The organism is Niveispirillum sp. FG156, from assembly GCF_057809555.1.
Map to the genome: position 1 here is coordinate 55,722 of NZ_JBMDKE010000001.1, position 54,930 is coordinate 110,651.

The 54,930-nt window shown below is 63.4% G+C and carries 58 protein-coding genes (2 of these 58 running past the window's edge); 36 read left to right on the forward strand and 22 right to left on the reverse strand.

The window, feature by feature from the left end:
* From ACODSP_RS00285 to ACODSP_RS00295, 3 genes are all read right to left on the reverse strand, one after another.
* Window positions 1-174, reverse strand: partial view of a sensor domain-containing diguanylate cyclase gene (locus ACODSP_RS00285; RefSeq protein WP_488963643.1) — the beginning only. It extends 1,383 nt beyond the left edge of the window; only the first 174 of its 1,557 coding nucleotides appear in the window; its start codon is at window positions 172-174; the stop codon falls past the left edge of the window.
* Window positions 175-257: 83 nt separating this feature from the next.
* Complete coding sequence (gene xseA / locus ACODSP_RS00290; protein WP_488963644.1) at window positions 258-1,847, reverse strand: exodeoxyribonuclease VII large subunit; 1,590 nt, start codon at window positions 1,845-1,847, stop codon at window positions 258-260.
* 204 nt (window positions 1,848-2,051) lie between these two features.
* Window positions 2,052-2,219 (reverse strand): hypothetical protein, encoded by a 168-nt coding sequence (locus ACODSP_RS00295; RefSeq protein WP_488963645.1) that lies wholly within the window; start codon window positions 2,217-2,219, stop codon window positions 2,052-2,054.
* Between the two features lie 128 nt (window positions 2,220-2,347).
* On the opposite strand from ACODSP_RS00295, the gene ACODSP_RS00300 reads away from it, so the two are divergent.
* Window positions 2,348-2,791: a YqaA family protein gene (locus ACODSP_RS00300; protein WP_488963646.1), complete on the forward strand. Its 444-nt coding sequence runs from the start codon at window positions 2,348-2,350 to the stop codon at window positions 2,789-2,791.
* Window positions 2,792-2,812: 21 nt separating this feature from the next.
* Here ACODSP_RS00300 and pepF read toward each other — a convergent pair whose 3' ends face one another.
* On the reverse strand, window positions 2,813-4,732 hold the full coding sequence (pepF, locus tag ACODSP_RS00305) for an oligoendopeptidase F (RefSeq protein WP_488963647.1): 1,920 nt from the start codon (window positions 4,730-4,732) through the stop codon (window positions 2,813-2,815).
* 167 nt (window positions 4,733-4,899) lie between these two features.
* On the opposite strand from pepF, the gene ACODSP_RS00310 reads away from it, so the two are divergent.
* Complete coding sequence (locus tag ACODSP_RS00310; RefSeq protein ID WP_488963648.1) at window positions 4,900-5,823, forward strand: 4-(cytidine 5'-diphospho)-2-C-methyl-D-erythritol kinase; 924 nt, start codon at window positions 4,900-4,902, stop codon at window positions 5,821-5,823.
* Between the two features lie 96 nt (window positions 5,824-5,919).
* On the forward strand, window positions 5,920-6,450 hold the full coding sequence (gene moaB / locus ACODSP_RS00315; protein ID WP_488963649.1) for a molybdenum cofactor biosynthesis protein B: 531 nt from the start codon (window positions 5,920-5,922) through the stop codon (window positions 6,448-6,450).
* 117 nt (window positions 6,451-6,567) lie between these two features.
* Here moaB and ACODSP_RS00320 read toward each other — a convergent pair whose 3' ends face one another.
* Both ACODSP_RS00320 and ACODSP_RS00325 read right to left on the reverse strand, forming a co-directional pair.
* Window positions 6,568-6,924: a hypothetical protein gene (locus ACODSP_RS00320; protein ID WP_054167103.1), complete on the reverse strand. Its 357-nt coding sequence runs from the start codon at window positions 6,922-6,924 to the stop codon at window positions 6,568-6,570.
* 12 nt (window positions 6,925-6,936) lie between these two features.
* Entirely contained in the window at window positions 6,937-7,497 is a 561-nt protein-coding gene (locus ACODSP_RS00325; RefSeq protein ID WP_488963650.1) for a hypothetical protein, read from the reverse strand.
* Window positions 7,498-7,785: 288 nt separating this feature from the next.
* On the opposite strand from ACODSP_RS00325, the gene ACODSP_RS00330 reads away from it, so the two are divergent.
* A complete protein-coding gene (locus ACODSP_RS00330; protein WP_488963651.1) occupies window positions 7,786-8,634 on the forward strand; it encodes a hypothetical protein in 849 nt (282 codons plus the stop codon).
* A 175-nt stretch (window positions 8,635-8,809) separates the two neighbouring features.
* On the forward strand, window positions 8,810-9,508 hold the full coding sequence (gene ftsE, locus ACODSP_RS00335; protein WP_054167106.1) for a cell division ATP-binding protein FtsE: 699 nt from the start codon (window positions 8,810-8,812) through the stop codon (window positions 9,506-9,508).
* Here the strand turns inward: ftsE and ACODSP_RS00340 are convergent.
* The 6 genes from ACODSP_RS00340 to ACODSP_RS00365 all read right to left on the reverse strand — a co-directional run bounded on the left by ACODSP_RS00340 (window position 9,505) and on the right by ACODSP_RS00365 (window position 15,087).
* Complete coding sequence (locus tag ACODSP_RS00340) at window positions 9,505-9,792, reverse strand: helix-turn-helix transcriptional regulator (RefSeq protein WP_488963652.1); 288 nt, start codon at window positions 9,790-9,792, stop codon at window positions 9,505-9,507. The genes ftsE and ACODSP_RS00340 overlap by 4 nt on opposite strands.
* Window positions 9,789-10,109, reverse strand: a complete 321-nt coding sequence (locus ACODSP_RS00345) for a type II toxin-antitoxin system RelE/ParE family toxin (RefSeq protein WP_488963653.1) — start codon at window positions 10,107-10,109, stop codon at window positions 9,789-9,791. Before ACODSP_RS00345 ends, ACODSP_RS00340 begins: the two co-directional genes overlap by 4 nt.
* A 114-nt stretch (window positions 10,110-10,223) precedes the next feature.
* Entirely contained in the window at window positions 10,224-10,697 is a 474-nt protein-coding gene (gene greA, locus ACODSP_RS00350) for a transcription elongation factor GreA (RefSeq protein ID WP_054167109.1), read from the reverse strand.
* A gap of 82 nt (window positions 10,698-10,779) precedes the next feature.
* The gene (carB, locus tag ACODSP_RS00355; protein ID WP_488963654.1) at window positions 10,780-14,064 is read right to left on the reverse strand and encodes a carbamoyl-phosphate synthase large subunit; all 3,285 of its coding nucleotides are present in this window, start codon (window positions 14,062-14,064) and stop codon (window positions 10,780-10,782) included.
* Between the two features lie 194 nt (window positions 14,065-14,258).
* Complete coding sequence (locus tag ACODSP_RS00360) at window positions 14,259-14,747, reverse strand: hypothetical protein (protein WP_488963655.1); 489 nt, start codon at window positions 14,745-14,747, stop codon at window positions 14,259-14,261.
* 7 nt (window positions 14,748-14,754) lie between these two features.
* A complete protein-coding gene (locus tag ACODSP_RS00365; RefSeq protein ID WP_488963656.1) occupies window positions 14,755-15,087 on the reverse strand; it encodes a hypothetical protein in 333 nt (110 codons plus the stop codon).
* Window positions 15,088-15,313: 226 nt separating this feature from the next.
* Here ACODSP_RS00365 and ACODSP_RS00370 point away from each other — a divergent pair, with 226 nt between their 5' ends.
* From ACODSP_RS00370 to ACODSP_RS00380, 3 genes are all read left to right on the forward strand, one after another.
* A complete protein-coding gene (locus tag ACODSP_RS00370; protein WP_488963657.1) occupies window positions 15,314-16,513 on the forward strand; it encodes a hypothetical protein in 1,200 nt (399 codons plus the stop codon).
* Between the two features lie 115 nt (window positions 16,514-16,628).
* Entirely contained in the window at window positions 16,629-18,305 is a 1,677-nt protein-coding gene (gene ettA / locus ACODSP_RS00375; RefSeq protein ID WP_488963658.1) for an energy-dependent translational throttle protein EttA, read from the forward strand.
* A 112-nt stretch (window positions 18,306-18,417) separates the two neighbouring features.
* Complete coding sequence (locus tag ACODSP_RS00380; RefSeq protein ID WP_488963659.1) at window positions 18,418-19,128, forward strand: pseudouridine synthase; 711 nt, start codon at window positions 18,418-18,420, stop codon at window positions 19,126-19,128.
* A 6-nt stretch (window positions 19,129-19,134) separates the two neighbouring features.
* Here the strand turns inward: ACODSP_RS00380 and ACODSP_RS00385 are convergent, their stop codons facing one another.
* A complete protein-coding gene (locus ACODSP_RS00385) occupies window positions 19,135-19,263 on the reverse strand; it encodes an entericidin A/B family lipoprotein (protein ID WP_082372187.1) in 129 nt (42 codons plus the stop codon).
* A 64-nt stretch (window positions 19,264-19,327) separates the two neighbouring features.
* Here ACODSP_RS00385 and ACODSP_RS00390 point away from each other — a divergent pair, with 64 nt between their 5' ends.
* On the forward strand, window positions 19,328-20,092 hold the full coding sequence (locus ACODSP_RS00390; protein ID WP_488963660.1) for a TlyA family RNA methyltransferase: 765 nt from the start codon (window positions 19,328-19,330) through the stop codon (window positions 20,090-20,092).
* 111 nt (window positions 20,093-20,203) lie between these two features.
* Window positions 20,204-21,121, forward strand: coding sequence for a DUF2167 domain-containing protein (locus tag ACODSP_RS00395; protein WP_488963661.1), 918 nt, complete (start codon window positions 20,204-20,206; stop codon window positions 21,119-21,121).
* Window positions 21,122-21,160: 39 nt separating this feature from the next.
* Here ACODSP_RS00395 and ACODSP_RS00400 read toward each other — a convergent pair whose 3' ends face one another.
* Both ACODSP_RS00400 and ACODSP_RS00405 read right to left on the reverse strand, forming a co-directional pair.
* Window positions 21,161-22,672, reverse strand: a complete 1,512-nt coding sequence (locus tag ACODSP_RS00400) for an AMP nucleosidase (protein ID WP_488963662.1) — start codon at window positions 22,670-22,672, stop codon at window positions 21,161-21,163.
* Window positions 22,673-22,811: 139 nt separating this feature from the next.
* Window positions 22,812-23,774, reverse strand: a complete 963-nt coding sequence (locus tag ACODSP_RS00405) for a ribonucleotide-diphosphate reductase subunit beta (protein WP_488963663.1) — start codon at window positions 23,772-23,774, stop codon at window positions 22,812-22,814.
* 269 nt (window positions 23,775-24,043) lie between these two features.
* Between ACODSP_RS00405 and ACODSP_RS00410 the strand changes: the two genes are divergently transcribed.
* Window positions 24,044-24,661, forward strand: a complete 618-nt coding sequence (locus ACODSP_RS00410) for a hypothetical protein (RefSeq protein WP_488963664.1) — start codon at window positions 24,044-24,046, stop codon at window positions 24,659-24,661.
* A 2-nt stretch (window positions 24,662-24,663) separates the two neighbouring features.
* Window positions 24,664-25,464 carry a glycosyltransferase family 10 domain-containing protein gene (locus ACODSP_RS00415; RefSeq protein WP_488963665.1) on the forward strand — a complete coding sequence of 267 codons (801 nt, stop codon included), beginning with the start codon at window positions 24,664-24,666 and terminating at the stop codon, window positions 25,462-25,464.
* A 36-nt stretch (window positions 25,465-25,500) separates the two neighbouring features.
* Here ACODSP_RS00415 and ACODSP_RS00420 read toward each other — a convergent pair whose 3' ends face one another.
* Together ACODSP_RS00420 and ACODSP_RS00425 are read right to left on the reverse strand one after the other, a co-directional pair.
* Window positions 25,501-28,515 carry a transglycosylase domain-containing protein gene (locus ACODSP_RS00420; protein ID WP_488963666.1) on the reverse strand — a complete coding sequence of 1,005 codons (3,015 nt, stop codon included), beginning with the start codon at window positions 28,513-28,515 and terminating at the stop codon, window positions 25,501-25,503.
* A gap of 111 nt (window positions 28,516-28,626) precedes the next feature.
* Window positions 28,627-29,064 (reverse strand): GtrA family protein, encoded by a 438-nt coding sequence (locus tag ACODSP_RS00425; protein ID WP_488963667.1) that lies wholly within the window; start codon window positions 29,062-29,064, stop codon window positions 28,627-28,629.
* 100 nt (window positions 29,065-29,164) lie between these two features.
* On the opposite strand from ACODSP_RS00425, the gene ACODSP_RS00430 reads away from it, so the two are divergent.
* A complete protein-coding gene (locus ACODSP_RS00430; RefSeq protein WP_488963668.1) occupies window positions 29,165-30,178 on the forward strand; it encodes a class I SAM-dependent methyltransferase in 1,014 nt (337 codons plus the stop codon).
* 11 nt (window positions 30,179-30,189) lie between these two features.
* Here the strand turns inward: ACODSP_RS00430 and ACODSP_RS00435 are convergent, their stop codons facing one another.
* Both ACODSP_RS00435 and ACODSP_RS00440 read right to left on the reverse strand, forming a co-directional pair.
* Window positions 30,190-30,477: a type II toxin-antitoxin system RelE/ParE family toxin gene (locus ACODSP_RS00435; RefSeq protein WP_488963669.1), complete on the reverse strand. Its 288-nt coding sequence runs from the start codon at window positions 30,475-30,477 to the stop codon at window positions 30,190-30,192.
* A gap of 13 nt (window positions 30,478-30,490) precedes the next feature.
* Complete coding sequence (locus ACODSP_RS00440) at window positions 30,491-30,691, reverse strand: hypothetical protein (RefSeq protein WP_488963670.1); 201 nt, start codon at window positions 30,689-30,691, stop codon at window positions 30,491-30,493.
* 144 nt (window positions 30,692-30,835) lie between these two features.
* Here ACODSP_RS00440 and dapF point away from each other — a divergent pair, with 144 nt between their 5' ends.
* The 3 genes from dapF (at window position 30,836) to ftsY (ending at window position 34,130) form a co-directional block, all read left to right on the forward strand.
* Window positions 30,836-31,678, forward strand: a complete 843-nt coding sequence (dapF, locus tag ACODSP_RS00445; protein WP_488963671.1) for a diaminopimelate epimerase — start codon at window positions 30,836-30,838, stop codon at window positions 31,676-31,678.
* Window positions 31,679-31,815: 137 nt separating this feature from the next.
* A complete protein-coding gene (gene mtaB, locus ACODSP_RS00450) occupies window positions 31,816-33,012 on the forward strand; it encodes a tRNA (N(6)-L-threonylcarbamoyladenosine(37)-C(2))-methylthiotransferase MtaB (RefSeq protein ID WP_488963813.1) in 1,197 nt (398 codons plus the stop codon).
* The gene (gene ftsY, locus ACODSP_RS00455; protein WP_488963672.1) at window positions 33,012-34,130 is read left to right on the forward strand and encodes a signal recognition particle-docking protein FtsY; all 1,119 of its coding nucleotides are present in this window, start codon (window positions 33,012-33,014) and stop codon (window positions 34,128-34,130) included. The genes mtaB and ftsY overlap by 1 nt, the downstream gene beginning before the upstream one ends.
* Here ftsY and ACODSP_RS00460 read toward each other — a convergent pair.
* Both ACODSP_RS00460 and ACODSP_RS00465 read right to left on the reverse strand, forming a co-directional pair.
* On the reverse strand, window positions 34,102-34,320 hold the full coding sequence (locus ACODSP_RS00460) for a DUF2256 domain-containing protein (RefSeq protein ID WP_488963673.1): 219 nt from the start codon (window positions 34,318-34,320) through the stop codon (window positions 34,102-34,104). The two genes, ftsY and ACODSP_RS00460, sit on opposite strands and share 29 nt — an antisense overlap.
* Window positions 34,321-34,329: 9 nt before the next feature.
* Window positions 34,330-35,454, reverse strand: a complete 1,125-nt coding sequence (locus tag ACODSP_RS00465) for a bactofilin family protein (protein ID WP_488963674.1) — start codon at window positions 35,452-35,454, stop codon at window positions 34,330-34,332.
* Window positions 35,455-35,674: 220 nt separating this feature from the next.
* On the opposite strand from ACODSP_RS00465, the gene fabI reads away from it, so the two are divergent.
* The 20 genes from fabI (at window position 35,675) to ACODSP_RS00565 (ending at window position 53,442) form a co-directional block, all read left to right on the forward strand.
* A complete protein-coding gene (fabI, locus tag ACODSP_RS00470; protein ID WP_488963675.1) occupies window positions 35,675-36,445 on the forward strand; it encodes an enoyl-ACP reductase FabI in 771 nt (256 codons plus the stop codon).
* An 81-nt stretch (window positions 36,446-36,526) separates the two neighbouring features.
* Window positions 36,527-37,279 (forward strand): YebC/PmpR family DNA-binding transcriptional regulator, encoded by a 753-nt coding sequence (locus ACODSP_RS00475; RefSeq protein WP_054167127.1) that lies wholly within the window; start codon window positions 36,527-36,529, stop codon window positions 37,277-37,279.
* A gap of 24 nt (window positions 37,280-37,303) precedes the next feature.
* A complete protein-coding gene (gene ruvC, locus ACODSP_RS00480; RefSeq protein WP_488963676.1) occupies window positions 37,304-37,831 on the forward strand; it encodes a crossover junction endodeoxyribonuclease RuvC in 528 nt (175 codons plus the stop codon).
* A 62-nt stretch (window positions 37,832-37,893) separates the two neighbouring features.
* Window positions 37,894-38,154, forward strand: coding sequence for a type II toxin-antitoxin system VapB family antitoxin (locus tag ACODSP_RS00485; protein WP_488963677.1), 261 nt, complete (start codon window positions 37,894-37,896; stop codon window positions 38,152-38,154).
* Between the two features lies 1 nt (window position 38,155).
* Window positions 38,156-38,584: a type II toxin-antitoxin system VapC family toxin gene (locus ACODSP_RS00490; RefSeq protein ID WP_488963678.1), complete on the forward strand. Its 429-nt coding sequence runs from the start codon at window positions 38,156-38,158 to the stop codon at window positions 38,582-38,584.
* On the forward strand, window positions 38,581-39,198 hold the full coding sequence (gene ruvA, locus ACODSP_RS00495; RefSeq protein WP_488963679.1) for a Holliday junction branch migration protein RuvA: 618 nt from the start codon (window positions 38,581-38,583) through the stop codon (window positions 39,196-39,198). The genes ACODSP_RS00490 and ruvA overlap by 4 nt, the downstream gene beginning before the upstream one ends.
* 44 nt (window positions 39,199-39,242) lie before the next feature.
* Window positions 39,243-40,325 carry a Holliday junction branch migration DNA helicase RuvB gene (ruvB, locus tag ACODSP_RS00500; protein ID WP_488963814.1) on the forward strand — a complete coding sequence of 361 codons (1,083 nt, stop codon included), beginning with the start codon at window positions 39,243-39,245 and terminating at the stop codon, window positions 40,323-40,325.
* The gene (locus ACODSP_RS00505; RefSeq protein ID WP_488963680.1) at window positions 40,318-40,812 is read left to right on the forward strand and encodes a YbgC/FadM family acyl-CoA thioesterase; all 495 of its coding nucleotides are present in this window, start codon (window positions 40,318-40,320) and stop codon (window positions 40,810-40,812) included. The genes ruvB and ACODSP_RS00505 overlap by 8 nt, the downstream gene beginning before the upstream one ends.
* Window positions 40,813-40,817: 5 nt before the next feature.
* Window positions 40,818-41,552 carry a protein TolQ gene (gene tolQ / locus ACODSP_RS00510; RefSeq protein WP_488963681.1) on the forward strand — a complete coding sequence of 245 codons (735 nt, stop codon included), beginning with the start codon at window positions 40,818-40,820 and terminating at the stop codon, window positions 41,550-41,552.
* Window position 41,553: 1 nt separating this feature from the next.
* Window positions 41,554-42,021 carry an ExbD/TolR family protein gene (locus tag ACODSP_RS00515; RefSeq protein WP_054167134.1) on the forward strand — a complete coding sequence of 156 codons (468 nt, stop codon included), beginning with the start codon at window positions 41,554-41,556 and terminating at the stop codon, window positions 42,019-42,021.
* A gap of 19 nt (window positions 42,022-42,040) precedes the next feature.
* On the forward strand, window positions 42,041-42,964 hold the full coding sequence (locus ACODSP_RS00520; protein WP_488963682.1) for an energy transducer TonB: 924 nt from the start codon (window positions 42,041-42,043) through the stop codon (window positions 42,962-42,964).
* A complete protein-coding gene (gene tolB / locus ACODSP_RS00525; RefSeq protein ID WP_488963683.1) occupies window positions 42,964-44,328 on the forward strand; it encodes a Tol-Pal system beta propeller repeat protein TolB in 1,365 nt (454 codons plus the stop codon). Before ACODSP_RS00520 ends, tolB begins: the two co-directional genes overlap by 1 nt.
* Before the next feature lie 155 nt (window positions 44,329-44,483).
* The gene (pal, locus tag ACODSP_RS00530) at window positions 44,484-44,981 is read left to right on the forward strand and encodes a peptidoglycan-associated lipoprotein Pal (RefSeq protein ID WP_488963684.1); all 498 of its coding nucleotides are present in this window, start codon (window positions 44,484-44,486) and stop codon (window positions 44,979-44,981) included.
* A 175-nt stretch (window positions 44,982-45,156) separates the two neighbouring features.
* Entirely contained in the window at window positions 45,157-46,098 is a 942-nt protein-coding gene (gene ybgF / locus ACODSP_RS00535; protein WP_488963685.1) for a tol-pal system protein YbgF, read from the forward strand.
* On the forward strand, window positions 46,095-47,402 hold the full coding sequence (tilS, locus tag ACODSP_RS00540; protein WP_488963686.1) for a tRNA lysidine(34) synthetase TilS: 1,308 nt from the start codon (window positions 46,095-46,097) through the stop codon (window positions 47,400-47,402). Before ybgF ends, tilS begins: the two co-directional genes overlap by 4 nt.
* A gap of 55 nt (window positions 47,403-47,457) precedes the next feature.
* On the forward strand, window positions 47,458-49,389 hold the full coding sequence (gene ftsH, locus ACODSP_RS00545) for an ATP-dependent zinc metalloprotease FtsH (RefSeq protein ID WP_488963687.1): 1,932 nt from the start codon (window positions 47,458-47,460) through the stop codon (window positions 49,387-49,389).
* Window positions 49,390-49,670: 281 nt separating this feature from the next.
* Complete coding sequence (gene folP / locus ACODSP_RS00550) at window positions 49,671-50,660, forward strand: dihydropteroate synthase (RefSeq protein ID WP_488963688.1); 990 nt, start codon at window positions 49,671-49,673, stop codon at window positions 50,658-50,660.
* 61 nt (window positions 50,661-50,721) lie between these two features.
* On the forward strand, window positions 50,722-52,092 hold the full coding sequence (gene glmM, locus ACODSP_RS00555; protein WP_488963689.1) for a phosphoglucosamine mutase: 1,371 nt from the start codon (window positions 50,722-50,724) through the stop codon (window positions 52,090-52,092).
* A gap of 118 nt (window positions 52,093-52,210) precedes the next feature.
* Window positions 52,211-53,011, forward strand: coding sequence for a bifunctional hydroxymethylpyrimidine kinase/phosphomethylpyrimidine kinase (gene thiD / locus ACODSP_RS00560; protein ID WP_488963690.1), 801 nt, complete (start codon window positions 52,211-52,213; stop codon window positions 53,009-53,011).
* Window positions 53,008-53,442, forward strand: coding sequence for a DUF3293 domain-containing protein (locus tag ACODSP_RS00565; RefSeq protein ID WP_488963691.1), 435 nt, complete (start codon window positions 53,008-53,010; stop codon window positions 53,440-53,442). The genes thiD and ACODSP_RS00565 overlap by 4 nt, the downstream gene beginning before the upstream one ends.
* A 239-nt stretch (window positions 53,443-53,681) precedes the next feature.
* Here ACODSP_RS00565 and ACODSP_RS00570 read toward each other — a convergent pair whose 3' ends face one another.
* Window positions 53,682-54,930, reverse strand: the 3' portion of a protein-coding gene (locus ACODSP_RS00570; protein ID WP_488963692.1) for a TonB-dependent receptor family protein. The gene runs 818 nt beyond the window's last position; only the last 1,249 of its 2,067 coding nucleotides appear in the window; the start codon falls outside the window, past its right edge — the gene reads right to left on this strand; its stop codon occupies window positions 53,682-53,684.

Genomic DNA, 54,930 nt, shown 5'->3' on the forward strand with positions numbered 1-54,930 from the left:
GGCATGGTCGCGCGCGGCAGCGCGATCCTGATAAAGCTGTGCGGAGATGATCACGGCGAGCGCTGCGGCCATCACCATGCCGAGGATGAAGCCGACCCAGCCCGTACCCCGCGCCATAACGCGGGAACCGGCAAGCGCAGCCGCAGGTTTCGACGATGTGAACAGGTCGCTCATACCGGCAGCATATACCGGTATGGGAATTGGTAAATTCCTGCCCCCTTATCCAAGGGGATAGTATGGGGCTGTTCATCAGGTGGTCAGAACAGGCTGCCCTGCGGTCCCGCTTCGCCCGCTTTGCGGGTGGGCCGCGCCGGGCGTGGGGGTGTGGCCGGCGGCGCTCCCTCGCCCTGACCGATGGTGGCGCCGGCATTGCCGTCCTGAAAGGCGATGGTCACACGCTGCCCATCGGTCAAACCGGCGGCATGTGTCACGGGCTGCCCATCACCATCGGTAACCAGGGCGAAGCCGCGCGACAGCACACCGCGATAGGACACGCTTTCCAGCAGACGGCCCAACTGCGCCAGCCGATCGCCCTTGGCGGACAGGTCGGCCAGATGCGCGCGTTCCATGCGGGTGGGCAGGTCGGACAGGCGGGCGGCCCCATCGGTCAGGGCACGGCGGATGGTTCGGTCGGACAGGCGGTCGGCAATGCGGTGATAGCGCCCCTCCGACAGACGGACGGAGCTTTCCAGGCCCGTGCGCAGGGCCCGGCCCGCCCCGTCCAGCCGGGTGGCGGCCAGACGCAGTACCTCACGCGGGTGGCGCAGTTTCAGGCCCAACTGCCGCACCGCCGTCTGCCGCCGTTCGATCCCGCCTCGCATGGACAGGATCAGGCGTTCGGCCCGGTCGTCCAGCCGCTGTGTCAGCCCTTCCAGCAGGCCGTGCGGATCGCCCAGGCCGCGCGCCAGCCCCTGCACATAGGTACGGCGCTGATCCAGGGCCCGGGTCATGGCACGGTGCAGCCGGCGCTCATCATCCAGCACCTGACCCAGCAGGTCGGCCCGCACCGGCACCGCCATCTCCGCCGCCGCCGTGGGCGTGGGGGCGCGGCGGTCAGACGCGAAATCGATCAGGGTCGTGTCCGTCTCATGCCCGACGGCGGAGATGAGCGGGATGCGGCTTTCAGCGGCGGCGCGAACCACGACCTCCTCATTGAAGGCCATCAAATCTTCCAGGCTGCCGCCGCCACGCGCCACAATGATCAGGTCGGGGCGTGGCACGCGCCCGCCGGGGGCCAAGCTGTTGAAGCCCTGGATGGCGCGGGCCACCTGCGCCGCCGCCCCCTCGCCCTGCACCGCGACGGGCCAAAGCAGGACATGACGGGGGAAGCGGTCGGCCAGACGGTGCAGGATGTCGCGGATGACGGCCCCGGTCGGGCTGGTCACCACGCCGATGACGCGCGGCAGAAAGGGCAGCGGCTTCTTGCGCTCCGGGTTGAACAGGCCTTCGGCGGCCAGCCGCTTCTTGCGCTCCTCCAGCATTTTAAGCAGCGCGCCTTCGCCCGCCAGTTCCATGTTGTCGATGACCAGCTGATACTGGCTGCGGCCCGGATATGTGGTCAGTTTGCCGGTGCAAACCACCTCCATCCCTTCCTCGGGCCGCACCGACAGGCGCGCGACGGTGCCTTTCCAGCACACAGCCTCGATCACCGCCGCGTCATCCTTCAGGCGCAGGTACAGATGGCCCGACGAATGGCGCTTGGGCTGGCTGATCTCCCCCCGCACCCGGACATAGCCGAACGCATCCTCCACCGTCCGCTTCACGGAACGGGCCAGATCACTGACCGACTGTTCGGGCAGATTGGTACCGGGGCGGGCGGGGGCGGGATCGGAGAAAAATTCGCTCATGATGCCGGCATGATAGGGGGAGGCGGGGCGGGATGCCAGTCTGGAGCTGTCCAGGTTGACTCAAAGCACCCCGCTATCGTCATCCCGGCGGAAGCCGGGACCCAGCAAGAGCAGAGATAGCTGCGACATGACTCATACCGGCGCGGACCGCGCCTCACGCTGGGTCCCGGCTTCCGCCGGGATGACGAGAAGGGTTGTTTGCAGTCAACGTAAAGCCGAACTCACCAAAGTCTCCGCCTCCCATTCCTGTTCCAGCGCGGTCAGGATAGCGCGAACTTCATTGACGGGCACAGGTCCGGTACGGTCGCCCTCATCAAGGGCGGCCTGGATACTGGCCGACAAATTGCGATCAATAACGCTATACCGGGGCATTCCAGTTCACCTGCGTTTGTAGAAGCAGCGTAGCGCGGCAGCCGGTTTCCGGCAAGCAATGCCGTGTTGGCAGTATCTCCCATCGCCGGTAGAACGAAGCTTCTGTAAGCCCCGGCCAAACGTCCTCCATGCTCACCGACCCCGTCTATTGGAGCCTGTTCTTCCTGTCCCTGGCGGCGGCGACGTTGCTGCCGGGCGGGTCGGAGGTGGCGTTGGTGGCGCTGCTGGCCGATGGGTCGCGGCCTGCCTGGGGGCTGGTGGCGGTGGCCACGGCGGGCAATGTACTGGGGTCGGTCGTCAACTGGGTGCTGGGGCGATGGCTGCGCGGCTTCGTGGGCCAGCGCTGGTTCCCGGTGACGCCGACGCAGCTGGCGCGGGCCGAAGCGCTGTTCACCCGCTATGGCGCCTGGAGCCTGCTGTTCGCCTGGGTGCCCGTGATCGGCGATCCACTGACCGTTGCGGCGGGGACGCTGGGCGTGCGGCTGCGGATTTTCCTGCCGCTGGTGACGCTGGGCAAGGCCGCGCGTTATGTCGTCCTGGCCGGGATTGTGGGCGGGGTGCTGGCACCATAGGTACCGGCACCCCGTCCGTCATCATTCGGCCAGCAGCTTTTCCATCTGGTCGATGGTGGCATCCATGCGGCGCACCAGGGCCTGATAGGGGGCGGCGGTGGCCATATCCAGGCCCGCCTTCTTCAAGAGCGGATAGGGATATTCGGACCCGCCGGCCTTCAGCACGTTCAGGTAATTGTCCCGCGCCTTGGCGCCGCCCTTGGAGATCTGTTCGGCGAAATAGGTGCCGGCAGAGATGGAGGTCGCGTACTGGAACACATAGAAGGGGCGATAGAAATGCGGGATGAAGGCCCATTCCGCGCAATATTTCTCATCGATCTTCATCACGCCTTCGGCGTCGCCATGATACTTCTTCAGCAGGCCGCAATAGATGTCCTTCATCTTGGACCCGGACAGCGCCTCGCCCCGCTCCACGGCATCATGGGTGGCCAGTTCAAATTCTGCGAACATGGTCTGGCGGAAGAAGGTGCCGCGCAATCCTTCCAGCGACTGGCCCAGATAGAACAGCTTCTCTTCCTTGGTCTTGGCCTTTGACACCAGATAATCGGTCAACAGCATCTCGTTCGTGGTCGACGCGATTTCCGCCATGAACAAGGAGTAGTTGGCCAGCTCATAGGGCTGATTCTTCGACGCCAGGGCCGAATGCATGCCATGGCCCCATTCATGGGCATAGGTGGACATGGAGTTATAATCGTCCTGATGGTTCAGGAAGATATACGGGTCCAGCCCATAGCTGCCCCAGTGATAGGCGCCGCTGTCCTTCCCCTCTGCCGGATAAACATGCATGGTCCGCTTGGCCGTCAGGGCCGCCAGCATGTCACCATATTCCTTGCCCAGCGGCTTGACGGCGGCCAGGGTCGTCGTGCGTGATTCGTCCAGCGTGAACTTCTTGTCCAGGCTGATCAGCGACGGATAGATGTCGTAATAATACAGGTCCGGCAGTTTCAGCATCTTCTGCCGCAGCTTGAAATAGCGATGCAGGGTCGGCAGGCCCTTGTTCGCCTCCGCCACCAGGGTGCGGTAGACAGCTTCCGGGATATCGTTATTGGCCAGCGATGCGGCGACGGCGGTGGGATAACCGCGCAGCTTGGCATCGATGGTGCCGGTCTGCACGGCGGCGCCCAGCGTGTTGCCCATGGTGGTCGCGTACTGGCCGAACTTGGTCCAGAACGTGTCGAACACCAGCTTGCGGACGGCCCGGTCCTCATTCTGGCGTAGCGACTGGTAGGCGGACTGGTTCACCTTGCGCTTGGTCCCATCGGGCAGGGTGATCTCCGGCCAGTCGATATCGGCATTGGCCAGCGCCGAATAGGTGTTGCTGGCCGATCCCAGAACGGGGCCCAGGGCCGCCAGGGCCGCTTCGGTTTCCGGCGTCAGGGTATGGGCCTTCAGGCGCAGGATATCGTTCAGGCGGAAGGCATGCTTGGTGAGGCCGGTATCGGCCTTGATGAAGCTTGCGATCTTGTCGGCACCCACCCCTTGCACTTCGGGCGAGACCCAGGCGGTGGCGGCCTGCGCCTGCGCCGACAGGGCCTGTGCCAGGCTCCAGCGTTCCTGATACTCATTGTTCCGGGTGTCGGTGGAATATTGCAGATAGGCATAGACCAGCACGCGTTCCACATCGTGCCCGACCTTGGACATACGGTCCATGGCGGCGCGCAGGGTGGCGGCATCCTTGCCCAGCGTGCCTTTCAGCGTGTCCAGCGCGGGCAGGTCGGCCAGCGCCTGCTTGCGCGCCGCGTCCCAGGATGCGTCATCCTTGAAGATCGGCGTCAGGTCCCAGACATAGCGCGGGTCGGTCTTGGCCGGCGCCTCGGCTGCGGCGGGGGCGGCCTGCTGTGCGGCGGCGCTGGAGAGCGGCGCCAGGGCGGCGGCCAGTGCGATGGCGGATGCACCCAGCAGGCGGCGGGCGAAATGCGGGCGGTGATGATGCTGTGTCATGCTGTCCCTGTCCGTTCGGGGGCCTGTGTCGCGACTATGCGCCGGCCATTTGTGCAGACCTTTATAAGATGCACCTGCCGGCCCGCCCGCCGAAAAATTGTAACGGGGTGGTTTCATTTCGCGGCCTCTGCCAGAATGCAACGGCCGCAACCTTCGGACGCCGCATCATGACCGTTATCCGCGCCTATGCCGCTGCCAAGTTGAACCTCTACCTGCATGTGCTGGGCCGGCGGGAAGACGGCTATCACCTGCTGGACAGTCTGGTGGCCTTCGCCAGCGCCCATGATCTGGTGGAGGTGGAAAGCACCCCCTATTTCAGCCTGCAACTGCACGGGCCGCATTCGCTGCCCCTGCTGATGGAGGATACGGAAAGCAATCTGGTGACCAAGGCCGTGTTCCGGCTGGCCGAGGCGCTGGGCCGCAAGCCGCATGTGACGGTGAAGCTGACCAAGAACCTGCCGCTGGCATCGGGGATCGGCGGCGGATCGGCGGATGCGGCGGCCACCTTGCGCGCGCTGTGCGCCCTGTGGGATGTGCCGCTGGACCATCTGGCGGTCACGGAACTGGCGGCCAAGCTCGGCGCCGACGTGCCCGTCTGCGTTGGGTCGCGGACCAGTTACTTCGGGGGCACGGGCACCGAACTGTCGCCCGCGCCCGACCTGCCGGAAGATTGCTGGGTCGTCCTGGTCAATCCCGGCGTGTCCATGCCGACGCCCGCCGTGTTCGAAGCACGCGATGGGGCCTTTTCAGAACCCGCCCGGCTGACCACATCCTTTACGGATGTCCGTGAACTGGCGGCCCTGCTGAAGGAGGGACGGCGCAATGACCTCACCCCGCCCGCCGTGCGGTTGAGCCCCGTCATCACCCAGGTGCTGGCGGCCCTCGATTCGACGGCAGGATGCCTGCTATCGCGCATGTCGGGCAGCGGGGCCACCTGTTTCGGGCTTTATGTCGATTTCGACCATGCCGTTGCCGCGGCTGAACTGATTGGCGGGATTCGTCCCGGCTGGTGGGTGCAGCCGGCGGCCCTGCTGAATGATTTGTCGGGGCTGGAAGTGCTGGAAGGGGTCACCCTTCTCGACTGGCCGTAAGTTTTGTAGCGCGGATTAGCGAAGCGTAATCCGCGGGGAATTCGGTTACGTGCCGCGGATTACGCTTCGCTAATCCGCGCTACAGGAGTGGATACTATGTCCCGCATTGACCTGTCCCGCCATTTCCTGGCCGTGAATATCGCGGTGCTGACCGTGTCTGACACGCGTGGCCTGTCGGATGACAAATCCGGCGATACGCTGGTGGAACGGCTGACCAGTGACGGCCATGTGCTGGCCGCCCGCGCCATTGTGCGCGACGATGTCCGCGCCATCGTGGATCAGCTGCGCGTCTGGATCGATGACCCGACGATCGATGTCGTCATCTCCACCGGCGGCACCGGCCTGACAGGCCGCGACGTGACGCCGGAAGCGTTCGAAAGTGTGTTCGAAAAGACGATCAACGGCTTTGGGGAGATGTTCCGCATGCTCTCCTATCAGAAGATCGGCACCTCGGCCCTGCAAAGCCGCGCCACCGGCGGCGTGGCCAAGGGCACCTATCTGTTCGCCCTGCCGGGCAGCCCCAGCGCCTGTCGCGACGGTTGGGACCTGATCCTCAAATATCAGCTGGATAACCGTCACCGCCCCTGCAACCTGGTCGAACTGATGCCCCGGTTGCAGGAGAAGTGAGGATCGCAGTGCGGCCTGTCAGGGCTCGGGCTTTCGCCCTCGACCTGACCTACGGTCAGCATATGGGAGCCGTAGGTCAGGTCGAGCCAAAGGCGAGCCCTGACGTCTGCGGCGTTGTCACTGACCCCAGGCGGGCGGGGTGAAATGCAGGCCGGTGGCGCCCGACAGGGCGCCCCACAGGGTCCCGACCACCCCGTTCCAGAGCTGCTCTGCCGTCACCAGTGACAGGCCGACCAGGACGCGGACGAAGTTCTGGGCGCTCTGCTTCAACTGATCCAGAAAGAACTGTTGCAGGGACGGACGGATTTCACCCGATGCGATGCCGCCGGCGATGGTTTCCGCCTGCTGTGCCATGGCCGCCAGCTGTTGCTGGGAGAATCCCTGCGCCGTCTCGATATTCTGGCCCAGGATGGCGGTGGCCTGTGTCTTGATCTGGTTGATCAGGTCGGGGACGTTGATGGGCGTGATGGTCATGTCCGTCTCTCCTTACGGTTGGGTCGCCGCCGGCTGCGGCACGCCGCGCGCCAGGGCGTTCTCATAGGTCAGGGCCTGCTGGATATCGATGTTGAACTGCTGCTGGAAGGCCTGGGCCTCCAGACTGCTGATCCCGCCTGACTGATCGGCCTGCTGCATCGTCGTGAACTGAACCCCGATTTTGGTCAGGATGTCGCCCGTGGGCGCGGCCAGGGTCTGGATCTTGGTCCATTCCTTGACCTTCGACTCCAGGAATTTCGGTAGTGTGGTGGGGTCGGGCCGCGCCTGGGCCAGATTGGCCAGCGCGTTGGCCTGCCCGATCAACTGCGTATAGGTGCCCTGGCGCTGCGCGAAGCTGGAGGCCGGGACACCGCCCGCCACCTGTGCATAGAGCAGCATGGCCTGCTGGTTCAGGCTGGCGACGCCATTGGCGATGGACGCGTCATAGGGGGGTGCAAGCTGTGCCGTACAGCCGGCCAGGGCGCCACCCAGGAACAGCAGGGCGAACAGAAGGCGCAGGCGGGCCAGGACAGGCGCCAGGGACAGGCGCCGGCTGTGGATGGGAACGATCACGGTGGCATCTCCCCCTGGGATGATATTCGGGGTGATCCTATCAGGTATGATGACCAATACACGATCAAAGATTAGGAACTGTTGCGCCAACACACGCAAAGGCCGCAACGCGGCAAACATGCCCGATGATGAAATTCATCTAAAATCACCGGCTAATGGCCCGGCGGCATTGAAGGCGACGGGGAAAACGGGTAACGATTCCGCCGCTGCGACATTGGCGGCGGCCAAGGCATGGCCGTACCCTTGTCGCACCCGAATATTCAAGGCTGGGCGCAGGAGAGAATTGGCATGACGCGGACCTTCATCTCGATGGCGAAGACGGGTGGGCAGGGCAAGACCCTGACGGCCCAGATGCTGGTGCTGCAGCACGAGCAGAAGGGCGTGCCTGTCAAGCTGGCGGCCGCGGACAGCGACAGCCTGAACCAGCGCTCCAAGTTCGGTCGCCTGTTCCGCAACGTGAAGGAACTGGGCATCGGCGAGGATCTGACCAAGGTCAAAAGCTCCACCGACCCGAACCTGGCCATCAAGTACTGGGACGAGTTTGGCCGCACCGTTCTGGAAGGCGGCTACATCATCGACGTGGGCGCCAATGTCGCGGCAGAGCTGTTCGCCTGGGCCGAGGCGCGTAACGCCGGCTCGCTGCTGCGCCGCCGCAACTCGCCCCCCATTGATCTGGTGGTGACCACCAAGGCCGAAAGCCAGGCCATTGAGGACGCACGTGGCCTGATCCAGTACAGCTTCGACAAGAATGAGTGGATGCCCATTGGCCGCCGCTATGTCGTGCTGAACGAGGTTTCGGGCGGCTTCGGCGCCTATGAGAATGACCCGAACTTCAAGCGCCTGAAGGCCTATCAGGGCATGGGCGTGCATATCGTCACCATGAAGCGCTGCGAAAGCGACATCTGGACCCTGCTGGAGCGCGAGCTTATCTCCGTCCGCGAAGCGCTGAAGATGACCGAGGTCGATCTGGAAAAGCGCTTCGGCATTGATGTCTGGACCGGCCATGGCGGCCTGACCGACCTGAAGAGCTGGGCCGAGGAGACGCTGTCGTCGTTTGAGAAGGTGGGCTTGGTCCCCGTGCGCGACGGTGGCCATCTGGATAGCGGTGTGGAGGCAGTCGGCGCCGGCTGTTCCTGAAAGGAACCGGACCCGGCGCCACAGGCTTCACCGCCGCCCCCGCCACCTTCTGCACCGGTGCCGCCAAGGCACCCGGTGCATCCGGCGGGACGGCATAAGAAGAAGCGCCGGTAATGAGGTATGGCCCTGCTCCCGCAAGGGGGGCGGGGCCGATTTATAGAAGGAGGATCGGGGTTTGGTCCGTTTCGAAAATGTCGGGTTGCGCTACGGCAATGGGCCGGAGGTGCTGCGCGACCTCAGTTTCGAACTCGCCCCCGGTTCCTTTCAGTTCCTGACCGGCCCCACCGGTGCCGGTAAATCCAGCCTTTTGAAGCTGCTCTATCTCTCCGAACGCCCCTCACGCGGCCTGATCACCCTGTTCGGGGAGCCTTTGTCCAAGGTGCCGCGCGACCGGCTGCATGAGCTGCGCCGCCGTATCGGTGTGGTCTTTCAGGATTTCCGCCTGCTGGACCATATGAGCGCCTATGACAATGTGGCCCTGCCGCTGCGCATCGCCGGCCATGGCGAAAAGCACATCAAGGAAGCCGTCACCGAGCTGATGGAGTGGGTCGGCCTGTCGGATAAGATGGGCGCCCTGCCGGCCACCCTTTCGGGCGGTCAGAAACAGCTGATCGCCATTGCCCGCGCGGTCATCACCAGCCCGTCGCTGATCGTAGCGGACGAGCCGACCGGCAACATTGACCGCGACATGTCGATGAAGATCATGCGGCTGTTCATCGAACTGAACAAGCAGGGCACGACCGTCATCGTCGCCACCCACGACTGGCCCCTGATCGACAAGATCAAGCGCCCCATGCTGGAATTGTTCGAAGGCAAACTGGCCGAAGCGTCCTGGTGGCTGAAGCCGGGCGAGGGGCTGGAGGAGCCGGTTTAGGGGCGCGTTGCCGCCTCAAAACTGATCTTCAAACGAGTCCCCGTGGCCCTGGCGAAGCGCGACAACGTGCGGGTTGAAGGAATGGTTCGTCCCGCCTCAAGGCGGGCAATCGTGCTTTGGGTGGTCTCCATTCGCTCCGCCAGCTGTTCCTGCGTTAAGCCTGCCTTCAGACGGGCCTCAATCAAGCTGCGGGCGAGCGAGAATTCTGTCTCCAGACCTTCATAGCTCTCGCGGTATTCCGGGTCCTTCATCCAATCCTGGTGCAAGTCCATCAACCGGGTCATTTGACCTCCTTCGCCCGTTCACGGGCCAATTCCAGTTCACGCAGGGGTGTCTTCTGTGTCTTTTTCACAAAGGCGCGGACAATGATCACGCGTGAGCCAGCCGCCGTCACATAGATGGCTCGTGAGATGCCGCTTGGCGCCTTCACGCGCAACTCCCATAGCCGGCCTTCCAAATGCTTCGCCATCTCCCTGGGGAGATTTGGCAGGCCTACCGTTTCAATCAACTCAACAATTCGGATCAATCGGGCACGCAGGTCCGCCGGCAAAGCCGCTATCTCCGCATCCACCGCCTTGTTGAGTGTCTCAACTGACCACATCGAATTATTATAGCAAATTTGCGATAGCTTTGCCACACCCCCAAAAAGCCAAACCCGCCACGGCGGGGCCGGGCGGGTTTGATGCTTTGATGCAGAAACCTAGAGGAAACAGCCTTACTTGAAGGCGATGCCCACGATCTCGTAGCTCTTGGAGCCACCGGGCGTGGTCACTTCCACGCTGTCGCCGACCGACTTGCCGATCAGGGCGCGGGCCAGCGGGCTGGTGATGGAGATCAGGCTCTGCTTGATGTCGCTCTCATCCTGGCCGACGATCTGATAGGTCACCTCTTCATCGGTGTCCTCATCCGCCAGCGTGATGGTGGCCCCGAACTTCACGGCATTGCCGGACAGCTTGGTTGGCTCGATCACTTCGGCGCGGCTGATCTTGTCTTCCAGCTCCATCACGCGGCCTTCAATGAAGGACTGCTTCTCGCGCGCGGCATGGTACTCGGCGTTTTCCGACAGGTCGCCATGCTCGCGGGCTTCCGCGATGGCTTTGATCACGGCGGGACGCTCAACGCTCTTCAGATGCTTCAACTCATCCTGCAGCCGGTTGTACCCCCGAGCCGTCATGGGAACTTTTTCCATCGTGCCCTATCCCAGTAAAGGTAGCCCAGAAACAAAACAAGCCCGACGGGGCGGCGTTCCGCCCCGACCGACCAGACCGTCCTTAGTAAGAACCGCTCAAGTAAGACTGGAGCGGGGCCACGTCCAGACCGCCGACCTTCAACGCCGAGATGGCTTCAACCGCCGCCTCGGCTCCAGCCACCGTGGTGTAATACGGGATGTTATTGGTCAGCGCGGCGCGGCGCAAGCTGAAGCTATCGGAAACCGCCTGCGACCCTTCGGTCGTGTTGAAGATCAGCTGCACATCGCCATTGATCATGGCGTCCACGATGTGCGGCTGGCCTTCGACCACCTTGTTGATGGCGGCGACCTTGACCCCATTATCGGCCAGATGTTTGGCTGTGCCGCGCGTCGCGACCACCTTGAAGCCCATTTCCAGCAGCTTGGCGGCCACCGGCACCATGGCGCCCTTATCCCCGTCGCGGACGGAGATGAAGACGGTGCCTTCCTTGGGCAGGGTGACGCCGGCACCCATCTGGCTCTTGGCGAAGGCCAGGCCGAAATTCTTGTCCAGGCCCATAACCTCGCCCGTCGACCGCATTTCCGGCCCCAGCAGGATGTCCACACCGGGGAAACGGTTGAACGGGAACACGGCTTCCTTGACCGCCGTGTGCGGCGGGAAGGGACCGGACAGCTTGAACTGGCTCAGCTTCTCGCCGGCCATGATCCGGGCCGCAATCTTGGCGATGGCGGTGCCGGTGGCCTTGGCCACGAAGGGTACCGTGCGGCTGGCGCGCGGGTTCACTTCCAGGATGTAGATGTCGTAACCGCCGATGCCCGGCCCGTCCGTGGTCTGCTTGACCGCGAACTGGATATTCATCAGGCCGACGACGTTCAGGCCCTTGGCCAGCTTCACCGCCTGCACCGTCAGCTCGTCGATGACGGGCTTGGACAGGGTGTAGGGGGGCAGGGCGCAGGCGCTGTCGCCGGAATGGATACCCGCTTCCTCAATATGCTCCATGATGCCGGCGACATAGACTTCACCGTCGGCATCGGCCACGGCGTCCACATCCACCTCGATGGCGTTCTGCAGATAGCTGTCGATCAGCACCGGGTTGTTGCCCGACACCTTCACGGCGGTGGCGATATAGCGATGCAGACCGGCCATATCATGGACGATCTCCATGGCGCGGCCACCCAGCACATAGGACGGGCGGATGACGACGGGGAAACCGATCTTCTCGGCCACCGCGACGGCTTCTTCCAGCGAACGGGCCAGGCCGTTGGCCGGCTGACGCAGTTCCAGCTTGTGCAGCAGCTGCTGGAACCGCTCGCGATCCTCGGCCAGGTCGATGGCGTCCGGCGTGGTGCCCAGGATGGGCAGACCCGCCTGTTCCAACGCCTTGGCCAGCTTCAGCGGCGTCTGGCCGCCGAACTGCACGATCAGGCCGACAACCTCGCCGTTCTGCTTTTCCTTCTCCACCAGCTCGATCACGTCTTCGGCGGTCAGCGGCTCGAAATACAGACGGTCGGCGGTGTCATAGTCGGTGGAAACCGTCTCCGGATTGCAGTTGACCATGATCGTCTCATAGCCGGCTTCCTGCAGCGCATAGACGGCATGGACACAGCAATAGTCGAACTCGATCCCCTGGCCGATGCGGTTGGGACCGCCGCCCAGGATGACCACCTTCTTCTTGTCCGTCGGCTCCGCCTCGCACTCCGCCGGCTCCAGGCCGTTGCCTTCATAGGTGGAGTACATATAGGGCGTGTCGCTGGCGAATTCGGCGGCACAGGTGTCGATGCGCTTGAACACCGGGCGCACATTGAGCGCGCGGCGATGGGCGGCGACGGCGGCCTCCGGCTGGTCCAGCAGGGTGGCCAGACGGGCGTCGCTGAAACCCATGGCCTTGATGCGGGCCATATACTGGGCGTCGATGCCCGACAGGCCGGCTGCCTTGATGGCGGCCTCTTCCTGCACGATGGCTTCGATCTGGCGCATGTACCAGGGGTCGTACTTGCACTCTTCGTAGATCTGCTCGACCGTCCAGCCATGGCGCATGGCCTGGGCCACGATCAGCAGGCGTTCCGGCGTCGGACGGCTCAGCATATGGCGCAGGCGGCCCTGGTCGACATTGCCATTGGCATCGCGCAGGTCGATCTCGTCAAAGCCGTTCAGGCCGGTTTCCAGACCGCGCAGCGCCTTCTGCATGCTTTCGGCAAAGGTACGGCCGATGGCCATGACCTCACCCACCGACTTCATGCTGGTGGTCAGGGTGTTGTCGGCGCCGGGGAACTTCTCGAACGCAAAGCGCGGGATCTTGGTGACGACATAATCAATCGTCGGCTCAAAGCTGGCGGGCGTGGAGCCGGTAATGTCGTTGTCCAGCTCGTCCAGCGTGTAACCGACGGCCAGCTTGGCCGCGATCTTGGCGATGGGGAAGCCGGTGGCCTTGGACGCCAGCGCCGAGGAGCGTGACACACGCGGGTTCATCTCGATCACGACCATGCGGCCCGTGTCGGGATGGATGCCGAACTGCACGTTCGACCCGCCCGTATCCACACCGATCTCGCGCAGCACCGTCAGGCTGGCATTGCGCATGATCTGGTATTCTTTGTCGGTCAGCGTCAAGGCGGGGGCGACCGTCATGCTGTCGCCCGTATGCACGCCCATCGCATCGATATTCTCGATGGAGCAGATGATGATGCAGTTGTCCTTGCTGTCGCGGACAACCTCCATCTCATATTCTTTCCAGCCCAGGACCGATTCCTCGATCAGGACCTCGTTCACCGGGCTGGCGCGCAGGCCGCCGCGCACAATGTCCTCAAACTCCGCCCGGTTGAAGGCGATGCCGCCGCCGGTGCCGGCCAGGGTGAAGGACGGGCGGATGATGGCGGGCAGGCCGACAACGGCCAGCGCGTCCAGCGCCTCGTCGAAATTCTTGACCACGCGCGACCGCGGGCTTTCCAGCCCGATCTTGTCCATGGCGTCGCGGAACTTCAGGCGGTCTTCGGCCTTCTCGATGACGTCGGCCTTGGCGCCGATCATCTCGATGCCCAGGCGCTCCAGCGTGCCGTTATGGAACAATGCCAGCGCGGTATTCAGCGCCGTCTGGCCGCCCATGGTGGGCAGCAACGCGTCGGGCCGCTCCTTCTCCAGGATCTTGGCGACGACGGCGGGGGTGATCGGCTCGATATAGGTGGCGTCGGCCAGACCCGGATCGGTCATGATGGTGGCCGGGTTGGAATTCACCAGGATGACCCGGTAACCTTCCTCCTTCAGCGCCTTACAGGCCTGAACACCGGAATAGTCGAATTCGCAGGCCTGTCCGATAATGATCGGACCCGCGCCGATGATGCAGATGGATTTGATGTCGGTGCGTTTCGGCATGATCAGTCGGACCGTCTTTTTCGGGCGGGAAGGGCGATTTGGTCGCGGCAAAACGCCCCCCGCTCCACAATGGGTGCGGGGGGCGCCCGGCTGAGGCGCCTATATAGAGGGGTCGGGTCCTGAATTGAAGTGCCGAGCTTGGGGCGCTGGGATGCGTCAGGTGGGATGCAGAAGCCACCGAGACGCGGGCGTCATTACGGCCCGATATAGAAGCGCTGAAGGTCCGCCTGCCGGGCGGTGAAGACGGTGCAGTTGGTGCTTTCCTGGCCCTTGAAGAAATAGACCAGCGCCTCGTCCCGCCGGCGCGTGGGATCGAACAGGTTCACGGCCATGCGGCCATAGGCAACGCCGAAGGGCCGTTCCTCCGGCCCGAAGGCGCGGTAATGCAGATTGACCAGCTGGTTGAACCGCCCCTGCCGGCACAGGCGCGACAGTTCCAGATCAGCCTTCATCAGCCCGCGCGAGGGAGCGTTGAAGGAATAGACGATGCGGTCACGCCGTTGCGGCGCGGGCCGGGGCCGGGCAATGGCCGGATCAATCCAGCTCTGCCAGGGCAGCTTGCCGAATCCGTTCACTCTGTCCGGCTGCGCCGGCGCGGGGCGGTCGGCCCGTGCGGGGGACGACAGCATGAAAGCGGCAAGACAGCCAGCCGCGGCCAGCAGGGGAAGGGCAGGGCGGATCATGTCTGGATCAGCGTGTGATGGCAAACCGGGCCAGGAACAGCGCCACGGCCTTCTTGCTCTCTTCCGGCAGGCTGGTGAAATTGATCTTCGTGCCGGCTTTCTTGTCCACCGACGCGACCGTGCCCGCACCCTTCAGTTTCAGGTTCTGCTTGGGGTCCTTCAGGTTCAGGTCGAACGTAACCGACTGCCCCACCTTCAGCTTGGCCCCCGACACGGTGACGCTGCTGACGCCAAGGTTCGCCACCGTCAGCTCCTTGCCGTCGATATTCAGATGCGCGGTGTATTTCTGCACCTTCACCTTTTCAACGACATCCACCTTCAGGAAGTCGAACATGCCCATTGTGCTGGCTCCCTGGGGCGTGGCTTCGAGAGGGTATGTTACAGGATTTTGGCGGGTTTGGCGTGGGGGAATTGGGATAGGCGGTTGGGAAGGGTGGTTGGGTGGGGATGGTGGTTGCCTTACGAAGGCCTTGGATGGATCAGGCCACAATCTCAAGATTGCAGACAATTCAGTGCCTGCAAACCCTAAGATGTGGTGAAATGGCTTGGGTTGCTGATGCCAAATCATGGTGGGGGATTTGATGTTACGATCAGTTAAAGCGGTGATCGCCGGCGTTATGGCGACAGCGTTTGTGGGGGTGCCGGTCAGGGCGCAGGATGGAGGGGAATGGTCGGCCGCGTTTGTGAAGGGTTTCGGCGCGGTTGCATCGGTTGCGGGCAATGAAACGGCTGGGGATCGGTTTCGCATACGGGTGATGGGGCAGGGGTGTGACACCGCGCAGGTGTTCTACACCGCCAGCAGTTACAACAACGTTGCGCGTATGAACCCGCTGAAAGGTAAAGAGATTGATGTATCGCTGAACGGCAACGCTGTGAAGGCGCAGGTAACGGACATTCACCCCCTGCTCTCGTTCCACGTGGCTTTCATCGATATTGAATCCGGCCCCGTGGCGCAGATCGCGGCCAAGTATGCGGCCCTGCCGGAGATCACCGCCAAGCTTTCGGACAAGGATGAGGCTGTCCAGCAAGCCTTTGATATATTGGGCAATTCCTGGACCAGCAAGGGGTTGGCCCAGGCTGTCGAAAAAGCGCAGAAACTCTGCCGCGACAATGCTCAGCCACAGCAGGCGGCGGCCATCACCTGTAAAGATGTCGTCGACCTGTCCTTCTGGGCGTCGGCGTTGAAGGGTGGGCGACAGGACGCATATCTCAGCAAGCTGAAACAATGTCTGCCCGGCGACCGCGCCTTGCAGGCAGAGGCTGATGAGCTGTTCCTGACGATCATGGGGGCGGTGCAGCGGGTCTCAGGCGCATTGTCGGTGACGCCGGCAAGTACGGCGGTATTCCTTAAGCAAGGACTTCTGGTGGCGGCGGAGGCTGGCTTTCCGTCGTCGCAACATAATTACGCGACCATGCACAACATGGACCCGAGGCAACCCGAAATCGCCTATTTCCCCGTCGATCAAGATGTTTTCATCCTATGGACGCGCAAGGCCGCTGCACAGAAGGAACCGCGTGCCATGTTCAATCTGGCCGCCCGTCTGTTGCCATCGCCGCAAAGCCCGATGGCACCCGATCCCCAGACCGCCTATATTCTGTTGAAACAGATTACGGTCGAAGTGCCCGACGCGGAACTGCGTCGTCAAGTCTTTGGCCCATTCCTGGACAAACAGCTTGAGGCCGCGATCACGGCCATGGGACCGGATAAGGTGCTGGTAGCCGAAGCGGCGCGAGCGGGTTTCGATTTCACCTCACTGGCGCCATAAGCCCGACTGCGCTGTTCATACGTTTCCATGCCCCACCCCCTGATTGCACCCCGCGTCCTGCTGCGGTACAAGGCCCGCAAACCTTTTGCAGATGCTTACCTGAAGGATGCCCCCCATGGCCGCGTATCAATATGTCTATGTGATGAAGGGTGTGACCAAGGTCTATCCCGGCGGCAAGAAGGTGTTCGAGAATATCTGGCTGTCCTTCTATCCGGGTGCCAAGATCGGCGTGCTGGGTGTGAACGGGTCGGGTAAGTCGACCCTGCTGAAGATCATGGCGGGCCTGGACAAGGATTATAATGGCGAGGCCTGGTCCGCCGAAGGCGTGAAGGTCGGGTACCTGCCGCAGGAACCGCAGCTGAACCCGGCCAAGAATGTCTGGGACAATGTCATGGAGGGCGTTGGCCCTACCAAGGCGCTGCTGGACCGGTTCAACGAAGTGTCGGAGGCCATGGCCGATCCCGACGCCGATTTCGATGCGCTGATGGCCGAGCAGGCCGATTTGCAGGAAAAGATCGACGCAGCCGACGCCTGGGACCTGGACCGTACCGTCGAAATCGCCATGGACGCCCTGCGCTGCCCGGCAGGAGATGCTTCGGTGGACAAGCTGTCGGGCGGTGAGAAGCGCCGCGTGGCCTTGTGCAAGCTGCTGCTGTCCAAGCCCGACATGCTGCTGCTGGACGAACCGACCAACCATCTGGACGCCGAAAGCGTGGCCTGGTTGCAGCGCTTCCTGGCCGATTATCCCGGCACCGTCGTCATGGTCACCCACGACCGTTACTTCCTGGATGCCGTCACCGGCTGGATCCTGGAACTGGATCGCGGCTCGGGCATCCCGTATGAGGGCAATTATTCCGCCTGGCTGGAACAGAAGCAGAAGCGTCTGGAGCAGGAAGGAAGGGAAGAGGGCGCCAAGCAGAAGAGCTTGGCCCAGGAGCTGGAATGGGTGCGCGCCAGCCCTAAGGCCCGTCAGGCCAAGTCCAAGGCCCGTATCCAGGCCTATGAAGAATTGCTGGCATCCGCCAATCAGAAGGAAGCCATCGGCGAAACCCGCATCGTCATCCCGACGCCGCCGCGCCTGGGCAATGTCGTTATCGAGGCCGAGAACCTGCGCAAGGGCTTTGGCGACCGGCTGCTGGTTGATGATCTGTCCTTCCGCCTGCCGCCCGGTGGCATTGTCGGTATCATCGGCCCCAACGGTGCCGGTAAGACCACCCTGTTCCGCATGATCACCGGCGCTGAGAAGCCCGATGGCGGTACTTTCCGCGTGGGTGAGACGGTGCAACTGGGTTACGTGGACCAGAGCCGCGACAGCCTGGATGACAAGAAGAACGTCTGGGAGGAAATCTCCGGCGGTCTGGACGTGATCGAGCTGGGCAAGAAGTCCATGCCGTCCCGCGCCTATGTCAGCGCCTTCAACTTCCGGGGTCCGGACCAGCAGAAGAAGCTGGGCCAGCTGTCGGGTGGTGAGCGCAATCGCGTGCATCTGGCCAAGATGCTGAAGTCCGGCGCCAACGTCCTGCTGCTTGACGAACCGACCAACGATCTGGACGTCGAAACCCTGCGCGCCCTGGAAGAGGCCTTGACCAGCTTCCCCGGCTGCGCCGTGGTCATCAGCCACGATCGCTGGTTCCTGGACCGTCTGGCCACCCATATCCTGGCGTTCGAGGGCGACAGCCAAGTGGTCTGGTTCGAGGGTAACTATGCCGATTACGAGGCCGACAAGCGCCGCCGCCTGGGTGCCGAGGCCGACCAGCCGCACCGCATCAAGTACAAGCCGCTGGAACGCTGATCACCGGCATACCTGTCGCACGCGCTTCGCTTCTGCGACCTACGACAATCACAAACCGTAGGTCGCATGAGCGAAGCCCATGCGACAAACACCGTCGCCACGGAATCACACCATGCGCCTTGTCCGCCTGATCGCCAATCTGGGTTATGGCAGCCAGCGCGACGTGAAAATGCTGCTGAAGGAGGGCCGCGTCACGCGGGCCGATGGCAGCACCCTGTCCGATGGGGACAAGGTCGAGCATGCCGATATCCGCATCGATGGGGACCCACTGGACCCGCCGCTTGGTTCGGTTCTGATGCTGCACAAGCCGGCGGGCTATACCTGCTCGACCAGCGATCCCGGCCGGGTAGTGTATGAGCTGCTGCCGGAGCGGTTTGAATATCGCAATCCGATCATCGCGCCGGTAGGGCGGCTGGACCGCGATACGACCGGCCTGCTGCTGTTGACCGATGATGGCCAGTTGCTCCACCGCATCATCTCGCCCAAGGCCAATGTGCCCAAGGTCTATGAGGCGCAACTGGCCCGCCCCCTGACGGGGGAGGAGGCGGGGGTGTTCGCGTCCGGCACGCTGATGCTGAAGTCGGAGAAGACGCCGCTGCTGCCGGCCACGCTAGAGGTGCTGGACGAGAAGCGGGCGCGCCTGACCATCCAGGAAGGACGCTATCACCAGATCCGCCGCATGTTCGCGGCGGTCGGCAATCATGTGGAGACGCTGCACCGCGTCTCCATCGGTGGGCTGACGCTGGGCGATCTGGCGGAGGGGGAGTGGCGGCTGCTTGACGCGGGTGAGGTCGCGTCCGTCTTCGCCGCCGCCGCTTCCTGAGGGCTCTTACTGCGCGCCCTTTTCGATGGCCTTACCGGCGCTCTTGATGTCCTTGCCCACGCCTTCAACGGTGTTGCAGGCGGAAAGCGACAGGGCGGCCAGGGCGAGGGTGGTGAGGATCAGGGCGCGTTTCATTGTCTTATCCATGGTTCTGGGACTATCTATCCCGGTTACCCCATTATCGCAAAGCTGAGTTCCAATGTCCAAGCCGCCAAAAGTTAAAGAGCCGAAAGTCAGAGTGGATCAGGCTTTGGTCGATCGCGGCTTGGCCGAAAGCCGGTCCAAGGCACAGGCGCTTATCCTGGCCGGTCTGGTCTATGCCGATACACGCCGTATCGACAAGGCCGGCGATACCGTGCCGGAAAGCCAGCTGCTGGTGGTGAAAGGCCAGGACCATCCCTGGGTCAGCCGGGGCGGGTTGAAGCTGGTGAAGGGGCTGGACAATTTCGGGATCGATCCCACGGGCTTCATCGGCATTGATGTCGGTGCCTCCACGGGTGGCTTCACCGATGTGCTGCTGACGCGTGGGGCGGCCAAGGTCTATGCCGTCGATGTCGGGCATGGACAACTGGCTTGGAAAATCCGGGAGGATGAACGGGTTGTGGTCCTGGAAAAGACCAATGCCCGCCACCTGAATGCGGAGATCATCCCGGATCCCGTCGATATCGTGGTCTGCGATGCCAGCTTCATCGGCCTGGAAACGGTTCTGCCCGCCGCCATGGCCCTGACCAAGCCCGGCGCTTACCTCGTCGCCCTGATCAAACCGCAGTTCGAGGTGGGCAAGGGCCGTGTGGGCAAGGGTGGCGTGGTGCGGGAACCGGAGCTTCACCAGGAAGTCTGTGACCGCATCACTGGCTGGCTGGCGGGGCAGGCGGGCTGGACCGTCCTGGGTGTCGTGGAAAGCCCGATCACGGGGCCGGAGGGGAATAAGGAATTTCTTATCGGGGGGCGGCGGGACGCCTGATCCGGTGACCACATCCAGGCATTGTCCATTTAATTGGATATGCATACATCGTGTTGCACGAGAAATCTCCTGTGGTAAATTCACTTCTGTTTGGGTTGGATCAGGCGGGGGATGATGATGGGGATGTGGATAAAGGCCTTCGGCCTGGCCCTCATGGGGCTGGTCTCGCTGGGTGTGGAGCCGGCGGGTGCACAGCAAGAGCCGCCGTCGGAGAACGCGACCTATGACAGTCTTCGCTTTCAGGAGGGAGAGCATCATCTGGGTGACGGTCTGGCGACGCTGAAGGCGGGGACGCGGTTCCGGTACCTGAACAATGAGGATACGCAGAAGCTGCTGACCAAGGTCTGGGGCAATCCGCCGGGGGCAGGTGCCGACAGCCTTGGTGCCCTGGTGCCGGCTGGGGAGGATTTGCGTGCCGACGACGCCTGGATCGCTATCATTGATTATGAACCGTCCGGCTATGTGAGTGACGAGGACGCGAATGCCATCGATTATCCGGTGCTGCTGAGGGATATGCAGAAATCGATGGAGGAGACCAGCAAGGATCGCGTGGCCCAGGGTTACAGCGCCATCAAGCTGCTGGGCTGGGCGCATGAGCCCTATTACGACAGTACCACCAAGAAGCTCTATTGGGCCAAGCGGCTGCAGTTCGGCGAGGGTGAGGGCGAGACGCTGAACTACAATATCCGCATCCTGGGCCGCAGCGGCTATATTGGCGTCAATATCGTCAGCGACATGGGTAGTCTTCAGAAGATCGACGGTAAGGTCGATAGTGTGCTGTCCGCCATCGACTTCAACAAGGGCCATCTCTATGCCGAATATGACGCCAATGTCGATGAAGCGGCGGCCTATGGCATCGCGGGTCTGGTGGCCGGTGGGGTGATGGCGAAGACCGGTATCCTGAAAGCCATCATCGCCTTCCTGCTGGCCTTCAAGAAGGCCATCATTATCGGGCTGCTGGCCTTGGTCGCCCCTGCCTGGAAATTGTTCAAGCGATTCACCGGGCGCAAGGGACCCGACGCTTCCTGACGGAAGGGAGGCCCCTGGCGGCCAGGGGCCTCTCCCTTTTTACTGGAACGCCGCCTCGGCAAAGCTGCGCAGCTTGCGGCTATGCAGCCGTTCCAGGCCCGTGTCGCGCATCATTTCCATGGCGCGCATACCGATGGCCAGATGCTGGTCCACGCGGGCGCGGTAGAAATGGTTGGCCATGCCGGGCAACTTGATCTCGCCATGCAGCGGCTTGTCCGACACACACAGCAAGGTGCCGTAGGGGACGCGGAAGCGGAAGCCGTTGGCGGCGACGGTGGCCGATTCCATGTCCAGGGCGATCGCGCGCGACTGGCTGAACCGCTGCACCGGCTCGCTATGGTCGCGCAGTTCCCAGTTGCGGTTGTCGATGGTGGCAACGGTGCCCGTACGCATGATCGACTTCAGTTCCCAGCCTTTCAGGCCGGTCACTTCCTCCACCGCATCCTCCAGCGCCACCTGCACCTCGGCCAGGGCAGGGACGGGAACCCAGGTCGGCAGGTCGGCATCCAGCACCTTGTCGTCACGCACATAGCCATGGGCCAGGGCGTAATCGCCCAGCTTCTGGGTATCGCGCAGGCCGGCGCAATGGCCCAGCATCAGCCAGACATGCGGGCGCAGCACCGCGATATGGTCGCTGATCGTCTTGGCATTGGACGGGCCGACGCCGATATTGACGATGGTGATGCCGTTCCCATCCTTGCGCTTGAGATGATATGCGGGCATCTGCGGCAGGCGGGCGACCTTCTGACCCTGCGGCTCCTTGCCCGGATACACGGCCTGGTTCCAGGTGATGTGGTCCCCCGGCTCGATGAAGGCTTCGTACTGGCGGCGATAGGCCTGGGTGGCCGGATCGTCGGACGGCTCCATGATCTCCAGCCCACGGCGCACGAACTCATCAATATAGAACTGGTAGTTCGTGAACAGGACGTAGTTCTGGAAATGGTCGGGCTTGGTCGCTGTGTAATGCTTCAACCGGTGCAGGCTGTAATCCACGCGCGGTGCGGTGAACAGGGCCAGTGGACGAGGGGCACCCGGCGGGGTGACGTGCGTGCCGTTGACGATGCTGTCATCCATATAGACCAGATCGGGCAGGTCGAAATAGTCGCGCAGCTGGTAAAGCCGCTCCGGCGTCAGGTCGCCTTCGACATGCATGCCCTCGGGATAGGCGAACTGGATCGGGATCGGCGTCTCGCTGATCCCCACTTCCAGCGGCACACCATGATTCTTCACCAGCAGCGAGAACTGATGGTGCAGGTAATGGTCGAACAGGTCGGGGCGCGTGACGGTGGTGCGAAAGGTGCCCATGCCATGGACGAAACCATAGGCCAGACGGCTGTCGATGCGGGGTTCGCTGTCGATACGGATCTGAATGAAGGGGTAGCAGGCGCGCACGCGTCCGCCCAGATCCTCGCCACGGGCAAAAGCAGAAAAACGGTCACGCAGAAAATCGACGGCCTCATCATAAAGCGCCCGGACACGGGCATATGCGCCATCAGCGTCGGTGAAGCTTTCCACCGGCAGATCAAGGGTCGAATTGTTGGATGAAATCACTGTGCAAGCTCCTATGAGTTTGCACTTCTTTATGCGCCAAGCCAGGGGGGCTTGGGAAGGGGCATTTTACAGGCGGACATGTTAAGGGCCCGGCGCGGCATTTTTGCCGCTGTGCCGGGCCCCGCATCAGCCAGAAAACTTAGTCGCCGAACGCTTCTTCCCAGCTGCCCTTGGTGGCGGCCTTGGAATATTCGGTGGCGCGGTTTTCGAAGAAGTTGGTGTGTTCCACGCCGTTCAGGATGGCATCCATCCAGGGTAGGGGGTTCTTCTCCGTCTTGTAGATGGGCTGCAGGCCCAGCTGCGCCAGACGGCGGTCGGCGATATAGCGGATGTATTTCTTCACGTCCTCGCCTTCCATGCCCTTCACGGCGCCCATCTCAAAAGCCAGATCGATGAAGGCGTCCTCGTGGTGCACGATGGTTTCGCAGGCGACATACAGCTCGCGCTGGAATTCCTCGTCCCAGACCTCGGGGTTTTCGGAAATGAAGGTCTTGAACAGCTGGATGATTGACTGGGTGTGCAGGCTTTCATCGCGCACCGACCAGGTGACGATCTGGCCCATGCCCTTCATCTTCCCGAAGCGGGGGAAGTTCATAAGGATGGCGAAGCTGGCGAATAGCTGCAGGCCTTCGGTGAAGGCGCCGAACACCGCCAGCGTCTTGGCGATGTCCTTTTTGCTGTCGACATTGAACTCATGCATATAATCGTATTTGTCCTTCATCGCCTTGTAATGAAGGAAGGCCGAATACTCGACCTCAGGCATGCCGATCGTATCCAGCAGGTGGCTGTAGGCCGCGATATGCACCGTCTCCATGGAAGAGAAGGCGGCCAGCATCATGCAGACCTCGGTCGGCTGGAACACCCGGCTGTAATGCCGCATGTAGCAATTATTCACCTCGACATCGGCCTGGGTGAAGAATCGGAAAATCTGCGTCAGCAGGTTCCGCTCGCCGTCCGACAGGTTGTTGCGCCAGTCTTTGACGTCATCGGCCAGCGGCACTTCCTCCGGCAGCCAATGGATTCGCTGCTGCGTCAGCCAGGCCTCGTAGGCCCAGGGGTAGCGGAAAGGCTTGTAAACCGGGTTCGGCGTCAGCAGGGACATGGCACCAGCACTATATGTAGGGGGTGGATGCCGTAAGCTAGCACAATGGGCGGCGGGGGGAAGGGGTCTTTGCCTGTGGATGACGGGGATAATGGGGGTGGCCAAACGGGTGGGGTGGGGTAGCGATGCCGGCTGGTGGAGTTGGCTGCTGCCGTAGGCTGTGTAATTGCTTGACGGTCTGGTCGATTTGGATAGCCTGTGAAGGCTTTACAGCATGCGGATCGGGCCCGTATTTGTGCCATTTGTTCAGGTTCAGGGGCCCCGCGCCGATGAAGTTTAAAATTGATGAATTCCTTTGCGATGTTTTGATTGAGATGGGGCATGATTCAATGCCCCTTGTCCCAGATGCGCTGCGATCAGGGTTTCAGGAGATTTATAGAATAGAGCCTTCTGCGCCGCGATGTTCTGCCGTTTGCGATGCCATTCGGATTGAAATGGAGTGCCAACCATCAGCAACTAAAGTCATGCTGTATGGTGGCCCTGCCCTTGCCGCACTGAACAAGGCTTGCGAGAGCTCACAGAACAAATTAGTCGCCGTTAAATTGAGCAACAGCAGGGTGGATTATGCTCAGGATGCTTATTTGCACGGCCATCTTGGGTTGGAGGGGGAAATCCAAGTCATCCGGCGCTGGTTCCATGACAATATTTTGCATCCTATTGTGATCGTGAGTGATATTGGGAGTGGTGATTGTTATTGGCCGATATCTAAATTGATTGATGCGCTGTTGGAAATTTGTCCCCAATATTATTTACAGATACTTGATGATGACTCGCGACGCAATGTATTGGCGGCGGTCCCTCCAGCTTGGTTTCATGCCTATGCGGCCGGCGGGATTATCTCTAAATCAGGTAATCATAGGCCCATAGCTCTTAGCGGTCAGGATTGATCATGTTGGCGGAGAATTTTGGTGTTGAGTGGCTGCGCATAAATCTGCCATTCCCATGTGAAGTACACTGGTGTCAACCGATGCGGCTTGAGCCGAATGAGAATTATAAAGTATTATTGATCAATTGTGAGCCGCTTGAATTTCTTATTGAGGTTGAGGATTTATCTAAAATCTATAGATTCTTTGATTTGATAATTGCGTATCATCCCCGTTACAGCATATTTCCGAATTGTGTGATTAGGCCCTTTGGATGTCTCTATACAACGAAGATTCCTTCCAGAAAGGAATTTTCTGCCAGTTTTCTGTTCAGTATGGGGGGCGACCGACCGAAGCGCACAGGGTACGCAGAACGTCTCCGTTTCTTACATGATTTGTCGCAAGGCGCGGCAATACCGCTGCGTATTTACAAGGGCCGCCAGTTCGCTTCGGAAGATCGGGTTCCTTATCCCCTTCTGCCTGACGACACCAAGAACGTATTATTCGAATCCATGTTTCACGTGGCTATCGAAAATGCATTTGATGAACATTATTTTACTGAAAAACTGATGGATTGTTTTGCAACGTATACCGTTCCTATTTATATGGGTTGTCCAAACATTGGCGATTATTTTGATATTGATGGCATGATTTTGATTTCGCCGGGCGGCGACATAGTCGACACTTTAAACCGGTTGTCGGTTTCCGACTATTGGGGCCGTTTGAAAAGCATGACTGAAAATTGGAGGCGGGCTCAGAAGTATTTCGCCTATCTACAGGCATGCCGAAGCCTCATTATCGAGGCGTCGCGTTGCCGTCAAAAATAGCCAGCCTCTGCTTTGCGATCTTGTATCGGTTGACCGCTACCGTCCCCGCTCCGCCGTCTGGGTATCGGCGTTCAGCAGCGGGTTCAACGCGGGGGCCAGTATCTTCAGCAATTGTGAGGGCAGAGCGGACGTGAAGCGGTATTCAGCCGCCTCCGGCCCATGTACATGCGCCGTGATCACACCGAAGAAGCGGTCGCCGATATAGAAGACGAAGGTGGCGGTGCGGTTGACCACACGACTTTCCAGAACCACGCCACCGGGGCCATAGCGTTCGAAACGATGGTCGCCCGTGCCCGTCTTGCCGCCGATGGGCATTTCGGTGCCGTCAGCAGCGGTGAAGGCGCCCTTCACACGGCGCGCGGTGCCATTATCCACGATGTCGCGCAGGTGGCGGCGCACCACGCGGGCGACCGACGGTTCCATCACCTGCTCCGCCCCGTCCAGCAGCTTGGCCGGCACGAAGCTGGTCTCATATGGCGTGCCGGTCGCGAAATGCAGGCGGCCCACGCGCAGGGTGGGCAGGCGCACACCATCATTCAGGATGATGCCCATCAGTTCGGCGAGCGCACCCGGCCGGTCGGCGGAACTGCCGATGGAGGTGGCGTAGCTGGCGATCAGGCTGCCGAATGGGTAGCCAAGGCGCGTCCATTCCTCATGAATGCGGTTGAACGCCTCTTCCTCCAGCACGATGCCGATGCGCGTGTCCTGCGCCTGTTTAGACCGGGACGTGAACAGCCATTTATAGCTTTCCTGGCGCGGCACGCTGCTGTCCTTCAGCATCTCCCCGCGCTGTGCCTGCCGGCTGTCCTGAAGATAGCCCACCAGCCACAGTTCCAGCGGATGTACCCCGACAATATAGCCCCGGTCGTTCAGCGACCAATTGTCGGGGTTATAGCGGTCGAACAGCGCCTTTACCTGTGCCTCCGGCGGGCCGCCGGCGGGCATATGCCGGTTCAGGAAGACGCCCAGGTCCTCTGCCGTGGCATTGGGCAGGGCGGAGCGGAAAATGACCGCCAGCCGGTCGGGCGTGGGACGGCTGCGCCTGGCCAACTTGTCCAGGGCCGCTTCCGGCTCCAGCCCCTTATAGTCGGACCAGAACTTGTTCAGGTACGCGCTGCCCTCCTGATCGGCGAACTGCGCCAGATAGGTGCGGCGGGCCGGGTGGCGGGGATCGTCCATCAGATCGTCGCGGCTGTCCGGCCCCTCGGCGATGTAATGGTTCACAATATCCCGCATCATGCGGATGAAGACGAGGTTGACGGAATGGCGGAACGCCTCCGACACGGTGATGACCTTGCCATCATCCTTGTCGTCGAAATTCCCAAAACTATGCAGGCCGCCGCCCGTGAAGAAGCGTTCGGCGGGGCTGGCCGAATATTCCCGCTCCATGGCGAGGTCCAGCAGGGGCGCGATGCCGATGCTGGGGTTGGCCGCCATGGTGCGCAAAACCCATTGCGTCAGCCGGTCGGGCGCCTCCATCGCCGCCGCCTCCAGCTCATAGCTTTCCCGCGTGATGTAGCGGGCATGCAGCCGGGAAATGATCTCCAGATATGTGACCAGCGTGCGCAGCTTGGCCGTGGAACCAAGGTCGAGCTTGGCCCCTTCGTTCAAGTCCAGCGGCTGGGGCAGGGTATCCACCTGCACGCGCACAAGGTTCGCCTCTGCGGTGCGTTCGAACAGGGTGACGGAATAGACGATGCGGGCCGGATCGGCATTGTTCAGCAGCCGGTCACCGACCAGGCCTAAGGCCGCCGCCTGCGCCGGGTCGGCCAGTTTCTTCAGCGTTTCTGTCACCCGCGCCTGTGTCGGCTGGTCCAGGGTGGTGTCGACGGCAAGGTCCAGCCGGTCCAGCGCATAGAGGCTGGGCACGCCCAGCATGCCCAGCAACCGGGCGCGGATGGCGTTGGTGGCCTTCTGCTCCACAAAGCTGGGCTCGGGAATGTCGGGCGGGGCTTCCTTGAACCGCAGGGGGAAGAAGCGGGCGGCATCGGCCAGCGGGGCGGCGATGACGCCCGCGCGTTCCAGCAAGGTCAGATGGGTATTGGCCAGATCGTTCAGCGCCTTGCGCCCATTGGCCCCCAAATAGGCCGATGGGCGGCGCTGCGCCAGCAGCAGGCTCAATACCTGCTTATAGACCACGGCCTGGACCTGCAAATCCTCCTCGGTCCGGGGATGGCCGCGCAGGATGCGGTTGGCGATGCTGAAGTCGGTGCCGTACCAGGCCCAGAGACCATCCCCCAGCCCATTGACCTCGCCCACGCCGGGGCGGGCCGACAGGGGTGTGGAGTTCAGGTAGTCCACCAGGATCTGATGGCGCACCCGCGTCGTATCCGGCCCACCCTTATAGGCGCGGACAGAGGCCGACATCATCTGCCGCAGCTTTTCCACCCCACTGCCCGTCCGCCCCTCCGGCGAATGGCGATACTTCTCGATCTGGGTGGCAAGCGTGGAGCCGCCGGCGCGCGGGCTGTCCGGGTCGATGAATTTCAGGGGGATGTTGATGACGGCCAGACCGAACCGGTCCCATTCCACCGCCGGATTGCGGTTGGGATATGTGGTGTCCAGCAGTTCCCGGTTCTCAATGAACAGCAGCGTATCGGCCACCAGCTTCGGCACCTCGTTAAACCCGGCATAGATCCGTTCGGGATAACGCGCGTCGAACAGGGGATTGCCCATCTGATCGCGGATGGACAGGCCGCCGGATGTCTTCTCCGCATAGGGCGCGAAGCCGCCGAAATTCATGTAATCGCGCAGCTTCGGGCTGGGCCGTGCCTGCAAATCCACGCGGTAATCGGCGGCGATCAGCCGTTCCACAAAGCCGGGAATGGCGGCATAGCCCAGGCGGGTATCATAGGGGCCCTGGCCCGGAAAGCGGATATCGGGGTTGGGGCCGGGTTCCACGCGCCAGGTCAGGTCGCGCCCATACCGGGCCAGCACTTCTGACTGAAGGGCGGAGGTACGGCTTTCCTGCCACAGCGCGGCACCGGCACCGGTTGCCAGCGCCAGGGTCATGCCCCAGGTCATCCAGCGATAGAACCGTGCCGATGGCATGCGTGAAAAAGCTCCCCGAACCCCTTGTTATTGAAGCATGCATAGCATGGGCGCGAACGGGTCCGCCACCGGTGGCTTGCGCCCTCTGTCTTATGGATGTGCCCGGTCACATCAGGCGTTGCGGAAGACCAGCTTCTTCGACAAGACAAAGTTGAAAACCAGCCCCGAAACGCTGCCCGCCGCCACCCCGGCATAGGGCAGCAGGGCCGTCAGCACCTCCGGCCACAGGCCGATGCTGGCAATCACCCAGGGTCCGAGTTTCAGCACCAGCACATAGACACCGTAATTCACCACGGCCCCCACGGCATTGGCGGCCAGGAACCGCGCCCATTGCCGGATGGCCCCACGCCGGCTAACACCTGTGAAGGTGAATTGCCGGTTCATGTACCAGGTAAACGTGGCCGCCATCAGGTAGGAGAAGACGCGCCCGCCATAAGGGTCCAGCCCCAACAGATGCAGGGCCACGGCCAGCGATGCCATATCGACAAACAGGCCGCCGACGCCGATCAGGGCGAAGGTGGCGAACTGGCGGGAAGTCTGCTGCGTCATGATGGCCGGTGGCTGCGGTGGGGTGGCCCTTTGCTACACGGTTTCGCGCGCGCGGTCACGCCACTCGACACCGGCGGGCGGATGGGTTACCCGTTCGGCCATGTCCATCGCCAAAGCCCTCCACCACCCGTTCGCCGCCGGCATGCTACCCTTGCCGGTGTCGGGCTTCATCCTGAACGTGCAGGCCGATGCCGAGCTGCCGCCCGGTCTGCGCGCCCTGACCTGTGTCACGGGGTTCAAGCCTGCGCATGAGGCGCTGACCCAGGCCGGGTTCCGTGTCGTGCAGACCCTGGCCGAGGGCGATTATCAGGCGGGCCTGTGCCTGATGACCAAGCATAAGGCCGAAAGCCTGGCCAGCATCGCCCAGGCCTGGGACGCACTGCCCGTCGGTGGCCTGCTGGTCTGTTCGGGCGATAATGATACCGGCGTCACCAGCCTGATGAAGGCGGTGAAGGAGGCGTTTGGGGAGGTGGAAAGCCTGTCCAAATACCATGCCCGTGTCTTCTGGTGGCGCAAGGGTGCCGGCGAGGCACCGGCGGTTCTGGCCGATTGGCGGGCGGGTGCCGCCGTGCGCCCCGTGGCCGCCACGGGCTTCACCGCGGGTCCCGGCATGCATGGTTGGAACAAAATCGATATCGGGTCGCGTCTGCTGGCCGCCCAGTTTCCGGGGGGCATCCGGGGCCGTGTGGCCGATCTGGGGGCCGGCTGGGGCTATCTGTCGGCGGAATTGCTGCGCGCCGCACCGGGGCGCATCACGGGGCTGGATCTGTATGAGGCGGATGCCGCCTCCCTGGCCGCTGCCGCCGTCAATGTGGCGCCCCTGGCCGGGAGCACGGTCCTGAAATACCATTGGGCCGATGTTACGGCGGGCCTGCCGCGCGGCCGGTTTGATTGGGTCATCACCAACCCGCCCTTTCACACCGGCAAAGCCACCGACGTGACTCTAGGCAGCGAGTTCATCACCCGCGCTGCAGAAGCGCTGGGCAGTGTCGGCACCCTGCTGCTGGTCGCCAACAAGCACCTGCCCTATGAGGCGGTGGTGGACAAGCACTTCAAGTCGCGCCGGACCGTGGCCGAGGCTGATGGGTTCAAGGTGATCGAGGGGAAGCGGTAGCGGCGGCGCGGCTACTCGTCTTCATGTCGCGACTGTGCGGTGTGCCAGATGCGCAGAACGTTTACGGCGTTTTCGTGCGGCACGACCCGATAGATAATGACGTAGGGTTGGACGGTGACCAACTCCCGTGTGTTGGGAATCGTGCCAATCCGGCCCCTGTAGGGGAAGACCGGTAGATGTTCAGTTGCCTGTCGCAAGCGCCTGGACATCCTTGCAGCAGCATGAGGATTATCCATCGCGATGTGACTGATCAAGCGGCTCAAGTCTGCCAGCGCGGCGGGCCGCCACACCACTCTCATCGCTATTGGCACGTTAACTCAGCAAACGAGGGACCGGCATCGGCGCATTAAAGTTGCCGGCTTCCATTTGCTTGAGCCAAGCGACCACCTCTTCATGCGGAACACACAGTGGGTCCGCCAGCGCCTCTTCCACCGCTGCCTTGAGCGCTGCCAGTTCGGCAGCGTCCCTTGGCTGCCAGTCAAACTCGGAATCGGGTTTCTGTACAGGGCGCATGGCCGTGCTCCATGGTGCGTCCCTATAATCTTGCATTAATCGGGTTGTGTTTCAACCTGCGTCCACGCCCTACGCCGCCCGTGCATTCCCGCCCCGTCCGCACCGCCGTTTACGCCTTGGGCTGCGGGGCTTATATAAGGCGTCATGACGATACCGTTTTTGAAGATGCACGGGCTTGGCAACGACTTTGTGGTCATCGACGCCCGCACCCGGCCTGTCCCCCTGACGGCGGCACACGCGCGCGCCATTGGTGACCGCCGTCGTGGGGTGGGGTTTGATCAACTGATCCTGATCGAACCGCCGCAGGATCAGGCCGCCGACATTTTCATGCGTATCTTGAACCCCGATGGCAGCGAGGCGGGGGCCTGCGGCAATGCCACGCGCTGCGTCGCCTCGCTGGTTGGCACCAGCCTGGGCCGGGATGAACTGGTGATCCAGACCATTTCCGGACTGCTGCGCTGCTGGCTGCATACTGACGGCACCGTTACCGTCGATATGGGGCCGGCACGGCTGGATTGGCAGCAGATCCCGGTAGCGGAAGCGTGCGACACCCTGCACCTGCCGGCCTCTGCCGGGCCGCTGTCCGATGGGGTGGGGGTGAATATGGGCAATCCGCATGCGGTGCATTTCGTGCCGGATGCAGGGGCAGTGGACCTGACGCAATGGGGTCCGCAACTGGAACGCCATCCCTTATTCCCAGACCGCGCCAATATTGAGGTGGTGAGCGTCACCGGGCCCGCATCGGTGCGCATGCGGGTATGGGAACGCGGCGCGGGTATTACCGATGCCTGCGGTTCGGGGGCCTGCGCCGTCGGCGTGGCCGCCATCCGCCGGGGTCTGGTGCAGGGCCGCCGCGTCGCCGTCACCTTGGATGGCGGTATCCTGAATATCGAATGGCGGGACGATGGCCATGTCCTGATGACGGGGCCTGTCGCCACCTCCTTTGCCGGAACCTTGGGGTCTGAGCTGCTGGGAGAGGCGCTGTGAGCGTCGATACCAGTCTGGCCGAGGCCGAGCATGTGCATGAAAGCGGCGAGGGCGGCCCGCCGGAGGTGACCGGCGGGGTAGGGGAGCCGACGCTGGTTACGTTCGGTTGCCGGCTCAATGCATATGAGTCCGAAGTGATGCGCACGCGTGCGCGACAAGCCGGGCTGGATGATGTTGTCATCGTCAATACCTGCGCCGTGACGGCGGAGGCTGAACGGCAGGCGCGGCAGACCATCCGCCGCCTGCGCCGCGAACGGCCAGGATCAAAAATCATTGTCACCGGCTGCGCCGCCCAGGTCAGTCCGGAAAAGTTCGCGGCGATGGGCGAGGTTGACCATGTGCTGGGCAATGACGCCAAGCTGACCGCTGCCCCCTGGGCCGAGTTCGGCACGGGTCAGGCCGAGCGCGTCGTCGTCAACGATATCATGAGCGTGAAGGAAACCGCCGGCCACCTGATCCAGGGGATGGAGGGGCGGGCGCGGGCCTTTGTGCAGGTGCAGAATGGCTGCGACCATCGTTGCACCTTCTGCATCATCCCCTATGGACGCGGCAATTCCCGGTCGGTCCCGATGGGGGAGATCGTCAACCAGGTCCGCGCCCTGGTTGAAAGCGGCTATAACGAGGTCGTGCTGACCGGCGTCGACGTCACCTCCTATGGCGCCGACCTGCCGGGCAAGCCTTCGCTGGGGCAGATGGTGCGCCGCCTGCTGGCGCTGGTGCCCGACCTGCCGCGTCTGCGCCTGTCGTCGCTCGATGCTGTTGAGATGGATGACGATCTCTGGCGTCTGGTGGCCGAGGAACCGCGCCTGATGCCGCATCTGCACCTGTCGCTTCAGGCCGGCGACGACATGATCTTGAAGCGCATGAAGCGCCGCCACCTGCGTGGCGATGCCATCGCCTTCGCCGAAAAGGCGCGGGCTTTGCGCCCCGAGATGGTTTTCGGCGCCGACATCATCGCCGGCTTTCCGACCGAAACCGAGGAGATGTTCCAGAACAGCCTGGATATCGTGGAACAATGCGGCCTGACCTGGCTGCATGTTTTCCCCTATAGCCCGCGCCCCGGCACCCCCGCCGCCAAGATGCCGCAGGTTGCCGGCCCCATCCGCAAGGAACGCGCGGCCCGTCTGCGTGCCGCCGGCGACGCACAGGTTGCCCGTTATCTGGCTTCGCAGGTGGGTCGTTCCGCCAACGTATTGATCGAACGCAAGGGGCTGGGCCGCAATGAGGGCTTTGCCGAAGTGGCGGTTCCCGATCATTATGAACCCGGAACGATTATCCGCTGCACCATTACCGGCGTGGCCGGAACCCAACTGACCGCGCGAGTCCTCGACTGATGCTGAACTGGTTCAAGAAGAAGCCGACCCCGGAAGCCCCGGCCCCGCAACCGGCCCCCGCGCCGGCCCCCGTGGTGGAGCAGGTCGCTGTTGTGGAGTCGGTGGAAGCCGTGGAGGCGCCGGTCATTGTCGAGGCTGAACCGGTGGCCGCGCCGGCCCCGGCGGTCGCGGTGATCCCGGAACTGGAAGACCAGCCGGAAAAGAAAAGCTGGTTCTCCCGTCTGAAGGACGGCCTGTCCAAATCCACCAGCCGCCTGACCGAGGGCATTACCGGCATCTTCACCAAGAAGAAGCTGGATGATGAGGCGCTGGAGGAACTGGAAGAGCTGCTGATCCGTGCCGATCTGGGTCCCGTCACGGCGGCCCGCCTGACCGCCGGTCTGGCCAAGACCCGGTTTGGCAAGGAGGTTTCGGCGGAAGAGGTGAAGGATTACCTCGCCACCGAATTGCAGAAGATCGTCGAACCGGTGGCCCAGCCCCTGGTCATTGACGCGGGCAAGAAGCCGCATATCATCCTGCTGGTCGGTGTCAACGGCACTGGCAAGACCACCACCATCGGCAAGCTGGCCCGCCAGTTCCGGGACGAAGGCAAAACCGTTTGGCTGGCTGCCGGTGACACGTTTCGCGCCGCCGCTGTGGCGCAGTTGAAGGTCTGGGGCGAACGCACCGGCTGTCCCGTCGTGTCCCGCGATACGGGCGCGGATGCGGCGGGCCTAGCCTATGACGCGGTCGAACAGGCAACCAAGGCGGGCGCCGACGTTCTGCTGATCGACACGGCGGGCCGGTTGCAGAACAAGGCCGGTTTGATGGAAGAACTGCGCAAGATCGTGCGCGTCATCAAGAAGCTGAACCCCGAGGCGCCGCATACCACCCTGCTAACCCTGGACGCCACCACGGGCCAGAACGCGCATAGCCAAATCGAAGTGTTTAAGGACATGGTGTCCATTAATGGCCTTGTCCTGACCAAGCTGGACGGGTCGGCGCGCGGAGGCGTGCTGGTGGCGCTGGCGGAGAAGTTCAAGCTGCCGGTCCATGCCATCGGCGTGGGCGAGGGCGTGTACGATCTGCGCCCGTTTGAGGCGCGTGGCTTTACCCGCGCCCTGGTCGGGCTGGAGTAATGGCGGCACCGCCTGTCCGGTCCGGCACCTTGCCCCGCCGGCAGGCGTCGGAACAATATTTCACCTGTTCCCAATCGCGCGCCCATTTGCGCCGCCAGGTGAAGGGCCGGCCACATTGAATGCAGGTCTTGGTTGGCAGGTTGGTCTTGTGATGCATGATGGTCCTGTCAGGCACTGTCGCCCCTGACATGGCGCATCTCTACCCGACCGCCAGTCCCCCGCGCCGTCCATGGCGCAGATTTTCCGCCAGCGCGCCGATGCCGATGGCGGCGATCAGGGTCAAGGCGCAAAGGCCCGCAACCGGAACCAGGGGTAGGGCGGCCATGATAAGGGCGGCCAGGGCGTAGCGGCGCAGCAGCGGTGCCGCCGCCGCCCGTTCCATCCCCATGCGCCGCCGCCCAATCTTTACCGCCAGGGCAAAGCCGGTGATGACAATGCCCACGGGCAGGGCCAGCAGCCACAGGCCCAGCATCAGCACGCCCAGCGGAATGCCGATCACGCTGACCATCAGCAGGCCCAGCAGCAGGGGCGACAGCAGCAGGATGGCCGCGCCCAGCAGCAGGTGGCGCAGGGGATGGCGCGGCATGGCATCCGCCGCCCGCAGCACCGGACCCGGCAGCAGCCAGAGCAACCCGACACCCAGCAGGAACAGGGCCAGCGCCTTGCCTAGACTGCCCAGCATGGTCGGGCCTTCGTCCGGGGCGGATTGATAATGGTGGCGGACGGTGCCACCAACCTCCACCCCCGCCGGCACCTCCACCGCCATGGGGCCGTTATGGCGTAGGTCGCCCTCAATCGCCGCACCGGGGCGCAGTTCCAGCATGCCGGATGTCACCTCCAGATCGCCCGCCACCCGGCCCGTCACGATGACCCTGTCGCCGGTCAGATGCGCATCGCCATCCACCTGGCCCGACAGGGTTACCTCGGCACCATTGGCGATCAGGTCACCCGCAATGTGGGCTGTGGGGCCGATGGTCAGTTCCGCCGCGTTCAGCAGGGCGTCACCCGCCACATCGGACGTTACCGACAGGTCGAACGCCATGGCGGCCAGATCGCCCTCCACCGGGCCCTTGACCGCAAGATCGAAGCCGGCCAGCAGGGCGTCGCCGGACACAGGTGCCGTGACACGAAGGTCGAGACCCGCCGCGACGACATCGCCGGCCACCGGTGCGTCGACGGATATGGAACGCCCGGCCGCCACCAGATCGTCGGTAACCGGGGCAATCAGCCGTATCTCTGCACCCGTTTGCAGCTCAGCACCCGCCCATGCCGGACTACACAGGGTCAGCAACAGGGCGGCTTGGATCAGGATACGGGCAAACATCGGGACTTCCTGCCTTCTGGGGCATCGTGCGGACTGTTGATGATCGGCGGATTATCGTTACCGGCCAAGGTCCACCGGCCCCGGCCCGTCGGGGTTCCACCTTGATACAGGTCAGTTACAAGGCCGGGTGCCGCCCTGTAATGCAACGCCATATGGGGTTGATCGGGGGCCGGTTCCACCGCACCCTTGGCTTTGGTGCAATGCGGGATGAGGATGCGTGATGGCTCTGTTCGATCTTTCCGGCAAGCGTGGACTGGTGGTGGGCATCGCCAATGGCGCCTCCATCGCCTATGGCTGCGCCAAGGCCTTCAGGGCGCAGGGAGCCGATCTGGCCATCACTTACCTGAACGAAAAGGCAGCGCCGCATGTGCGGCCATTGTCCGACGAACTGGGTGCCGCGCTGTTCCTGCCCTGCGATGTGCGGGAGCCGGGGCAGTTGGAGGCGGTGTTCGAGAGGATCGAGGCGGAATGGGGCAAGCTGGATTTCCTGCTGCACTCCATCGCCTTCGCCCCGCGTGAGGATCTGCATGCACGGGTGGTCGATAGCAGCCGCGACGGATTCCTGATGGCCATGGATGTGTCCGTCCATTCCTTCATCCGCATGGCCAAGCTGGCCGAACCGCTGATGAAGGATGGCGGCTGTCTGATGAATGTCAGCTTCTATGGCTCTGAAAAGGTGGTGGAGCATTACAATCTGATGGGGCCGGTGAAGGCGGCGCTGGAGGCGGTGACGCGCTATCTGGCGGCGGAACTGGGTCCACAGGGTATCCGCGTCCACAGCCTGTCGCCCGGCCCGTTGAAGACACGGGCCGCCAGCGGCATTGACCGGTTCGATGAATTGCTGTCCCGCGCCGCCGAGCGGGCGCCGATGCGCAATCAGGTGACGATCGAGGATGTGGGCGCCTATGCCGCCTTTCTGGCGTCGGATGCGGCGCGTGCCGTGACCGGTGGGATCGAATATATCGATGGCGGCTATTCCATCGTCGGGTAGGGGTGCCCAAACCGCGCTGGATATGCTATCAAACCGCCAGTTTCAGCCCATATATCAAAACGATACAGCAAGGCGTTCCCCATGGCCGGTCATAGCCAATTCAAGAACATCATGCACCGCAAGGGCGCGCAGGACGCCAAGCGGTCGAAGATCTTCAACAAGCTGGCGCGCGAAATCACCGTCGCCGCGAAGTCGGGCCTGCCCGACCCGGCCATGAACCCGCGCCTGCGTGCCGCCATCCAAGCGGGCCGCGCCCAGAACCTGCCCAAGGACCGTATCGACCGGGCCATCAAGATGGGCATTCCGGGCAGCGCCGATGACACCAACTATGACGAGGTTCGGTACGAGGGCTATGGCCCCGGCGGCATCGCCCTGATCGTTGAGGCGCTGACCGACAACCGCAACCGCACCGCATCGGAAGTGCGCTCCGCCTTCACCAAGCATGGCGGGTCGCTGGGCGAAACCAATTCGGTGTCGTTCATGTTCAACCGCATCGGGCAGGTGACCTATCCGGCCAGCGTCGCGTCGGCGGATGATATGCTGGAAGCCGCCATCGAGGCGGGGGCGGAGGATGTGCAGTCCGACGAGCATGGCCATTCCATCATCACCGGCACCGACACGCTGGGTGAGGTGCGCGACGCGCTGGAGGCCAAGTTTGGTGCGCCGGAAAGTGCCAAGCTGACCTGGACGCCGCTGAACCTGCTGCCGGTGACGGCGGAGGACACGGCACAGACGCTGCTGAAGCTGCTGGACGTGCTGGAAGATAATGACGATGTCCAGACGGTGCTGGGCAATTTCGACATTCCGGCAGAGCTTCTGGAAAAGCTGGGCTGATTTAAGCGGGACCGGGGGGCCATCATGCCAGGACCGACGCCTGTGCGTATCCTGGGGCTGGACCCCGGTCTTCGCCATCTTGGCTGGGGCGTCATCGACGTGGCCGGCAACCGGTTGAGCCATGTGGCCGACGGCACCATCCATACTGACAGCGGTGATGATCTGGCAAAGCGGCTGCTGGAGCTGCATGAGGGCATCGCCGCCGTCATCGAACAATGGCAGCCGGACGAGGCGGCGGTAGAAGAGACGCTGTCCAACGTCAATCCGTCCTCCACCCTGAAACTGGGCATGGCGCGCGGCATCGCCCTGTTCAGTGCCGCCAAGGCCGGGCTGCCGGTGGAACAGTATCTGCCCATGGCCGTGAAGAAGTCCGTGGTCGGCACCGGCCATGCCGACAAGGTGCAGGTTCAGCACATGGTAAAGATGCTGCTGCCGGGCTTTCAGCGCTCCACGGCGGATGCGGCCGACGCCCTGGCCGTCGCCATCTGTCACGCCCATCACGCCCAGACGCGCCGCAAGGTGGACAACGCCATCCTGGGGATCAGACGGTAAGACGTTGCCGTTTTGTTCATATGGTGTAGAATTCTTCCCCAGCAGGAAGAAAGGGCCAGCCCATGGCGCTCAATATCAAGTCCCCGGAGGCGGAAAAGGATGTCCGCCGTCTGGCAGAACTGACGGGCGAAAGCCTGACGGAGGCCATGCACACGGCTGTTCGTGAGCGGCTGGAGCGGCTGTCGTCGGAAGAAGCGGCCTTGAAGGCCGCGCGCTGGGCCAAGGCGGAAGAAATCATCCGCCGCATCCAGGCCTTGCCGGTTCTGGACCCGCGCAGCCCGGATCAGATCATCGGGTATAATGAACACGGGACGTTCGACTGAAATGCGGATCGTCCTGGATACATCCGCCGTCGCCGCGTTCCTGTTTCGTGAAACCGATGCTGCACTCTATCTGGATGCCATGCGGCGTTCGGCGGGCATGGTGATCTCTGCCATGACCCTGTTTGAATTGCGCACGGTCCTGATGGGCCGCAACCCGGCTGCGGTGCGCGAACTGGACGAACTGATGGCTGTCCTTGGCATTGGTGTCGTACCGTTCGACGAGCAGCAGGCGGAGGAGGCGTTCGCCGGCTATAACCGTTTCGGCAAGGGGCGGGGCAGCAAGGCCAGCCTCAATCTGGGCGACTGTGCCGCCTATGCCTTGGCCCTTACCTTGAACGCCCCCCTGTTGTTCAAGGGCCAGGATTTCATCCATACCGATATCATCGCGGCGCTGCCCCTGCTGGTGCCCGAGGCGGGAGTGAACCAATGATCGCGAAATTGTCGGGGCTGCTGGACAGCACGGGCCTGGATTGGGCCATCATCGATGTGAACGGGGTCGGCTATCTGATCTCCGCCTCAACCCGCACCCTGCGGCGGCTGGGTAGCAATGGCAATGCTGTCTCCGTCCATACCGAGATGTGGGTGTCGGAGGACAAGATAGCGCTGTACGGCTTCGCCGACATCAATGAGCGGGACTGGTTCCGGTTATTGACGACCGTGCAGGGGGTGGGGGCGCGGGTGGCGCTGAACATCCTGTCGGTGCTGGCGCCCGACCGCCTGACCTCTGCCATTGCCGCGCAGGACAAGACGACGCTGTGTGAGGCGGATGGGGTGGGGCCGAAACTGGCTGCCCGAATTTTGAACGAATTGAAGGATAAGGTGGCAACGCTTGCCACCAGCCCGGTGGCGGCCACGCAGGTTCAAGGTACGGCGGCACAACCCGCCGTCAGTACGGCAGTTGGGGACGCGGTGTCGGCGCTGGTCAATCTCGGATATAAGCGGATCGAGGCGTTCACCGCCGTGAACAAGGCCGCCCAGAGCCTGGGTGCGGAGGCTGATGTCTCCGCCCTGATCCGGGCTGGCCTGAAGGAACTGAGCCAGTGAGCCGCAAGCCCAAGCCGGAGGCGGCCCCCCAAAAACCAGAACGCATGGTGGAACAGGACCGGATCGGCGGTGACGCCAGTACTGAGAATTCCATCCGCCCCTTGTCGCTGGGCGAGTTCATCGGCCAACGCCAAGTGCGCGAGAACCTGTCGCTGTTCATCCAGGCGGCCAAGGGCCGGGGCGAGGCGCTGGACCACGTGCTGTTGTTCGGGCCGCCGGGCCTGGGCAAGACCACGCTGGCCCAGATTGTGGCCAAGGAACTGAATGTCGGGTTCCGCGCCACCTCCGGCCCCGTCATCGCGCGGGCGGGCGATCTGGCGGCCCTGCTGACCAACCTTCAGCCGCATGACGTGCTGTTCATCGACGAAATCCACCGCCTGTCGCCGGCGGTGGAGGAAATCCTTTATCCCGCGATGGAGGATTTTCAGCTGGACCTGATCATCGGTGAAGGCCCGGCGGCGCGTTCCGTACGCATCGACCTGCCGCCCTTCACCCTGGTGGGGGCCACCACGCGGTCGGGCCTGATCACACGGCCGCTGCGCGAACGGTTCGGCATTCCGCTGCGCATGCAGTTCTATGAGCCGGAAGAGTTACAGCTGATCGTCAGCCGGGGTGCCCGCATCCTGGGCGTTGAGATGACGGATGAGGGTGCGCTGGAAGTGGCGCGCCGGTCGCGCGGTACGCCGCGTGTTGCGGGCCGTCTGTTGCGCCGGGTACGCGACATCTGTGGTGTGCAGGGGCTGGCGCTGGTCGATGCCAAGGCCGCCGACCGGGCGCTGACGCGGCTGGAGGTGGATCGGCTGGGCTTTGACGCCATGGACCGCCGCTATCTCACCTGCATCGCCGACCATTATGGCGGTGGGCCCGTGGGGGTGGAGACACTGGGCGCAGCGCTGGGTGAACAGCGTGACGTGCTGGAAGAAACCATCGAACCCTATCTGATCCAACAAGGGTTGTTGCAGCGCACACCGCGCGGGCGCATGTTGACCGACACGGGCTACCGCTATCTGGGGCTGCCGGTGCCGGCCACGCCGGTGCGGCAGCTGGATTTGCTGGGCGGCATGCCCACGGTGGGGAAGGGCAGTGCGCCGGTCGGCGACCTGTTTGACGGGGATGATGATGCCTGACGCGAGGATGCCGCCGGTCGGCTGGTGGGAGGGGACAAACCATGTCTTCCCGACCCGCGTCTATTATGAGGATACGGACGCCGGCGGCATCGTCTATCACGCCAATTACCTGCGCTTTGCGGAACGGGCGCGCAATGAGATGCTGCGCCTTTCAGGCTTTCCCCATGCCGCCATGGTGGCGCAAACAGGTGTGGCGCTGACGGTTCGACGGTGCGACATCGATTTTCGGCAACCCGCCCGTCTTGATGACGCGCTTGAAGTCGTCTCGCGAATTGTCGATATCGGCGCCGCGACATTGGATATCGAACAGGATGTACGCCGCGCTTCGGGCTTGGCCTGGGGCGGGGAAGAGGCTTCGACGGGACCGGCACCGCTGGTTCGCCTGGGCCTGCGTCTGGCGTGCATCAATGGGCAGGGGCGGCCCGTCCGCCTGCCGGCCGCCTTGCGGTCGGTGATGGTCAATATTTTGTCAAAAGGTCAGGACTGAACCCGATGTTTCCCACCCTTCTGCAAGCCGCCGCGCTCGGCGGTGAGGTCGCACCGGCCCATGAACTGACGGCGCTTGGCCTGTTTCTGCAGGCCGATTTCGTCGTGAAGCTGGTGATGCTGGGTCTGCTGGCGGCGTCGGTCTGGACCTGGGCCATCATCTTCAATAAGGCGACCAAGCTGCGCCGCATGAAGGCCGCCGCCGCCGATTTCGAGGAACAGTTCTGGTCCGGCGGCTCGCTGGATCAGCTCTATGACCAGGTGGCCCAAGCCCCGGCTGATCCGTTCTCCGCTGTGTTCGCCGCCGGCATGCGCGAATGGCGTCATGCCAATGAACGCGGCCTGTCTGCGTCGGGCGCCATGCGCGCCAACCTGATGCAGCGTATGGAACGCGTCATGTCGGTGACGGTGGGGCGTGAGATGGCGGACACCGAACGCTACATGACGGTGCTGGCCTCGGTCGGTTCCGCCGGTCCGTTCGTCGGCCTGTTCGGTACGGTGTGGGGCATCATGGGCGCCTTCACCAACATCGCGGCCCAGCAGAACACCTCGCTGGCCGTGGTGGCGCCGGGCATCGCGGAGGCGTTGTTCGCCACCGCCATCGGTCTGGTCGCCGCCATCCCCGCCGTGCTGGCCTATAACTACTTTTCCTCGGAGATCGGGCGTTTCGGCGACCGGCTCGACTCATTTGTGACAGAATTCTCCGCGATCCTGCAGCGTCATCTGGAAGAGCGGGGCTGAAATGGGGGCGAGCCTTCCTGGCAAGCAGTCCGGGCGCGGGCGGCGGCGTGGCCGCCGCGCCGCCATGTCGGACATCAATGTGACGCCCTTCGTGGACGTCATGCTGGTGCTGCTGATCGTGTTCATGGTGGCGGCGCCGCTGCTGACCGCCGGTATTCCCGTCAATCTGCCCAAGGGGGCGGCCCAGGCGCTGAAATCGGAAGAGGACCCTTTGTGGGTGACCGTCACGGCGGATGGCCGCATCTCGTTCAAGGACAAGAAGGTCTTTGATAATGAGATTTTCGCGCTGGCCGAACTGGCCCCGCGTCTGGCCATCGTCGCGGAGCAGACGCCCGACCGCAAGGTGCTGGTACGTGGCGACCGCGAGGCCACCTATGCCAGCATCGTGGATGTGTTGAGCGAGGCGCGCCGCGCCGGCCTGTCGGAGGCCAAGCTGGTCATCGAATCCGACGGTCGCGGCGCACGGTAAGGGTGGAAATCAACGCATCATGCGGACCACCCTGATCCTTTCCGGCATCCTGCATCTGGCGCTGATCATTCTGGCGCTGATTGGCCTGCCGCACCTGATCAAGAAGCGGGAGGTCATCCAGCTTCAAGAGGTGCCGGTCGAAGTGGTGGAGGTCGGCCCCATGACCATCGCCAAACTGGCGGAGCCGAACCCCAAGCCGTTGCCCCCGCCACCCAAACCGACCCCGCCCAAGCCGGAGCCGCCCCCACCGCCGCAGCAGGCCAAGGAAACCCCGCCGCCGCCGCCGGAAGTGAAGGTGCCGGAACCGCCCAAACAGGTGGCCGAGAAGCCACCCGAGCCTGAGCCGAAGCCGGAACCCAAACCGGAGCCCAAGCCCGAGCCGCCGAAGAAGGAAGAGCCGAAGCCGGAACCTCCCAAGAAGGAGGAACCCAAGCCGAAGCCGCCCGAACCGAAGAAGGAAGAGCCCAAGCCCAAGAAAGAGGAGCCGAAGCCCAAGCCGCCGGAGAAGACGCTGGACAGTGTTCTGAAGAACGTTGCCAAGCTGAAGACCGACAGCCCGCCTTCCAAGGAGCCGCCCAAGGAAACCTCGTCAGAGCCGCCGCAGCCGCTGGCCGCCAAGACGGGTGAGCGCTTGAGCATCAGCGAGGAGGACGCGCTGCGCCGTCAGATCCGCAACTGCTGGAACGTGCCGGTGGGGGCAAAGGGCGTGGAAACCATGCAGGCGGAAATCCGGGTCTTGTTCGACAGCAACCTGCGCGTCACAAATGTGCAGTATGTCTCGGGCACGGGTAATCCCAATACCGACCCGCATTTCCGGGCTTTTGTGGAATCCGCCTTACGGGCGCCGCTTTTGCCTGGATGTAATACGTTGAACATCCCGCGCGACAAGTACGGGGACAAAGGGTCCATCCTGATGAAGTTCAGCCCGAAGGATATGTTCTGATGCAAGCCAACGCTCTATTCTCCACGGGCGGCTGGCGGGTCGTCGGCCGCTTTCTCGCCCTGGTGGCGATGGTGCTGGCCGCCGGCTTCGCCGCTCCCGCCCGCGCCGAACTTGAGATCGACATCACGTCAGGCAATCCGACGCCGATTCCCATCGCCGTTACCAATTTCGCCGGTGACAACCCGAATGCCACCCAGATCGGGCAGAACATTGCCGGCGTCATTTCGGCCAATCTGGAGCGGTCCGGTCTGTTCCGTCCGCTGGAGCCGGCCAAGTTCGTGCAGACGCCGGACAGCCTGAAGGTCGGTGTCCGTTTTGCCGACTGGCGCCTGATCCAGGCCCAGGGTCTGGTGACGGGTACCGTCAGCCAGTCGCCCGATGGCCGCACCCGGATCGAGTTCCGGCTGTTCGACGTCACGGCAGGTCAGCAGGTCACCGGTCTGGCCTATACCGTCCAGGCCGATGGCTGGCGGCGAGTCGCCCACATCATTTCGGATGCGATCTATAAGCGCGTCACGGGTGAGGAGGGCTACTTCGATACCCGCATCGTCTATATTGCCGAGTCAGGCCCTGCGTTGCAGCGCGTCAAGCGTCTGGCGATCATGGATCAGGATGGTGAGAACCACCGTTTCCTGACCGATGGCCGCACTCTGGTTCTGACCCCGCGCTTCTCGCCCAGTACCCAGGAAATCACATATCTGAGCTACTTCAACAACAGGCCTCGGGTGTACCTGTTCAATATTGATACAGGCCGCCAGGAGGTGCTGGGTGATTTTCCGGGCATGACTTTCGCGCCGCGTTTCTCCCCCGATGGTAATAAGGTGATCATGTCGCTGGCCACGTCCGGCAACTCCGACATCTATACCTTGGACCTGCGCACCCGTCGCCAGACGCAGTTGACGAACCATCCCGGCATCGACACCTCGCCGTCTTTTGCGCCCGATGGCAGTAAAGTCGTGTTCGAAAGCGACCGTGGCGGTACGCAGCAGCTGTATACGATGAATGCCGATGGCAGTGATGTGAAGCGCATTACTTTTGGCCAAGGCCGTTACGGTACCCCTGTCTGGTCCCCCCGTGGCGATCTTATCGCCTTCACCCGACTGGCGGGGGACAAGTTCTATATCGGCGTCATTCGGCCGGATGGTACGGGTGAGCGACTTCTGACAGAGGCCTACCATGTCGAAGGGCCTACCTGGGCCCCAAATGGCCGAGTGCTAATGTTCTTCAAGGAAAGGCCTTCTGGACAGGGAGGCAAACAGCGCCAAGCCAAGCTATACTCAATCGACTTGACAGGGTTTAATGAACGGCAGGTCTTAACGCCTACCGATGCTTCGGACCCTGCATGGTCGCCCTTGATTCCGTGAGTGCGTCACCCTATTTTCGCAACGCAAGAACAGCGCTCAAATCCGTCGGGCCTGAAGATCGCTTCAATGCGACGTCCGGCTGTGGTTTACGCGGTTCCGTGGGGCAAACACGCACTTCATCTCTAATCTCGATTTCCACCTAGGGGGTCTCTCAAATGCGCTTCAAGATGCTCAGCCTCGTCGCGGTTGCCGTTCTGGCCACTGCCTGCTCCTCCAAGCCGGAACAGACGGCTCAGGCCACCACCGGCGGCACCGTCGCCGCTCCGGCCGCTCCGGCCAAGCCCTCGGGCCCGGTTCCCGGTTCCGCCGAAGACTTCATCGTCAATGTCGGCGACCGCGTGTTCTTCGGTTTCGACAAGTTCGACCTGACCCCGGAAGCGACCGCTACCCTGGATCGTCAGGCCAACTGGCTGAAGACCTACAAGTCCGTGACCATCACGCTGGAAGGTCATGCTGACGAGCGCGGCACCCGCGAATACAACCTTGCTCTGGGTGAGCGTCGCGCCAATTCGGTCAAGAACTACCTGACCGCCATGGGCGTCGAAGCTGCTCGCGTTCAGACCATCTCCTACGGCAAGGAGCGTCCGCAGGTCGTTGGTTCCAACGAAGCCGCCTGGACGCAGAACCGCCGTGGCGTGACCGTGATCAACTGATCCGGCACGACCGCCAAGGTCGAGGCGACAGCCTGAAGAAACGCCGTCCGGGAAACCGGGCGGCGTTTTCTTTTTGCGCGCCTTATTACTGCCTTACCGCCTGTGGACACTTCCGCCGTGCGGGCCTTCGCGGTAGGGTCGCGCCCATCGCAATCCTCGCCAACCGTTGGTCCCGATGATCCGACACCTGCGTTCCCAGAACCCGTATCCCCGCCGCCGCCTGACGCTGGCCGCCATCGCCGTTGCGGCGGTGTTGGGCACCTTGCCGGCTTCGGGCCAGTCCGACACGCGGGATATGGCGAACCGGCTGCAACGGCTGGAGAACGAGCTGGCGACGCTGAGCCGCGAGGTCTACCGCGGTGGCCCCCGCCCGCCCGCCAGCGGTGGGGCGGCCCCGGCCATGACCGGCAATGTCGCCGCCGATTTTGAGGTGCGCTTGCAGCGCCTGGAATCGGAGATGCAGACCCTGACGGGCCGGTATGAGGAAGCGGGCTTCCAGGTGGCACAGCTGCGTGAGCAATTGGCCAAGATGCAGCAGGATATTGAGTTCCGCCTTAGCCGTCTGGAACAGGGGCAGGGCGGTGGCCTGAGCGCCGGTGCCGCACCATTGGCGGGCGAGGCGGTTCATGCCGCAGAGCCGGCAGCGCCGGCCGCCCATTCCACGGGCAAGCCTGCTGCTGCCAACAGCAACGCCGCGCCGGCGGCGGGTGGGTTCAATCTGCCCAACGGGTCGGCGCAGGAACAGTACGACTTCGCCTTCAACCTGCTGCGTCAGGCCGAATACGACAAGGCGGAGCTGGCTTTCACCCGCTTCATCGAGGCCAACAGCGCCAGCCCGCTGGCCAGCAATGCCCAATATTGGCTGGGCGAATCCTTCTATGTGCGCGGCAAGTACAAGGAGGCGGCTGTCGCCTTCGCCGAGGGCTATCAGAAATATCCCAAGAGCACCAAGGCGCCGGACAGCCTGCTGAAGCTGTCCTTGTCCCTGTCGGCCATGAAGGCCAATGAGGATGCCTGTGCCGCCCTGACGGAACTGAACCGGACCTATAAGGCGACGGCACCGCAGACCATCCTGCGCCGGGCCGAGGCGGAGAAGAACCGTCTGAAGTGCAAGTGAGCGGCCCTATCGGGCCGGTCGCCTTTGACCGGCTGATGCAGGCCCTGGGGCCGTTCGAGTCGGCCCCCAATATTGCGGCAGGTGTTTCTGGTGGTGCCGACAGCATGGCACTGGCCCTGCTTCTGGCGACCTGGGTCGCTGCACGCGGGGGCACACTTCTCACCCTCACCGTCGACCATGGGCTGCGTCCCGACAGCGGGTCTGAGGCCGGGCAGGTTGCGGCCTGGATGGCGCAGCGTGGCATCGCCCACCGCATCCTGTCCTGGGACGGACCGAAGCCGGTGACGGGCGTTCAGGCCGGTGCCCGGCATGCCCGCCTGCGCCTTCTGGCCGATGCCGCGGCAGATGCGGGCATCCTGCATCTGGCCTTGGCCCATCATGCCGATGATCAGGCGGAAACCCATCGGCTGCGCGCCGACCGGTCCAGCGGCCCGCAGGGTTTGGCCGGCATGCCTGCCATCCGGGAGATGGAGCGGGTCCGCCTGATCCGCCCGCTTCTGCCTGTGGCCAAGGACCGGTTGGTCGCAACATGCGTGGCGGCGGGCCAGGCCTGGGTCGAAGATCCGTCCAACCGCAACCCTGCCTTTGCGCGCGCCCGTCTGCGCCTGTCGGAGTCGGTGGGGGAGGGGGACAAGCAGGCGGTCACCGCCGCTGCTGCCGTCCGGGCCAGGGAAGACGCCGAAACGGCCCGCCTGTTGGCGCTCCATGCCCGGTTTCAGCCGGAAGGCTGGGCGATCCTGGATCATGCGCTGTTCCAGCAGGAGAGGCGGATCGCCCAAGGTCTGGCCGCAACCCTGCTGCGCGCCGTTGGCGGGGCACCTTACCCGCCGGCACCCGCCGCCGTGGCCGATCTGGTGGACGGGCTGCGTGCAGAGCCGGGCAAGGGCCGCACGCTGGCCGGCTGTCAGTTCACGCCCATCACCGGCGGCTGGCGTCTGATCCGGGAGGCAAGGAACCTTCAAGGTCCCGTGACGTTGCAGGGTGGCGGCCCCCCCGTGATCTGGGATGGCCGATTCCGCCTTTGGGCCGAAGGGTTTGGGCAGTACACCGTCCAGGCGCTGGATGAGGCGTCCTGGCGCAGGGCTGTGGCACAAAGTCCCCGTTTGGCCCGGTCCGATCTGCCGGCGGCGGTCCGCTGGACCCTGCCGGTTGTCACGGAAGGGGATCGGCCATTGGCCATACCGCCAATGGCGTGGACGGCCCCCGACATCCCCGATCCGGGGGTGCATATGGTGCCATTAGTATCGGTTCCGGCAGTTCCCGCGCGGTTCGCTGTTGTCACCGCCATAGATGACATTATCTAATGGAAGGAGTTCCCCCAGGCCCGCCTGGGGGTGCGGTCGATGAAAGGTCAGGGCTGTGAATAATTTCGGTAAGAATCTGGCGCTGTGGCTGGTGATCGGGGTGTTGTTGATCGCCCTGTTCAACCTGTTCCAGACTTCCTCCACCCGCTCGTCGCAGTCCGGCATGGCCTATAGCGACCTGCTGGCCGAGGTGTCGCGCGGATCGGTGACGTCCGTCACGATCAAGGGTGACCAGATCACCGCCACCACCAATGACAATCGCAGCTTCTCCGTGACGGCCCCGCCCGGTTCCAACGTGGCCGACCGTCTGGTTGACAAGAATGTGCGCGTGTCGGTCGTGGCGGAGGATACAGGCCCCTCGCTCCTGTCCATCCTGCTGTCCTGGTTCCCGATGCTGCTGCTGATCGGCGTCTGGGTGTTCTTCATGCGTCAGATGCAGGGCGGTGGCGGCAAGGCCATGGGCTTTGGCAAGTCCCGCGCCCGCCTGCTGACCGAGAAGGTGGGCCGCGTCACCTTTGACGATGTCGCCGGCATTGATGAGGCCAAGCAGGAGCTGGAGGAGGTCGTCGACTTCCTGAAAGACCCGCAGAAATTCCAGCGCCTGGGCGGCAAGATCCCCAAGGGCGTGCTGCTGGTAGGGCCGCCGGGTACGGGTAAGACCCTGACGGCACGTGCTGTCGCGGGTGAGGCCAATGTGCCCTTCTTCACCATCTCCGGTTCCGACTTCGTGGAAATGTTCGTGGGCGTCGGTGCCTCCCGTGTCCGCGACATGTTCGAACAGGGCAAGAAGAACGCGCCCTGCATCATCTTCATCGACGAAATCGACGCCGTCGGCCGCCATCGTGGCGCCGGCCTAGGCGGCGGCAATGATGAGCGTGAGCAGACGCTGAACCAGCTGCTGGTCGAGATGGACGGGTTCGAGGCGAATGAGGGCGTGATCCTGATCGCTGCCACCAACCGCCCCGACGTTCTGGACCCGGCCCTGCTGCGTCCCGGCCGCTTCGACCGTCAGGTGGTTGTGCCCAACCCCGACGTGCTGGGCCGTGAGAAGATCGTGAAGGTCCATATGCGCAAGGTGCCGCTGGCGCCGGATGTGGACCCGAAGGTGATCGCCCGTGGCACCCCCGGCTTCTCTGGTGCTGACCTTGCCAATCTGGTGAACGAGGCGGCCCTGCTGGCGGCCCGCGCCGGCAAGCGCGTCGTCGGCATGGCCGATTTCGAATCCGCCAAGGACAAGGTCATGATGGGTGCGGAACGCCGCTCCATGGTGATGTCGGAGAAGGAAAAGAAGCTGACCGCCTATCACGAGGCGGGCCATGCCCTGGTGTCGCTGTGGGTGCCGGAATATGACCCGCTGCACAAGGTCACGATCATTCCCCGCGGCCGCGCCCTGGGTGTGACCATGAACCTGCCGGAACGCGACCGCACCAACTACACCAAGCGCGAGATGGAATCCCGTCTGGCGGTACTGTTCGGTGGCCGCGTGGCCGAAGAGATCATCTTCGGGCCGGAGAACGTGACCACCGGCGCGTCGAGCGACATCCAGCAGGCCACCCGCTGGGCTCGCGCCATGGTGGCCGAGTATGGCATGTCCGACAAGCTGGGCCGCGTGCGTTACAACGCCAATGAGCAGGAGGTCTTCCTGGGTCATTCCGTGGCACAGCAGCAGAACGTGTCGGAAGCCACCGCACAGCTGATCGACGAGGAAATCCGTCGCCTGATCGAGCAGGGCGAGAGCATGGCCCGCAAGCTGCTGACGGAGCGTCTGGACGATCTGCACAAGGTGTCAGAAGCGCTGCTGGAGTTTGAGACGCTGTCGGGCGAAGAGGTGAAGGCCATCCTGCGCGGTGAGCAGGTGGTGCGTACCGACCCGCCCGCCCCGCGCCCCCAGGCGCCGGAGCCGCCCAAGACCTCCAGCGGTCGCCGCGCCTCGGTTCCCACGTCGGCCAAGGACGGGATCGAGCCGGAGCCGCAGCCCGGCGTTTAAACGGGCGGTGATAGGTTGAGTGAGCAGACCCCCGGCGTGATGAGCGTCGGGGGTTTGTTGTTTTCGCAAGCGGCTGGTTTCATCGGCTCGGAGGTTGCTCCCTCACCCTCCCAAGCCTGGCGGCTTGGGCCCCTCCCTCTCCCACTTTCGTGGGCGTGGGGCGGAACTTTTCCCCTCGCCCACGAAAGTGGGAGAGGGAGGGGTCCGTCGGCGTTAGCCGATGGGAGGGTGAGGGAACGCCGATCGAACCGAAAAGCGCCCCATACTCAAGAGCACGTCTCATGCACCGCCCCCTCGCCATCCTCTCCGGCCCCGCCGCCCGCACCGCCGTTGCTACCGGACAGGCCCGTCCGCTGGCCGGCGGTCCGTTGGCCTTTGCGCTCGCCGAGACACCAGCCGGCATCGTTCCCGCCACCACGCTGCCCCCCGACCATCCGCTGACCGCTGCCCGCGCCCCCTGGGCCGGTTTCGACCTTTCGCGGCCTGTTATCATGGGCATCGTCAATGTCACGCCCGACAGCTTCTCCGACGGTGGTGACCATGCCCAGGCTGATGCGGCCATCGCCCATGGTCGCCGGCTGCTGGCCGAGGGGGCCGATATCCTGGATATCGGTGGCGAGTCGACCCGACCGGGCGCAGAGCCGGTGCCGGTGGAGACGGAGATTGCGCGGGTGGTGCCCGTCATCCGGGCGTTGGCTGCGGAAGGGGCCGTGATCTCCATCGATACCCGCCACGCAGCCGTGATGAAGGCGGCGGCGGCTGCGGGCGCGCGGATCATCAATGATGTCACGGCCCTGACCGGCGACCCGGACAGCCTTTCCGTTGTCGCCGCAACGGGCCTTCCCGTCGTCCTGATGCACATCAAGGGGGAGCCGCAGACCATGCAGGTGGCCCCCCGCTACGACGATGTCACCGCCGAGGTGTTCCATTGGCTGTTCGCCCGCATCGACGCGGCGGTGGCGGCGGGGATCGCGCGCGACCGGATCGCCATCGATCCCGGCATCGGATTCGGCAAGGACCTGGGCCATAATGTCGACCTGCTGGCCCGCACCGCCGCCCTGCATGGGCTGGGCTGTCCGATCCTGATCGGGGTCAGCCGCAAACGCTTCATCGCTTCCCTGTCAAAGGGGGAGGCACCGAAGGACCGGGTGGCTGGCTCCATTGCCACGGCGCTGCATACGCTGGGGCAGGGGGCGCATATCCTGCGCGTGCATGACGTGGCCGCAACGGTGCAGGCGGTCGCCGTGTGGCAGGCCCTGCAATCGGCGTGATATAGGTTTCGTAACATTCTGCTCCACCGGCCCTGCTGCCGGCATTCCTGGGAACTGACACATGTCGCGTAAATTGTTCGGCACGGACGGCATCCGCGGTACCGCCAATACCGAGCCGATGACGGCGGAGACGGCGCTGAAGGCCGCCATGGCCGCCGCCTTGCATTTCCGGCGCGGGGATCATCGCCATACCGTGGTGATCGCCAAGGATACGCGCCTGTCGGGCTATATGCTGGAACCGGCGCTGACGGCGGGCTTCATCTCCATGGGCATGGATGTCATCCTGGTTGGTCCGTTGCCCACGCCGGCGGTGGCCATGCTGACCCGGTCCATGCGCGCCGATCTGGGCGTCATGCTGTCGGCCAGCCACAACCCGTTCCAGGATAATGGCATCAAGCTGTTCGGTCCCGATGGTTATAAGCTGTCGGACGAGTTCGAGGCGGAGATCGAGGCGCGCATGGCGCTGCCCTTCGCGCCCGATTTGGCCGGCCCGCGCGACCTGGGCCGGGCGCAGCGCATGGAAGACGCCTTTGGCCGCTATATCGAGGTGGTCAAGAGCAGCTTCCCGCGGGCCTTGCGCCTGGATGGCATGAAGATCGTCATCGATTGCGCCCATGGCGCCGCCTACAAGGTGGCGCCGCGCGTGCTGTATGAACTGGGGGCAGAGGTCGTGACCCTGTTCAACCAGCCCAACGGCTTCAACATCAATGACAAGTGCGGGGCGACCAGCCCGGCTTCCATGCGCGCCGCCGTGGTGGAGCATAAGGCCGATCTGGGCATTGCGCTGGATGGCGACGCCGACCGCCTGATCCTGGCCGACGAGACGGGCACGCAGATCGATGGCGACCAGATCATGGCCCTGATCGGCCAAAGCTGGGCCGAGACCGGGCGGCTGCGTGGTGGTGGCGTGGTTGCCACCGTCATGTCCAATATGGGCATGGAACTGCATCTGAAGAAGCTGGGCCTGACCCTGGCCCGGACAGCCGTGGGCGACCGCTATGTCGTGGAGCATATGCGTGAGCATGGCTTCAATGTCGGCGGTGAACAGTCGGGCCATGTCGTCCTGTCGGACTTCGCCACCACGGGCGATGGCTTGCTGGCGGCGTTGCAGGTGCTGGCCTGCATCCGGCAATCGGGGCGCCCCGCGTCTGACGTGCTGCGCGTGTTCCAGCCGCTGCCGCAGCTGCTGAAGAATGTCCGCTACGATGCCAGCACCGGCATCCGCCCCCTGGACGCCGACAGCGTGCAATCCGCCATCAAGGCGGGCGAGGAAAAGCTGGCCGGCGTTGGCCGTGTCCTGATCCGCAAATCGGGCACCGAGCCCCTGATCCGCGTCATGGCGGAGGGGGAGGATGATGCCCTGGTGACCCGCGTCGTCGATGATATCTGTGACGCGGTGCGACAGGTGACCCAGGCCGTGGCGGCGGAGTGAAGGCGGCGGCTACCGCCGCAGGACGCCGACTGGCGGCCCGGCACCCCGTGGTGCCGCAAGCCAAGCCGCCGGATGGCGGCGCCCGGCGCTTGAGGGAACTTGAAGGGATAGTAAAGCCATGAAGGGACGCGTTCTGATCATTGCCGGGTCGGATTCGGGTGGTGGGGCCGGTATCCAGGCCGATATCAAGACGGTGACGGCGCTCAATGGCTATGCCATGACGGCGATCACGGCCCTGACGGCGCAGGACACCAATGGTGTCCACGGCGTCCTGCCCGTGCCCATTGATTTCCTGGTACAGCAGATGCGTCTGGTCCTGGCCGATATCGGGGCCGATGCCGTGAAGATCGGCATGCTGGCGACGGCAGATATCATCAATGCCGTGGCCGACACGCTGGCCCATGCGGCACCCGGCGTCGCCCTTGTCGCGGACCCGGTGATGGTGGCCAAGGGCGGACACCGGTTGCTGGATGAAAGCGCCACGGGCGCCCTGATCCGTCGCCTGCTGCCGCTGGCCACCATCGTCACGCCCAATGTGCCGGAGGCTGAGGCCATGACCGGCATCGATATCCGCACCGTCGATGACATGCGTCGTGCGGGGCATGCGTTGCTGAACTATGGCGCCAAGGCCGTGTTGATGAAGGGCGGGCATATGGATGGGCCGGTCCTGACCGACCTTCTGGTCACCCGCGATGGCGAGCAGGCCTTCACCGGCGAACGGGTGGAAACGCGGCATACGCACGGTACCGGCTGCACCCTGTCATCCGCCATCGCGACGGGCCTGGCGCAGGGTCTGTCGGTGGTGGACGCGGTGGCCCGCGCCCGCCGCTATGTCGATATTGCCATCCGTACCGCGCCGGGCTTCGGCCATGGCCACGGCCCCCTGAACCATGCCCATACCGTTGGGGATTTCGCATGACCGGCTTTGATCCTAAGCTCTTGAGCGCCTATCAGCAGACCAGCTACGTCGCGCTGGACGGCAAGCGCACCGCCACCGCCCGCATCATGGCGGACGGCAAGGAAGTCGATAGCCTGCTGGAAAATCGCGGGGCGGCGGAAATCGTGTTCGTCACCGCCTGGAACCCGAAAAGCAAACCGGCCACCCAGGCCGCCAATGACGCCGCCCATGCCCGCCTGATCGACATCCTGGAGGATGAGGATCTGGATTATCTGCCGGCGGAACTGCGCCCCGCGACCAAGGATTGGCCGGTGGAGAAGGGTGTGGCGATCTTCGATCTGGCCCCGTTCGACGCCTTGCAACTGGCGGAAATGTTGGGCCAATATGCCATCGTCTGGCAGGGGCAGGGCCAGCCGGCACAATTGTTGTTCACCCGGCTGGCGCTGGGGTAAGGGTGCATACGGGGCCGGTATTGCTGACTTTTCGGCCCTGTTCTGCTATTGTCTTTCGATCAACGCCACACCTGTGTCTTGCCACGGCAGAAGCAGCCGGCTGTCGCCCTTCAAAAGGCGGCACCGGTGAAACGCAGGTGTGTTTTCTGTTTCATCCTGTTGCACGGGGGCGTGTCCGGCGGTTCGGAGCGCCCCTGTCTTCATCTCTGAATTCAGGGCGCCCTTCACCGCCGGCTCGCTCAGAACTCCGCCTTCAGGCCGGCATAGAGCGAACGACCCTCGCCGGGATAATAGACATTGAGGTTGGCACCCGTCGCCCGCGCATTGGCGATGGTGCTGATGGATGAGATATAGCGGGTCTTGAAGATGTTCCGCGCCTCGGCATAGGCGCGAAGACCCTTGGCCAGCTGCACGCTGCCATTGACGGACCAGATGTCGTAGCCGGGGGCCTTCAGGCTGTTGGCATAGTCGATCCAGGCCCCATCCGGTGCCCATTCAACAGTGGCCCCGACCTGCCAGGCATCGCCATCCTTCAGGATCAGGCCGCCTTGATAGAGATGACGCGGCGCGCCAGCCAGATCATTGCCACCGAACTGCGCGTCGCCGTCAAAGTAGAAATCGTTCAGCATATAGGTCTGGCTGAACACGATGCTGCCGGCGCCCGACGCGAACAGCGTGTCCGCGATGGTCACGTCCAGCCCGGCCTCGATCCCCTGATGGATGGTCTTGTCGGCATTGAAGGTGCCGGCGGGGATGGTGGGATTGACGGTGAATTGCAGATACTCGCCCTGCAGCCAGGACCGGTAGAGACCGATATCCCAGGTGAAGATGCCCGACTGCCCGCGCGTTCCGACCTCCGCCGTCCAGGCCTTCTGCGACGCCAGCGGTACAAAGCGCGGTACCGGTGCCTGCACCAGTTCGGAGAAGGTGGGCGCCTCCTCCGCGCGGGAGATATTGGCATAAAGCTGGGTGCCGCCATCCACCTGATAAAGCAGGCCCAGCTTGGGGTTCAGGGCATGGAAGCTCTTATCCGCGTCCTGGGTGGGGTTCAGGTTGTTATCCAGCTCCCGCGTGGCGGCCATCCATTGCAGGCCGGCGACAAGCGTCAGGTCCGGCGTCAGCGAGGTGCGGCTTTCGGCATAGGCTTCGGCTTGGCTCGCATACTGGTCGCCATCGGCGGTCTTTGCCCCCCGGCTGCCGCGTACATTCACATATTGAAGCGCGTTGACATGGCCGTAGCGGCCCTGCAGCCCCACCACCAGTTCGTGCCGCAGACCGCCGATCTGGCCGACATCGGTATAACGGATGAAGCTGCCGACATCCTGGCTGTCCTGGTCCACCACCTGGAAGATCGGGTGGAACAGCGACTTCACATTCAGGAAGCCGCCGACATCCAGCTGCGCCTCGTCACCCAGCAGGATGCTGGTCCGGTTGGACAGGCGGACGGAGTTGATGTCGCGGGCATAGTCATTCTGGTTATTGATGGCC

Excerpts from the sequence above, each read along its gene's own strand:
- xseA (WP_488963644.1), bottom strand. The coding sequence starts at position 1,847 with ATGAGCGAATTTTTCTCCGATCCCGCCCCCGCCCGCCCCGGTACCAAT.
- ACODSP_RS00295 (WP_488963645.1), bottom strand. The coding sequence starts at position 2,219 with ATGCCCCGGTATAGCGTTATTGATCGCAATTTGTCGGCCAGTATCCAG.
- ACODSP_RS00300 (WP_488963646.1), top strand. The coding sequence starts at position 2,348 with ATGCTCACCGACCCCGTCTATTGGAGCCTGTTCTTCCTGTCCCTGGCG.
- pepF (WP_488963647.1), bottom strand. The coding sequence starts at position 4,732 with ATGACACAGCATCATCACCGCCCGCATTTCGCCCGCCGCCTGCTGGGT.
- ACODSP_RS00310 (WP_488963648.1), top strand. The coding sequence starts at position 4,900 with ATGACCGTTATCCGCGCCTATGCCGCTGCCAAGTTGAACCTCTACCTG.
- moaB (WP_488963649.1), top strand. The coding sequence starts at position 5,920 with ATGTCCCGCATTGACCTGTCCCGCCATTTCCTGGCCGTGAATATCGCG.
- ACODSP_RS00320 (WP_054167103.1), bottom strand. The coding sequence starts at position 6,924 with ATGACCATCACGCCCATCAACGTCCCCGACCTGATCAACCAGATCAAG.
- ACODSP_RS00330 (WP_488963651.1), top strand. The coding sequence starts at position 7,786 with ATGACGCGGACCTTCATCTCGATGGCGAAGACGGGTGGGCAGGGCAAG.
- ACODSP_RS00340 (WP_488963652.1), bottom strand. The coding sequence starts at position 9,792 with ATGACCCGGTTGATGGACTTGCACCAGGATTGGATGAAGGACCCGGAA.
- ACODSP_RS00345 (WP_488963653.1), bottom strand. The coding sequence starts at position 10,109 with ATGTGGTCAGTTGAGACACTCAACAAGGCGGTGGATGCGGAGATAGCG.
- greA (WP_054167109.1), bottom strand. The coding sequence starts at position 10,697 with ATGGAAAAAGTTCCCATGACGGCTCGGGGGTACAACCGGCTGCAGGAT.
- carB (WP_488963654.1), bottom strand. The coding sequence starts at position 14,064 with ATGCCGAAACGCACCGACATCAAATCCATCTGCATCATCGGCGCGGGT.
- ACODSP_RS00360 (WP_488963655.1), bottom strand. The coding sequence starts at position 14,747 with ATGATCCGCCCTGCCCTTCCCCTGCTGGCCGCGGCTGGCTGTCTTGCC.
- ACODSP_RS00365 (WP_488963656.1), bottom strand. The coding sequence starts at position 15,087 with ATGGGCATGTTCGACTTCCTGAAGGTGGATGTCGTTGAAAAGGTGAAG.
- ACODSP_RS00370 (WP_488963657.1), top strand. The coding sequence starts at position 15,314 with ATGGTGGGGGATTTGATGTTACGATCAGTTAAAGCGGTGATCGCCGGC.
- ettA (WP_488963658.1), top strand. The coding sequence starts at position 16,629 with ATGGCCGCGTATCAATATGTCTATGTGATGAAGGGTGTGACCAAGGTC.
- ACODSP_RS00380 (WP_488963659.1), top strand. The coding sequence starts at position 18,418 with ATGCGCCTTGTCCGCCTGATCGCCAATCTGGGTTATGGCAGCCAGCGC.
- ACODSP_RS00385 (WP_082372187.1), bottom strand. The coding sequence starts at position 19,263 with ATGAAACGCGCCCTGATCCTCACCACCCTCGCCCTGGCCGCCCTGTCG.
- ACODSP_RS00390 (WP_488963660.1), top strand. The coding sequence starts at position 19,328 with ATGTCCAAGCCGCCAAAAGTTAAAGAGCCGAAAGTCAGAGTGGATCAG.
- ACODSP_RS00395 (WP_488963661.1), top strand. The coding sequence starts at position 20,204 with ATGATGATGGGGATGTGGATAAAGGCCTTCGGCCTGGCCCTCATGGGG.
- ACODSP_RS00405 (WP_488963663.1), bottom strand. The coding sequence starts at position 23,774 with ATGTCCCTGCTGACGCCGAACCCGGTTTACAAGCCTTTCCGCTACCCC.
- ACODSP_RS00410 (WP_488963664.1), top strand. The coding sequence starts at position 24,044 with ATGAAGTTTAAAATTGATGAATTCCTTTGCGATGTTTTGATTGAGATG.
- ACODSP_RS00415 (WP_488963665.1), top strand. The coding sequence starts at position 24,664 with ATGTTGGCGGAGAATTTTGGTGTTGAGTGGCTGCGCATAAATCTGCCA.
- ACODSP_RS00420 (WP_488963666.1), bottom strand. The coding sequence starts at position 28,515 with ATGCCATCGGCACGGTTCTATCGCTGGATGACCTGGGGCATGACCCTG.
- ACODSP_RS00425 (WP_488963667.1), bottom strand. The coding sequence starts at position 29,064 with ATGACGCAGCAGACTTCCCGCCAGTTCGCCACCTTCGCCCTGATCGGC.
- ACODSP_RS00430 (WP_488963668.1), top strand. The coding sequence starts at position 29,165 with ATGTCCATCGCCAAAGCCCTCCACCACCCGTTCGCCGCCGGCATGCTA.
- ACODSP_RS00435 (WP_488963669.1), bottom strand. The coding sequence starts at position 30,477 with ATGAGAGTGGTGTGGCGGCCCGCCGCGCTGGCAGACTTGAGCCGCTTG.
- ACODSP_RS00440 (WP_488963670.1), bottom strand. The coding sequence starts at position 30,691 with ATGCGCCCTGTACAGAAACCCGATTCCGAGTTTGACTGGCAGCCAAGG.
- dapF (WP_488963671.1), top strand. The coding sequence starts at position 30,836 with ATGACGATACCGTTTTTGAAGATGCACGGGCTTGGCAACGACTTTGTG.
- mtaB (WP_488963813.1), top strand. The coding sequence starts at position 31,816 with ATGCGCACGCGTGCGCGACAAGCCGGGCTGGATGATGTTGTCATCGTC.
- ftsY (WP_488963672.1), top strand. The coding sequence starts at position 33,012 with ATGCTGAACTGGTTCAAGAAGAAGCCGACCCCGGAAGCCCCGGCCCCG.
- ACODSP_RS00460 (WP_488963673.1), bottom strand. The coding sequence starts at position 34,320 with ATGTCAGGGGCGACAGTGCCTGACAGGACCATCATGCATCACAAGACC.
- ACODSP_RS00465 (WP_488963674.1), bottom strand. The coding sequence starts at position 35,454 with ATGTTTGCCCGTATCCTGATCCAAGCCGCCCTGTTGCTGACCCTGTGT.
- fabI (WP_488963675.1), top strand. The coding sequence starts at position 35,675 with ATGGCTCTGTTCGATCTTTCCGGCAAGCGTGGACTGGTGGTGGGCATC.
- ACODSP_RS00475 (WP_054167127.1), top strand. The coding sequence starts at position 36,527 with ATGGCCGGTCATAGCCAATTCAAGAACATCATGCACCGCAAGGGCGCG.
- ruvC (WP_488963676.1), top strand. The coding sequence starts at position 37,304 with ATGCCAGGACCGACGCCTGTGCGTATCCTGGGGCTGGACCCCGGTCTT.
- ACODSP_RS00485 (WP_488963677.1), top strand. The coding sequence starts at position 37,894 with ATGGCGCTCAATATCAAGTCCCCGGAGGCGGAAAAGGATGTCCGCCGT.
- ACODSP_RS00490 (WP_488963678.1), top strand. The coding sequence starts at position 38,156 with ATGCGGATCGTCCTGGATACATCCGCCGTCGCCGCGTTCCTGTTTCGT.
- ruvA (WP_488963679.1), top strand. The coding sequence starts at position 38,581 with ATGATCGCGAAATTGTCGGGGCTGCTGGACAGCACGGGCCTGGATTGG.
- ruvB (WP_488963814.1), top strand. The coding sequence starts at position 39,243 with ATGGTGGAACAGGACCGGATCGGCGGTGACGCCAGTACTGAGAATTCC.
- ACODSP_RS00505 (WP_488963680.1), top strand. The coding sequence starts at position 40,318 with ATGCCTGACGCGAGGATGCCGCCGGTCGGCTGGTGGGAGGGGACAAAC.
- tolQ (WP_488963681.1), top strand. The coding sequence starts at position 40,818 with ATGTTTCCCACCCTTCTGCAAGCCGCCGCGCTCGGCGGTGAGGTCGCA.
- ACODSP_RS00515 (WP_054167134.1), top strand. The coding sequence starts at position 41,554 with ATGGGGGCGAGCCTTCCTGGCAAGCAGTCCGGGCGCGGGCGGCGGCGT.
- ACODSP_RS00520 (WP_488963682.1), top strand. The coding sequence starts at position 42,041 with ATGCGGACCACCCTGATCCTTTCCGGCATCCTGCATCTGGCGCTGATC.
- tolB (WP_488963683.1), top strand. The coding sequence starts at position 42,964 with ATGCAAGCCAACGCTCTATTCTCCACGGGCGGCTGGCGGGTCGTCGGC.
- pal (WP_488963684.1), top strand. The coding sequence starts at position 44,484 with ATGCGCTTCAAGATGCTCAGCCTCGTCGCGGTTGCCGTTCTGGCCACT.
- ybgF (WP_488963685.1), top strand. The coding sequence starts at position 45,157 with ATGATCCGACACCTGCGTTCCCAGAACCCGTATCCCCGCCGCCGCCTG.
- folP (WP_488963688.1), top strand. The coding sequence starts at position 49,671 with ATGCACCGCCCCCTCGCCATCCTCTCCGGCCCCGCCGCCCGCACCGCC.
- glmM (WP_488963689.1), top strand. The coding sequence starts at position 50,722 with ATGTCGCGTAAATTGTTCGGCACGGACGGCATCCGCGGTACCGCCAAT.
- thiD (WP_488963690.1), top strand. The coding sequence starts at position 52,211 with ATGAAGGGACGCGTTCTGATCATTGCCGGGTCGGATTCGGGTGGTGGG.
- ACODSP_RS00565 (WP_488963691.1), top strand. The coding sequence starts at position 53,008 with ATGACCGGCTTTGATCCTAAGCTCTTGAGCGCCTATCAGCAGACCAGC.